54 protein-coding genes (1 of these 54 only partly in view) are annotated in these 56,186 nt (G+C 71.9%); 24 read left to right on the forward strand and 30 right to left on the reverse strand.

All coding sequences use genetic code 11. The annotated features are described in order from the left end of the window. Positions 1 to 489: the 5' portion of a hypothetical protein gene (locus tag ACH4OW_RS15850; protein ID WP_360136472.1), read on the reverse strand. It extends 408 nt beyond the left edge of the window; only the first 489 of its 897 coding nucleotides appear in the window; it begins with the start codon at positions 487 to 489; its stop codon lies off the left edge, out of view. Between the two features lie 125 nt (positions 490 to 614). Between ACH4OW_RS15850 and ACH4OW_RS15855 the strand changes: the two genes are divergently transcribed. Further along, the gene (locus ACH4OW_RS15855) at positions 615 to 1,010 is read left to right on the forward strand and encodes a hypothetical protein (protein WP_398028114.1); all 396 of its coding nucleotides are present in this window, start codon (positions 615 to 617) and stop codon (positions 1,008 to 1,010) included. A 40-nt stretch (positions 1,011 to 1,050) separates the two neighbouring features. Next, positions 1,051 to 2,235 (forward strand): glutathionylspermidine synthase family protein, encoded by a 1,185-nt coding sequence (locus ACH4OW_RS15860; RefSeq protein WP_398028115.1) that lies wholly within the window; start codon positions 1,051 to 1,053, stop codon positions 2,233 to 2,235. A gap of 90 nt (positions 2,236 to 2,325) precedes the next feature. Here ACH4OW_RS15860 and rocD read toward each other — a convergent pair whose 3' ends face one another. Then, positions 2,326 to 3,543 carry an ornithine--oxo-acid transaminase gene (gene rocD / locus ACH4OW_RS15865; RefSeq protein ID WP_398028117.1) on the reverse strand — a complete coding sequence of 406 codons (1,218 nt, stop codon included), beginning with the start codon at positions 3,541 to 3,543 and terminating at the stop codon, positions 2,326 to 2,328. A gap of 249 nt (positions 3,544 to 3,792) precedes the next feature. Here rocD and glyA point away from each other — a divergent pair, with 249 nt between their 5' ends. From glyA to ACH4OW_RS15880, 3 genes are all read left to right on the forward strand, one after another. Further along, positions 3,793 to 5,070, forward strand: a complete 1,278-nt coding sequence (glyA, locus tag ACH4OW_RS15870) for a serine hydroxymethyltransferase (RefSeq protein WP_360136403.1) — start codon at positions 3,793 to 3,795, stop codon at positions 5,068 to 5,070. 108 nt (positions 5,071 to 5,178) lie between these two features. After that, on the forward strand, positions 5,179 to 6,192 hold the full coding sequence (gene trpS, locus ACH4OW_RS15875) for a tryptophan--tRNA ligase (RefSeq protein WP_398028120.1): 1,014 nt from the start codon (positions 5,179 to 5,181) through the stop codon (positions 6,190 to 6,192). 147 nt (positions 6,193 to 6,339) lie between these two features. Then, positions 6,340 to 6,921 (forward strand): 2'-5' RNA ligase family protein, encoded by a 582-nt coding sequence (locus ACH4OW_RS15880; protein ID WP_398028122.1) that lies wholly within the window; start codon positions 6,340 to 6,342, stop codon positions 6,919 to 6,921. Between the two features lie 25 nt (positions 6,922 to 6,946). On the opposite strand, the gene ACH4OW_RS15885 is transcribed toward ACH4OW_RS15880, so the two are convergent. Further along, entirely contained in the window at positions 6,947 to 7,702 is a 756-nt protein-coding gene (locus ACH4OW_RS15885; RefSeq protein WP_398028124.1) for a decaprenylphospho-beta-D-erythro-pentofuranosid-2-ulose 2-reductase, read from the reverse strand. A gap of 96 nt (positions 7,703 to 7,798) precedes the next feature. Next, on the reverse strand, positions 7,799 to 9,169 hold the full coding sequence (locus ACH4OW_RS15890; protein WP_398028126.1) for an FAD-binding protein: 1,371 nt from the start codon (positions 9,167 to 9,169) through the stop codon (positions 7,799 to 7,801). 155 nt (positions 9,170 to 9,324) lie between these two features. Between ACH4OW_RS15890 and ACH4OW_RS15895 the strand changes: the two genes are divergently transcribed. The 4 genes from ACH4OW_RS15895 to ACH4OW_RS15910 are packed head-to-tail and all read left to right on the forward strand — an operon-like array spanning position 9,325 to position 12,028. Next, entirely contained in the window at positions 9,325 to 9,576 is a 252-nt protein-coding gene (locus tag ACH4OW_RS15895) for a hypothetical protein (RefSeq protein WP_398028128.1), read from the forward strand. After that, positions 9,573 to 10,550 carry a decaprenyl-phosphate phosphoribosyltransferase gene (locus ACH4OW_RS15900; RefSeq protein ID WP_398028130.1) on the forward strand — a complete coding sequence of 326 codons (978 nt, stop codon included), beginning with the start codon at positions 9,573 to 9,575 and terminating at the stop codon, positions 10,548 to 10,550. The genes ACH4OW_RS15895 and ACH4OW_RS15900 overlap by 4 nt, the downstream gene beginning before the upstream one ends. A gap of 20 nt (positions 10,551 to 10,570) precedes the next feature. Continuing rightward, positions 10,571 to 11,098: a GtrA family protein gene (locus ACH4OW_RS15905; protein WP_398028228.1), complete on the forward strand. Its 528-nt coding sequence runs from the start codon at positions 10,571 to 10,573 to the stop codon at positions 11,096 to 11,098. Positions 11,099 to 11,107: 9 nt separating this feature from the next. Beyond that, complete coding sequence (locus ACH4OW_RS15910) at positions 11,108 to 12,028, forward strand: YihY/virulence factor BrkB family protein (RefSeq protein WP_398028132.1); 921 nt, start codon at positions 11,108 to 11,110, stop codon at positions 12,026 to 12,028. 34 nt (positions 12,029 to 12,062) lie between these two features. Here ACH4OW_RS15910 and ACH4OW_RS15915 read toward each other — a convergent pair whose 3' ends face one another. Further along, positions 12,063 to 13,538 (reverse strand): D-alanyl-D-alanine carboxypeptidase family protein, encoded by a 1,476-nt coding sequence (locus tag ACH4OW_RS15915; RefSeq protein ID WP_398028134.1) that lies wholly within the window; start codon positions 13,536 to 13,538, stop codon positions 12,063 to 12,065. On the opposite strand from ACH4OW_RS15915, the gene ACH4OW_RS15920 reads away from it, so the two are divergent. The 5 genes from ACH4OW_RS15920 (at position 13,537) to ACH4OW_RS15940 (ending at position 17,741) form a co-directional block, all read left to right on the forward strand. Continuing rightward, a complete protein-coding gene (locus ACH4OW_RS15920; RefSeq protein WP_360136385.1) occupies positions 13,537 to 13,794 on the forward strand; it encodes an SCO4848 family membrane protein in 258 nt (85 codons plus the stop codon). The two genes, ACH4OW_RS15915 and ACH4OW_RS15920, sit on opposite strands and share 2 nt — an antisense overlap. Positions 13,795 to 14,051: 257 nt before the next feature. Continuing rightward, positions 14,052 to 14,363, forward strand: a complete 312-nt coding sequence (locus tag ACH4OW_RS15925) for a hypothetical protein (protein WP_360136383.1) — start codon at positions 14,052 to 14,054, stop codon at positions 14,361 to 14,363. A gap of 109 nt (positions 14,364 to 14,472) precedes the next feature. Beyond that, complete coding sequence (locus tag ACH4OW_RS15930; RefSeq protein WP_398028135.1) at positions 14,473 to 15,903, forward strand: hypothetical protein; 1,431 nt, start codon at positions 14,473 to 14,475, stop codon at positions 15,901 to 15,903. A 103-nt stretch (positions 15,904 to 16,006) separates the two neighbouring features. Then, positions 16,007 to 17,182: a S8 family peptidase gene (locus tag ACH4OW_RS15935; protein WP_398028137.1), complete on the forward strand. Its 1,176-nt coding sequence runs from the start codon at positions 16,007 to 16,009 to the stop codon at positions 17,180 to 17,182. Positions 17,183 to 17,237: 55 nt separating this feature from the next. Beyond that, positions 17,238 to 17,741 carry an FBP domain-containing protein gene (locus ACH4OW_RS15940; RefSeq protein ID WP_398028139.1) on the forward strand — a complete coding sequence of 168 codons (504 nt, stop codon included), beginning with the start codon at positions 17,238 to 17,240 and terminating at the stop codon, positions 17,739 to 17,741. Positions 17,742 to 17,774: 33 nt separating this feature from the next. Here ACH4OW_RS15940 and ACH4OW_RS15945 read toward each other — a convergent pair whose 3' ends face one another. After that, complete coding sequence (locus tag ACH4OW_RS15945; protein ID WP_398028141.1) at positions 17,775 to 18,611, reverse strand: TetR family transcriptional regulator; 837 nt, start codon at positions 18,609 to 18,611, stop codon at positions 17,775 to 17,777. A 35-nt stretch (positions 18,612 to 18,646) separates the two neighbouring features. After that, entirely contained in the window at positions 18,647 to 19,474 is an 828-nt protein-coding gene (locus ACH4OW_RS15950) for an alpha/beta fold hydrolase (RefSeq protein WP_398028143.1), read from the reverse strand. 131 nt (positions 19,475 to 19,605) lie between these two features. Here ACH4OW_RS15950 and ACH4OW_RS15955 point away from each other — a divergent pair, with 131 nt between their 5' ends. Beyond that, positions 19,606 to 20,004: a MerR family transcriptional regulator gene (locus tag ACH4OW_RS15955; protein WP_398028145.1), complete on the forward strand. Its 399-nt coding sequence runs from the start codon at positions 19,606 to 19,608 to the stop codon at positions 20,002 to 20,004. A 157-nt stretch (positions 20,005 to 20,161) separates the two neighbouring features. Further along, entirely contained in the window at positions 20,162 to 21,007 is an 846-nt protein-coding gene (locus ACH4OW_RS15960; RefSeq protein WP_398028147.1) for a hypothetical protein, read from the forward strand. Positions 21,008 to 21,023: 16 nt separating this feature from the next. Here the strand turns inward: ACH4OW_RS15960 and ACH4OW_RS15965 are convergent, their stop codons facing one another. The 5 genes from ACH4OW_RS15965 to ACH4OW_RS15985 form a co-directional block, all read right to left on the reverse strand. After that, positions 21,024 to 21,797 (reverse strand): succinate dehydrogenase iron-sulfur subunit, encoded by a 774-nt coding sequence (locus ACH4OW_RS15965; RefSeq protein ID WP_360136367.1) that lies wholly within the window; start codon positions 21,795 to 21,797, stop codon positions 21,024 to 21,026. Next, positions 21,797 to 23,551, reverse strand: a complete 1,755-nt coding sequence (gene sdhA / locus ACH4OW_RS15970) for a succinate dehydrogenase flavoprotein subunit (protein WP_030676862.1) — start codon at positions 23,549 to 23,551, stop codon at positions 21,797 to 21,799. Before sdhA ends, ACH4OW_RS15965 begins: the two co-directional genes overlap by 1 nt. 25 nt (positions 23,552 to 23,576) lie before the next feature. After that, positions 23,577 to 24,047 carry a succinate dehydrogenase hydrophobic membrane anchor subunit gene (locus ACH4OW_RS15975; RefSeq protein ID WP_360136365.1) on the reverse strand — a complete coding sequence of 157 codons (471 nt, stop codon included), beginning with the start codon at positions 24,045 to 24,047 and terminating at the stop codon, positions 23,577 to 23,579. A gap of 9 nt (positions 24,048 to 24,056) precedes the next feature. Continuing rightward, complete coding sequence (sdhC, locus tag ACH4OW_RS15980; protein ID WP_003985924.1) at positions 24,057 to 24,437, reverse strand: succinate dehydrogenase, cytochrome b556 subunit; 381 nt, start codon at positions 24,435 to 24,437, stop codon at positions 24,057 to 24,059. A 265-nt stretch (positions 24,438 to 24,702) separates the two neighbouring features. After that, positions 24,703 to 25,422, reverse strand: a complete 720-nt coding sequence (locus ACH4OW_RS15985) for a 2-oxo-4-hydroxy-4-carboxy-5-ureidoimidazoline decarboxylase (protein WP_398028150.1) — start codon at positions 25,420 to 25,422, stop codon at positions 24,703 to 24,705. Between the two features lie 113 nt (positions 25,423 to 25,535). Between ACH4OW_RS15985 and ACH4OW_RS15990 the strand changes: the two genes are divergently transcribed. The 3 genes from ACH4OW_RS15990 (at position 25,536) to ACH4OW_RS16000 (ending at position 29,124) form a co-directional block, all read left to right on the forward strand. Continuing rightward, positions 25,536 to 27,164: a glycoside hydrolase family 20 protein gene (locus tag ACH4OW_RS15990; protein WP_398028152.1), complete on the forward strand. Its 1,629-nt coding sequence runs from the start codon at positions 25,536 to 25,538 to the stop codon at positions 27,162 to 27,164. A gap of 293 nt (positions 27,165 to 27,457) precedes the next feature. After that, positions 27,458 to 28,147, forward strand: coding sequence for an RNA polymerase sigma factor (locus tag ACH4OW_RS15995; RefSeq protein WP_360136361.1), 690 nt, complete (start codon positions 27,458 to 27,460; stop codon positions 28,145 to 28,147). Beyond that, positions 28,147 to 29,124 carry a hypothetical protein gene (locus ACH4OW_RS16000; protein WP_398028154.1) on the forward strand — a complete coding sequence of 326 codons (978 nt, stop codon included), beginning with the start codon at positions 28,147 to 28,149 and terminating at the stop codon, positions 29,122 to 29,124. The genes ACH4OW_RS15995 and ACH4OW_RS16000 overlap by 1 nt, the downstream gene beginning before the upstream one ends. Before the next feature lie 161 nt (positions 29,125 to 29,285). Here ACH4OW_RS16000 and ACH4OW_RS16005 read toward each other — a convergent pair whose 3' ends face one another. Further along, positions 29,286 to 30,122, reverse strand: a complete 837-nt coding sequence (locus ACH4OW_RS16005; protein ID WP_398028156.1) for a L,D-transpeptidase family protein — start codon at positions 30,120 to 30,122, stop codon at positions 29,286 to 29,288. A gap of 543 nt (positions 30,123 to 30,665) precedes the next feature. Here ACH4OW_RS16005 and ACH4OW_RS16010 point away from each other — a divergent pair. Beyond that, on the forward strand, positions 30,666 to 30,878 hold the full coding sequence (locus ACH4OW_RS16010) for a hypothetical protein (RefSeq protein ID WP_360136665.1): 213 nt from the start codon (positions 30,666 to 30,668) through the stop codon (positions 30,876 to 30,878). 225 nt (positions 30,879 to 31,103) lie between these two features. Then, entirely contained in the window at positions 31,104 to 33,941 is a 2,838-nt protein-coding gene (locus ACH4OW_RS16015) for an ATP-binding protein (RefSeq protein ID WP_398028158.1), read from the forward strand. Between the two features lie 55 nt (positions 33,942 to 33,996). Here the strand turns inward: ACH4OW_RS16015 and ACH4OW_RS16020 are convergent, their stop codons facing one another. The 5 genes from ACH4OW_RS16020 to ACH4OW_RS16040 form a co-directional block, all read right to left on the reverse strand. Then, positions 33,997 to 34,407, reverse strand: a complete 411-nt coding sequence (locus ACH4OW_RS16020; protein ID WP_398028160.1) for a hypothetical protein — start codon at positions 34,405 to 34,407, stop codon at positions 33,997 to 33,999. 20 nt (positions 34,408 to 34,427) lie between these two features. Then, entirely contained in the window at positions 34,428 to 34,814 is a 387-nt protein-coding gene (locus ACH4OW_RS16025) for a hypothetical protein (protein ID WP_360136668.1), read from the reverse strand. Between the two features lie 34 nt (positions 34,815 to 34,848). Next, on the reverse strand, positions 34,849 to 35,529 hold the full coding sequence (locus ACH4OW_RS16030) for a hypothetical protein (RefSeq protein ID WP_360136669.1): 681 nt from the start codon (positions 35,527 to 35,529) through the stop codon (positions 34,849 to 34,851). Between the two features lie 23 nt (positions 35,530 to 35,552). Then, on the reverse strand, positions 35,553 to 35,930 hold the full coding sequence (locus ACH4OW_RS16035) for a hypothetical protein (RefSeq protein ID WP_360136670.1): 378 nt from the start codon (positions 35,928 to 35,930) through the stop codon (positions 35,553 to 35,555). 205 nt (positions 35,931 to 36,135) lie between these two features. Beyond that, entirely contained in the window at positions 36,136 to 36,843 is a 708-nt protein-coding gene (locus ACH4OW_RS16040; protein ID WP_360136671.1) for an FCD domain-containing protein, read from the reverse strand. A 135-nt stretch (positions 36,844 to 36,978) separates the two neighbouring features. Here ACH4OW_RS16040 and ACH4OW_RS16045 point away from each other — a divergent pair, with 135 nt between their 5' ends. Both ACH4OW_RS16045 and ACH4OW_RS16050 read left to right on the forward strand, forming a co-directional pair. Next, the gene (locus tag ACH4OW_RS16045; protein ID WP_360136672.1) at positions 36,979 to 37,503 is read left to right on the forward strand and encodes a gluconokinase; all 525 of its coding nucleotides are present in this window, start codon (positions 36,979 to 36,981) and stop codon (positions 37,501 to 37,503) included. A gap of 53 nt (positions 37,504 to 37,556) precedes the next feature. Beyond that, a complete protein-coding gene (locus ACH4OW_RS16050) occupies positions 37,557 to 38,954 on the forward strand; it encodes a gluconate:H+ symporter (RefSeq protein ID WP_360136673.1) in 1,398 nt (465 codons plus the stop codon). Here the strand turns inward: ACH4OW_RS16050 and ACH4OW_RS16055 are convergent. Further along, positions 38,875 to 39,717, reverse strand: a complete 843-nt coding sequence (locus ACH4OW_RS16055) for an AraC family transcriptional regulator (protein WP_398028164.1) — start codon at positions 39,715 to 39,717, stop codon at positions 38,875 to 38,877. The two genes, ACH4OW_RS16050 and ACH4OW_RS16055, sit on opposite strands and share 80 nt — an antisense overlap. 54 nt (positions 39,718 to 39,771) lie before the next feature. Between ACH4OW_RS16055 and ACH4OW_RS16060 the strand changes: the two genes are divergently transcribed. Next, on the forward strand, positions 39,772 to 41,019 hold the full coding sequence (locus ACH4OW_RS16060; RefSeq protein WP_398028166.1) for an MFS transporter: 1,248 nt from the start codon (positions 39,772 to 39,774) through the stop codon (positions 41,017 to 41,019). A gap of 62 nt (positions 41,020 to 41,081) precedes the next feature. Here the strand turns inward: ACH4OW_RS16060 and ACH4OW_RS16065 are convergent, their stop codons facing one another. The 11 genes from ACH4OW_RS16065 to ACH4OW_RS16115 all read right to left on the reverse strand — a co-directional run bounded on the left by ACH4OW_RS16065 (position 41,082) and on the right by ACH4OW_RS16115 (position 56,164). Beyond that, complete coding sequence (locus tag ACH4OW_RS16065; protein ID WP_398028168.1) at positions 41,082 to 42,362, reverse strand: MFS transporter; 1,281 nt, start codon at positions 42,360 to 42,362, stop codon at positions 41,082 to 41,084. Further along, complete coding sequence (locus ACH4OW_RS16070) at positions 42,359 to 44,041, reverse strand: AMP-binding protein (protein WP_398028170.1); 1,683 nt, start codon at positions 44,039 to 44,041, stop codon at positions 42,359 to 42,361. Before ACH4OW_RS16070 ends, ACH4OW_RS16065 begins: the two co-directional genes overlap by 4 nt. Next, complete coding sequence (locus tag ACH4OW_RS16075) at positions 44,038 to 47,238, reverse strand: FAD/NAD(P)-binding protein (RefSeq protein ID WP_398028172.1); 3,201 nt, start codon at positions 47,236 to 47,238, stop codon at positions 44,038 to 44,040. The genes ACH4OW_RS16070 and ACH4OW_RS16075 overlap by 4 nt, the downstream gene beginning before the upstream one ends. After that, positions 47,235 to 47,696: a cobalamin B12-binding domain-containing protein gene (locus ACH4OW_RS16080; protein WP_398028174.1), complete on the reverse strand. Its 462-nt coding sequence runs from the start codon at positions 47,694 to 47,696 to the stop codon at positions 47,235 to 47,237. The genes ACH4OW_RS16075 and ACH4OW_RS16080 overlap by 4 nt, the downstream gene beginning before the upstream one ends. A 45-nt stretch (positions 47,697 to 47,741) precedes the next feature. Continuing rightward, positions 47,742 to 48,851, reverse strand: coding sequence for a fatty acid desaturase (locus ACH4OW_RS16085; RefSeq protein ID WP_398028176.1), 1,110 nt, complete (start codon positions 48,849 to 48,851; stop codon positions 47,742 to 47,744). Positions 48,852 to 48,984: 133 nt separating this feature from the next. After that, complete coding sequence (locus tag ACH4OW_RS16090; RefSeq protein WP_398028178.1) at positions 48,985 to 50,208, reverse strand: ATP-grasp domain-containing protein; 1,224 nt, start codon at positions 50,206 to 50,208, stop codon at positions 48,985 to 48,987. A gap of 2 nt (positions 50,209 to 50,210) precedes the next feature. After that, on the reverse strand, positions 50,211 to 51,440 hold the full coding sequence (locus tag ACH4OW_RS16095; protein ID WP_398028180.1) for an MFS transporter: 1,230 nt from the start codon (positions 51,438 to 51,440) through the stop codon (positions 50,211 to 50,213). After that, positions 51,440 to 52,666, reverse strand: coding sequence for an ATP-grasp domain-containing protein (locus ACH4OW_RS16100; protein WP_398028182.1), 1,227 nt, complete (start codon positions 52,664 to 52,666; stop codon positions 51,440 to 51,442). The genes ACH4OW_RS16095 and ACH4OW_RS16100 overlap by 1 nt, the downstream gene beginning before the upstream one ends. After that, complete coding sequence (locus tag ACH4OW_RS16105) at positions 52,656 to 53,921, reverse strand: ATP-grasp domain-containing protein (protein ID WP_398028184.1); 1,266 nt, start codon at positions 53,919 to 53,921, stop codon at positions 52,656 to 52,658. Before ACH4OW_RS16105 ends, ACH4OW_RS16100 begins: the two co-directional genes overlap by 11 nt. Beyond that, positions 53,914 to 55,824, reverse strand: a complete 1,911-nt coding sequence (locus tag ACH4OW_RS16110) for a hypothetical protein (protein ID WP_398028186.1) — start codon at positions 55,822 to 55,824, stop codon at positions 53,914 to 53,916. The genes ACH4OW_RS16105 and ACH4OW_RS16110 overlap by 8 nt, the downstream gene beginning before the upstream one ends. Next, positions 55,814 to 56,164 carry a 4Fe-4S dicluster domain-containing protein gene (locus ACH4OW_RS16115; protein ID WP_398028188.1) on the reverse strand — a complete coding sequence of 117 codons (351 nt, stop codon included), beginning with the start codon at positions 56,162 to 56,164 and terminating at the stop codon, positions 55,814 to 55,816. Before ACH4OW_RS16115 ends, ACH4OW_RS16110 begins: the two co-directional genes overlap by 11 nt. Between the last annotated feature and the right edge of the window lie 22 nt (positions 56,165 to 56,186).

A 56,186-nucleotide genomic window follows, 5' to 3' on the forward strand; every position in this document is an offset into this window, starting at 1 on the left:
CCCCAGCACCGCCGCCCGCGCCCGGTCGGGCAGCCGCCCGGCCAGCGCCCCCGACGCCAGGATCGCCAGCGCGACGGCCAGCACACCGAAGCGCAGCGCGGTCGAACCCGTACCGCTGCCCTCCGCACCGGAGGCGAGCCCCAGCATGGCCAGCCCGCCGCACACCACCGCCACGGCGGCCCACTCGGCCCGGCTGAGCCGCACGTGGAGCAGCGGTACGGCGACGACCGCGGTCACGGCGAGGCTGGCGGCCAGGGCCGCGCCCACCGCGTAGATCGGCAGGGAACGCAGCGCCACCAGCTCCAGGAGGAAGCCGCAGCCGTCGAGCGCCAGGCCGAGCAGGTAGCGCCACTGGCCGAGGACGCGCAGCAGCAGTCTGGGGTCCACCCCCGGACCGGAGCCGGTTCCGGGGGCGGTGGCGCGGGCCGCCACCGCCTGGAGTACCGAGGCCGTACCGAAGCAGACCGCCGAACCGAGCGCACAGATCATCCCAAGCAGCACACATCGACTGTAGGCGCGGCCCCCTCCACGGGCCCGTTGCGGCCTGCCGCTGGGTGGCCTTTAGGCTGGCCTGGCTGAAAACTGTTGCCACGGATGTACGGGGGAAGACAGGGATGGCAGAGCAGACGAAAGCCCGGCGGCGGCTGCGGTCGAGCACGGTGATCCTCGGCGGTATGGGGGCGCTCGCGGCGGCGCTGACCTCCTGCGGCTCGGAGCCGGACAAGCGCTGCGTGGACAAGAACAGCTACGACGCCGTCAAGGGCTACCGCGTCGTCGACTCCAAGTCCTGCACCGGCAGGAGCGGTTCCGGCGGCACCGGCAGCACGGGCGGCACCGGCGGCGGCTCGTCGTCCGGCAAGGGCACCGCGGGCAAGGGCCAGAAGCCGGTCGACGGCCGGTGGTACTACGGCTCCGACGTCAACGGCCGGTACGCCGACTCCGGAACCTTCAGTCACAGCGCGGCCGTCAACCGCGGCGGCTTCGGCTGCTCCGGCTCCAGCGGCGGGTGACGGCGGTGCGGCAGGCAGAACACTCCGGCGGGACCCGCGCGTGAAGCGGCACACCACGCAGCCGCGCGCCGGCTGGCAGCAGACCGTCGAGGCGCAGGGCTTGATCTACCCGCTGACCCGCTACCCGGACGACTCGCTGCGCCCCTACTGGGACGAGAGCGCGTACTACTCCTTCTCGCTGCCCGAGGTCGAGGCGCTGGAAGAGGTCGTCGAGGAACTGCACGCGATGTGCCTGGCCGCCGCCGCGCACATCGTCGAGCACCGGCGCTTCGCCGACCTCGGCATCGAGGACGGGCGGCTGGCGGAGCTGGTCGCCGAGTCGTGGCGGCGGCGCGCCGAACTGCCCACCCTCTACGGGCGGTTCGACCTGCGGTACGACGGCACCGGGCCCGCCAAGATGCTGGAGTACAACGCGGACACGCCGACCTCGCTGGTCGAGGCGGCGGGCCCGCAGTGGTTCTGGATGGAGGAACGGTTCCCCGGCGCCGACCAGTGGAACTCCCTGCACGAGCGGCTGATCGAGGCGTGGCGCAAGCAGGCCGGACTGCTGCCGCCGGGCGCCCCCGTGCACTTCGCGCACTCGGCGGGCGACGAACTGGGCGAGGACCTGATGACCGTCGCCTACCTGGAGGAGACGGCGCGGCAGGCCGGGCTGGAGACGGTGGCGATCCCGGTCGAGGACATCGGCTGGGACGGCCTCTCCGGCCGCTTCGTGGACCAGCGGCTGCGCTTCATACGGGCCTGCTTCAAGCTCTACCCGTGGGAGTGGCTGGCCACGGACGCCTTCGGCCCGCACGTCCTGGACACCCTCGACAACGGCGGCGGCACCGGCAGCACCCTGTGGATCGAGCCCGCGTGGAAGATGCTCCTCTCCAACAAGGCGCTCCTCGCGATCCTCTGGGAGCTGTACCCGGGCCACCCGAACCTGCTGCCCGCCTACCTCGACGGCCCGCGCGACCTGGCGGACGGGCCGGGCTACGTGGCCAAGCCGCTGCTCGGCCGCGAGGGCGCCGGCGTCACCGTCCACGAGCCCGGCGCGGCCCCCGTCGTACGCGACGAACCGTGCTGCTACCAGGAGTTGGCTCCGCTGCCCGACTTCGACGGCAACCGGGTGGTGCTCGGCGCGTGGGTCGTCGGTGAGGAGTCGGCGGGGCTCGGCATCCGGGAGTCCGCGGGGCTGGTCACGGACGAGTACGCCCGTTTCCTGCCGCACGTGATCCTTTAGGACGGCAGGCCCCGCGTCCTGTAGGCCCCGCGTCCTGTAGGCCCGCGTCCTGTAGTGCGGTAGGCCCCGCGAGGGGCCTACCCACCGGTCTCACCCGCCCAGCACGGCCCGCAGCTGGTCCAGGCCCCAGTCCAGGTCCTCCTTGCTGATGACCAGCGGGGGCGCCAGCCGGATCGTGCTGCCGTGGGTGTCCTTGGCCAGCACGCCGCGCGCCATCAGCCGCTCCGAGATCTCCCGGCCCGTACCCAGGGACGGGTTGACGTCGATCCCGGCCCACAGCCCGCGCCCGCGCACCGCGTCCACCGCGCCGCCGCCCACCAGCATCCCCAGCTCGTGGTGCAGGTGCTCGCCCAGCTCGGCGGCGCGCTGCTGGTACTCGCCGGTCCGCAGCATCGCGAGGACCTCCAGCGCCACCGCGCAGGCGAGGGGGTTGCCGCCGAACGTCGAGCCGTGCTCGCCCGGCCGGTACACGCCCAGCACCTCGCGCGAGGAGACCACCGCCGAGACCGGCACGATGCCGCCGCCCAGCGCCTTGCCGAGCACGTACATGTCGGGGACGACGTCCTCGTGCCGGCAGGCGAAGTCGGCGCCCGTGCGCCCCAGCCCCGACTGGATCTCGTCCGCGATGAACAGGACGTTCCGCTCGCGGGTCAACTCCCTGATGCCCGCCAGGTATCCGGGCGGCGGCACCAGCACACCCGCCTCGCCCTGTATCGGCTCGACCAGTACCGCCACCGTGTCGTCGTCCACGGCGGCCGCCAGCGCGTCCAGGTCGCCGTACGGGACGATCTCGAAGCCGGGCGTGTACGGGCCGAAGCCGGCCCGCGCCTCCGGGTCGGTGGAGAAGGAGACGATCGTCGTCGTCCGGCCGTGGAAGTTGTTCTCCGCGACGACGATCTTCGCCAGGCCGTTCGGGATGCCCTTGACCTGGTAGCCCCACTTGCGCGCCGTCTTGACCGCCGTCTCGACGGCCTCGGCGCCGGTGTTCATCGGCAGCACCATCTCCATGCCGCAGAACTCGGCGAGCTGCGCACAGAAGTCGGCGAACCGGTCGTGGTGGAAGGCGCGCGAGGTGAGCGTCACCCGCCCCAGCTGCGCCGTGGCCGCGCCGATCAGCCGGCGGTTGCCGTGGCCGAAGTTGAGCGCCGAGTACCCGGCCAGCATGTCCAGGTAGCGCTTGCCCTCCACATCCGTCATCCAGGCCCCTTCGGCGGTGGCCACGACGAGGGGAAGCGGGTGGTAGTTGTGGGCACTGTGGGCTTCGGCGACGGCGATGCTGCGTTCCGTGGACGTCGTGGGGCTCACCATGGACTCCGTTCGGTATGCGGGCGATCTCGGGCGAAGAAATGCCGTTGAGCGGACGGTATGCGAAGAACCTTGCGCCGCACACCCCCCGATAGACTGGCCTCGCGCACCGCGACTGGCGCACGGGGAAGCGACCCCGAGGGAGCGGCGCGCGGCCGTCCAGCCACGGCCCACCACGAGGTGCCGCCCGCCTGGGCACCCCGGGAGTACGACCGGTAAGCCGAACCGCACCCGATCGCCCCGGAGGACCTCATGAGTCACCCCCTGCCCCACCCCGCCCTCTCCGCCGCCGACCCCGAACTGGCCGCCCTGGTCGGTGCCGAAGAGGTCCTCCAGGCCGAGACGCTGCGCCTGATCCCCTCCGAGAACTACGTCTCCACCGCAGTACTGGAAGCCACCGGCACCGTCCTGCAGAACAAGTACAGCGAGGGGTACGCCGGCCGTCGCTACTACGAAGGCCAGCAGAACATCGATCTTGTCGAGCGCCTGGCGATCGAGCGCGCCAAGGCCGTCTTCGGCGTCGAGCACGCCAACGTGCAGCCGTACTCCGGCTCGCCCGCCAACCTCGCCGTCTACCTCGCCTTCGCCGAGCCCGGCGACACGGTGATGGGCATGTCCCTGCCGATGGGCGGCCACCTCACCCACGGCTGGGGCGTCTCGGCCACCGGCAAGTGGTTCCGCGGCGTCCAGTACGGCGTACGGGCCGACACCGCCCGTATCGACTTCGACGAGGTGCGCGACCTGGCCCGCAAGGAACGCCCGAAGCTGATCTTCTGCGGCGGTACGGCCGTGCCGCGCACCATCGACTTCGCCGCCTTCGCCGAGATCGCCCGCGAGGTGGACGCCGTCCTGGTCGCCGACATCGCGCACATCGCCGGGCTGGTCGCGGGCGGCGCGCACCCCTCACCGGTGCCGCACGCCGACGTCATCTCCACCACCACCCACAAGACGCTGCGCGGCCCGCGCGGCGCCATGCTGATGTCCCGCGAGCAGTACGCGAAGCCCCTCGACAAGGCCGTCTTCCCCGGCCTCCAGGGCGGCCCGCACAACCACACCACCGCGGCCGTCGCGGTCGCCCTGCACGAGGCGGCGCAGCCGTCCTTCCGCGACTACGCGCACGCCGTCGTCGCCAACGCCAAGGCCCTCGCCGAACAGCTGCTGGCCCGCGGCTTCGACCTGGTCTCCGGCGGTACGGACAACCACCTGATCCTGATGGACCTCACGCCCAAGGACGTCCCGGGCAAGGTCGCGGCGAAGGCCCTGGACCGGGCCGGCATCGTCGTCAACCACAACACCGTCCCGTTCGACACCCGCAAGCCCTTCGACCCGTCCGGCATCCGCATCGGCACCCCGTCGCTGACCTCGCGCGGCCTGGGCACCGAGCACATGCCGCAGGTCGCGGACTGGATCACGCGGGGCGTGACGGCCGCGGGCGCGGGCGACGAGGCGGCGATCGCCACGATCCGCACCGAGGTGGCCGAGCTGATGGCCGCCTACCCGGCGCCGGGGCTGGTCGCCGACCCGGCCTGACGGGCTCCGGGGCGGGGCGGGCCGCGGAACTCACGGCCCGCCCCGCCCCGGCCCCCCGGGTTCCCGGCCCCGCGCCGTTCCCGTCCGCGGACCTGAGAGAATGCCCCCATGGCTTCCGAACGTCCGCGTGTACTCTCCGGGATTCAGCCCACCGCCGGCTCCTTCCACCTCGGCAACTACCTCGGCGCCGTCCGCCAGTGGGTGGCGCTCCAGGAGTCCCACGACGCCTTCTACATGGTGGTGGACCTGCACGCGATCACCATCCCGCAGGACCCGGTGGCGCTCCGCGCGAACACCCGCCTGGCCGCCGCCCAGCTGCTGGCCGCCGGGCTCGACCCGGAGCGGTGCACGCTCTTCGTCCAGAGCCACGTCCCCGAGCACGCCCAGCTCGCCTGGGTCATGAACTGCCTGACCGGCTTCGGCGAGGCCAGCCGGATGACGCAGTTCAAGGACAAGTCCGCCAAGCAGGGTGCCGACCGCACCAGCGTCGGCCTGTTCACGTACCCGATCCTGCAGATCGCCGACATCCTGCTCTACCAGGCCAACGAGGTCCCGGTGGGCGAGGACCAGCGCCAGCACATCGAGCTGACCCGTGACCTCGCCGAGCGCTTCAACGGGCGCTACGGCGACACCTTCACCGTCCCCAAGCCGTACATTCTCAAGGAGACCGGCAAGGTCTACGACCTCCAGGACCCCGCGGTCAAGATGAGCAAGTCGGCCTCGTCGGTCAAGGGGATCATCAACCTCCTGGACGAGCCCAAGACCTCCGCCAAGAAGATCAAGAGCGCGGTCACGGACACCGACACGGTGATCCGCTACGACGCCGAGGCGAAGCCGGGCGTCTCCAACCTGCTCACGATCCACTCCACGCTCACCGGCGAGTCCATCGCCGACCTGGAGAAGAAGTACGAGGGCAAGATGTACGGCGCCCTCAAGACGGACCTCGCGGAGATCATGGTCGAGTTCGTCACACCCTTCCGGGACCGTACGCAGGAATATCTGGACGACCCCGAGACGCTGGACTCGATCCTGGTCAAGGGCGCCGAGAAGGCCCGCGCGGTGGCCGCCGAGACGCTGGCCTCGGCGTACGACCGGATCGGCTTCCTGCCCGCCAAGCACTGACCGGCCGGGGCGGGCCCTCCAAGGTCCTTACCCCGCCGTACAGGGTCCTCGGTCCTGTTGTGGACAGGACCGAGGACGGTCGCCGCGGGCACGGCCCACCCGGCACACTGGCAGCCGGGACACCAACAGCTTCAGGAGGAGGACGCAGTGGGGACCGTAACGCTCGGCGTTTCGATCGCGGTCCCGGAGCCGTACGGCAGCTTCCTCCAGGAGCGGCGCGCGGGCTTCGGGGACCCTCACGCACACGGCATCCCCACGCACATCACCCTCCTGCCGCCCACGGAGGCCCGCACCGAGGACATCCCCGCCGTCGAGGAGCACCTCGCCGAGGTCGCCGCCGGCTTCGCCCCCTTCCGGCTCCGCCTGGAGGGCACGGACAGCTTCCGGCCGTTGTCCCCGGTGGTTTTCGTCAAGCTGGCCGAGGGCGAAGAGGCGTGCACCGCCCTCCAGGAGCGGGTGCGCGCGGCGTCCGGCCCGTGCGCCCGCGAACTGCAGTTCCCGTACCACCCGCATGTGACCGTCGCCCACGGCATCTCCGAGGAGGCCATGGACGAGGCGTTCGTGGCGCTCAAGGACTTCGAGGCCGCCTGGACGATCGACGGGTTCGCGCTCTACGAGCAGGGGGCGGACGGCGTCTGGCGGCTGGAGCGGGAGTTCCCCTTCGGGGCGCCCGCCTCCGGGGTCCCGCGCCAGGCCGATCTGTCCCGGCCGCCGTCGCCGACCCGGTAGCAGCCGGGCTCGGCGCCACAGGGCGTCACAGCGGGAGCCGCCGGAAGAGTGCCCGTGGCATATGCCGGAGTACGGACATCACCGGCCGCAGCGCCCCCGGCACCCACACCACCTCACTCCGCCGCCGCAGCCCCCGCTCGACAGCCTCCGCGACCGCCTCCGGCGTCGTCGCCAGCGGCGCGGCCTCCAGGCCCGCCGTCATCCTCGTCCGGACGAATCCCGGCCGTACGGCCATCACATGGACGCCCGTCCCGTACAGCGCGTCCCCCAGGCCCTGCGCGAACGCGTCCAGACCGGCCTTGCTGGAGCCGTAGACGAAGTTCGAGCGGCGGGCGCGCTCACCGGCGACCGAGGAGAGCACGACCAGCGAACCGTGCCCCTGGAGGCGCAGCGACCCCGCACAGACCAGGCCAGCGGAGACCGCGCCGGTGTAGTTGGTCTGCGCGACGCGGACCGCCTCGGCGGGCTCGGCCTCCGCGCGCTCCTGGTCGCCCAGAACCCCGAAGGCCAGTAGCACCACGTCCACGTCCCCCTCGGCGAAGACCTTGCCGAGGGCCTCCTCGTGGCCGCCGGTGTCCAGCGCGTCGAAGGGCACCGTACGGACCTCCGCGCCCAGCGAGCGCAGCCCGGCTGCCGCGTCCTCCAGCGCGGGCGACGGGCGGCCCGCCAGCCAGACCGTGCGGGCGCGGCGGGCGGCCAGGCGGCGGGCGGTGGCCAAGGCGATCTCGGAGGTGCCGCCGAGGACCAGGAGGGACTGGGGGGAGCCGAAGGCGTCCTTCATGGGTGTCCTTGCAGGAGAGGAACTTGCAGGGGGTACGGGAGGGGGAATGGGAGGGGGTATGGGCCGGTCACAGGCCGGGCGTCGGGAAAGGGCCGGTCACAGGGCCAGGCGCCGGGAAAGGTCCGAGGTGAACACTCCGCGCGGGTCGAGGCGGGCGCGCAGCGCGCGGAACGCGTCCGCGCGCGGATACATCGCGTCGACCAGCTCCGGCCGCAGCCGGGCGTCCTTCGCCAGGTAGACCCGGCCGCCCGCCGCCGCCACCGCCTCGTCCAGCTCGTCCAGGAAGGCGCCGAGGCCCGGCAGTCCGGCCGGGATGTCCAGGGCCAGCGTCCAGCCCGCGGCCGGGAACGACAGCCACCCGGAACCGCCCGCGCCGAACCGCTTCAGCACCGCCAGGAACGAAGGGCAGCCGCGCGCCGCAACACGCTCCACGACGTGCCGCAGCGTCGCCTCCTCGCCGTGGCCGACCACGAACTGGTACTGCACGAAACCGCCGCGCCCGTAGACGCGGTTCCAGTGCGGCACCCCGTCCAGCGGATGGAAGAACGTGGAGATCTTCTGGAGCTCGCCGGTCCTGCGGCGGGGCGCCTTGCGGTACCAGCGCGCGTTGAACAGGCCGACGGACCGGCGCCCGACCAGCCCCTCGGGCAGACCGCGGGGAGCCGGCGGCAGCCGCCGGGGACGGAAGGCCAGCGGGGCGCGGCGGGCGCGCGCGTGCAGCGCCTCCGGCGGGGCGTGGTCGCCGCGGGTCAGCACCGCGCGGCCGGTCGCCGCGCCGCGCGCGAGGAGGTCCACCCAGGCCACGGAGTAGCGGTAGCGGTGGTCGCCGGCGGACAGCCGCGCCAGCAAGTCGTCCAGGTCGGCCGCGCGTTCGGTGTCCACCGTCATCAACGACGTCCGTACGGGCACGAGCCGGACCGTCGCGGCCAGGATCACCCCGGTCAGCCCCATGCCCCCGGTGGTCGCGTCGAAGAGGTCGGTGCCGGGCCGCACGGTGCGCACCCCGCCGTCCGCCGTGAGGAGTTCGAAGGACCGCACGTGCCGGGCGAAGGAGCCGCTCACGTGGTGGTTCTTGCCGTGGATGTCCGCGCTGATCGCGCCGCCGACCGTCACGTACCGCGTGCCAGGCGTGACCGGCACGAACCAGCCCAGCGGCAGCAGCACCTCCATCAGCCGGTGCAGGCTGACGCCCGCGTCGCACACCACGACGCCCGCCTCGGCGTCGATGGCGCGGACGCGGTCCAGTCCCGTCATGTCCCACACCGCGCCGCCCGCGTTCTGCGCGGCGTCTCCGTAGGCGCGCCCGAGCCCCCGGGCGATGCCGCCGCGCGGCCCGCACTCCCGTACGGCGGCGGCGGCCTCCTCGTACGAGCCGGGGCGGACCAGTCGCGCGGTGGTGGGGGCGGTGCGGCCCCAGCCGGTGACGGAGGCGGTGCGGAAGCCGGCCGGGCCGGCGGGCGACGACATGTCAGTGACCGTAGTGCGGTCTTTGGGCGGAATGCGGATCTTGCGCCGCTGCCCGCCGAAAAGAGTGATTAATGGGGTGGATGGGCTAATCGCGGCGACAGGGCGGGCGGTGCGCCCGAGAGTCGGTGAGGAGCCCCGCGGACACACCCGGGGGCTTGAGGGATAGGCGCCGGGCGGGTCGCGACGAAGCGGGCGACCCGCCCGGCGAGCTCGCCGGGCGGGCTCGCACGGACCGGATCGAGGTGACCCCGCTGTCCCCTGAGGAGATGGACCGCCGCCTGCTCACCGCGGTGCGCCGCCGCGGTACCGACGCGCGCGTGGCCGCCGCCACCCGCGCCCTCGCGCACGGCGGCGAGCACACAGCGCTCTGGGCTCGCCGCCGGCTCCCGCACAGGCGGCGGCCGTGACTGAACGCACCGCCGTCCTGGAGGAGACGCCGACCGGCCCCGGAGTGGCCCCCGCGGCGCCGCTCGGCCTGCGCGCTCGCGCGCTCGGGCTGCCCCTCGGCCTGCTGCGCACCGCCCGCCCGCGCCAGTGGGTCAAGAACGTGCTCGTGGCCGCCGCCCCAGCCGCCGCAGGCGACCTCTTCCTGCGCCCCACGCTCCTCCGACTCCCGGTGCTGTTCGTCCTGTTCACCGCCGCCGCGGCCGCCGTCTATCTCGTCAACGACGCGCGCGACGCCGAGGCCGACCGGGCACACCCCGACAAGCGCCGCCGCCCGGTCGCCGCGGGCGAGGTCCCCGTACCGGTCGCCTACGCCGTCGGCGCCCTGCTCGCCGTCCTCGTACCGGCCACCGCCGCGGTCCTGTGCAACCCCGCCACCGCCGCCCTGCTCTGCGCGTACCTCCTCATGCAGCTCGCCTACTGCCTCAGCCTGAAGAACGTCCTGGTCGTCGACCTCGCCGTGGTCACCACCGGCTTCCTGATGCGGGCGCTGGCCGGCGGCCCCGCGCTCGGCATCCCGCTGTCCCGCTGGTTCCTGATCACCGCGGGCTTCGGCGCGCTGTTCATGGTCGCCGCCAAGCGCTACTCCGAAGCGCTGCGGGTGGCGGGGGAGCGGCGCGAGGACCGGGGCGAGACGCGGCCGCTGCTGCGCGAGTACAGCGACGGCTACCTGCGCTTCGTGTGGCAGCTGGCGGCCGGCGGCGCCGTCCTCGCGTACTGCCTGTGGGCGCTGGAGAGCGGCGGCACGGCCGCGGGCGTGCTCCCGTGGCGCCAGCTGTCCATGATCCCGTTCATCCTCGCCGTCCTGCGCTACGCGGTCTTCGCCGACCGGGGTGCTGCGGGCGCGCCGGAGGACGTCGTGCTGCGGGACCGCCCGCTGGCCGTCATCGGGCTGGCCTGGACCGCGCTGTACGCGATGGCCGTCGCGGACGTATGAACGAAGCGAGCGCCGCCCCGATGGCCCCCGCCCCCCGCCGCCGGCTTCCGGAACGGTTGCGCGCCCTGGCTCCGGAAGCGCTCGGCTTCGCGGTGGCGGGCAGCCTCGCGTACGCCGCCGACCTGGCGCTCTTCGTCTGGCTGCGCGGGCGGTGCGGCCTCGACCCGCTCACCGCCAAGTCCCTCTCCTTCCTGGCCGGCTGCACGGTCGCGTACGCCGGGAACGCGATCGGCACCTACCGCGCCCGTACCCGCCCGGCGCCGCACCCGCCCGCGGGGCACGGCGCCCGCCCCCTCACCCGCGTACGCGTCCGCCGCTACACCGCCTTCCTCGCCGTGAACCTCGCCGGCGCCCTCGTCCAGCTGGCCTGCCTCGGCGTCTCGCACCACCTCCTCGGGCTCACCTCCGCGCGCGCCGACACCGTCTCGGGCGCGGGCGTCGGCATGGCGCTGGCAACATGCCTGCGTTTCTGGGGTACGCGGACGCTAGTCTTCCGCCACGCGGGCGACATACCTGTTCAGATGGTGTCGAAGGCTGACGAAGGGTAGGCGGGGCCCATGGAATGGTTGAGCAAGCTGCCGGTCATCGGCCCGGCCGTGTCCTGGCTGATGACCACGCACCTCTGGCGGGCGTACGAGCGCATGCAGGCCGTGCACTGGACCCGGCTGGCCGCCGCGATCACCTTCACCAGCTTCGTGGCGATCTTCCCGCTGATGACGGTGGCCGCCGCGATCGGCGCCGCGCTGCTCAGCGATCAGCAGCTGCACGATCTCCAGAAGAAGATCGCCGAACAGATCCCCGGCATCTCCGGCCAGCTCGACTTCGGCGGACTCGTCGAGAACGCCGCCACCGTCGGCGCCATCGCCGCCGTGGCCCTGCTGTTCACCGGCGCCGGCTGGGTCGAGTCGCTGCGCGACTGCCTGCGCGCCGTCTGGGAGAAGGACGACGAGGACACCAACTTCTTCGTCGCCAAACTCAAGGACGTCGGCCTGCTGCTCGGCCTCGGCGGCATCGCCCTGCTCTCGCTGGCCTGCTCCGGCTTCGCCACCGCGGCCGTGGGCAAGGCGGCCGGCGCGCTCGGCCTGGCGGAAGGCGGCGTGGGCAGCGTCCTGCTGACCGCCGCCGGCTTCTGCATCGCCGTACTCGCCGACTTCCTGCTGCTCGCCTACGTCCTGACCAAGCTGCCCGGCGTCCACCCGCCCCGCCGCGCCGTCGTCATCGCCGGCTTCATCGGCGCCGTCGGCTTCGAACTCCTCAAGCTCCTCCTCAGCGGCTACCTCAAGGGCGTCGCCGCGAAGAGCATGTACGGCGCCTTCGGCACCCCCATCGCACTGCTCCTGTGGATCAACTTCACCGCGAAGCTGGTGGTGTTCTGCGCCGCCTGGACGGCGACCGAACGCTGCGGTCCCGAGTCGGCCGGCAAGTCACTGGACTGCGACGAAGGGGCGGAAGGCACCGACAGGAGGGCGGCCGCTTGAGACACCGGCAAGAGAGCGGCCGCGTAAGAGCTCCCTACCCCCGGCGGCGGCGCATCAGCTCGGGGAGCGGCCAGCGCCGGTGCACCGCGAACGCCAGCCCGCCCAGTACGACCAGCACGCCGCCCGCGATCGCCGCCGCGGTCCAGGCGCCCCCCGACCCGCCGGACGAGTCCTCAAGACCGGCCTTCGCCTTGTCGCCGTCCGCCTTGGCGCCGCCGGTCCGCGCGTCGCCCTCCTCGCTCCTGGGCCCGACCAGCCGGCCGACCGGCTCGACCTTGTCCGCCGCCGCGAAGCCCCAGTCGAACAGCTTGGCCGTCTCCTTGTACGCCTCGTTGTGTTCCTTCTTCTCCGGGTTCATGACCGTGACGAGCAGCTTGCGCTCGCCGCGCTGGGCGACCCCGGTGAACGTCGAACCGGCATTGGTGGTGGAACCGTTTTTCACACCGGCTATGCCCGGATACGGCTTGACGTCGTAATCCCCGCTGAGCAGCCGGTTGGTGTTCTGAATACCGAACGACCCGCGCTTTCCGTCCTTCACGTCACCCGGGAACTGCGCGCTCACCGTGGAGCAGTACTCCCGGAAGTCCGCATTCTGCAAACCCGCGCGGGCGAACAGGCTCAAGTCGTACGCGCTCGAAACCTGGCCCGGCGCGTCATAGCCGTCCGGCGTCACCACATGCGTGTCCGTCGCGTTCAGCGCCTCGGCCTGCTTCTGCATCTCCTGCACGGTCTTTGCCGTACCACCGTTCATCGCGGACAGGGTGTGCACAGCGTCGTTCCCCGAACGCAGAAAGACCCCCAGCCAAAGGTCGTGAACCGTGTAACTCAAATTCTCCTTTATCCCCACCAGACTGCTGCCGTCGCCCATGCCCGCCAGGTCGGTCGGCTTGACCGTGTACTTCTGGTCCTTGGGGAACTTCGGCAGCACCGTGTCGGCGAACAGCATCTTCAGCGTGCTGGCCGGCGGCAGCTGCCAGTGCGCGTTGTGCGACGCCAGCACCTTGCCGCTCTCGGCGTCCGAGACGATCCAGGAGCGCGCCGTCAGGCCCTCCGGCAGCTTGGGCGCCCCCGGCTTGAGCTGCACCTGCGTACCGGCCTGGGCCAGCCGCCCACCACCGACCTTCGACATCTCCGCGGGCGGCACCGGAGCCTTCGGCGCGTGCTGCCCGCCCTTGCCGTCCGTCGGCTTTTCGTCGGCGTGCGCGGGCGCGGCCAGGAGCAGCGGCGGCAGCAACGCGGCGGTGCCGGCCAGGGCCGCGGCCGTACGGGTGAGGGCGGGCCGCGCGGCGAAGGGACGGACCGCGGCACGCGGTCCGGCGGCGGTGTCACCGGAAACGGCCCCGGGTACGGGCCCGGATGCGGCCCCGGGCGTCGCGGCGGTCGGATGAACGGCAGGAGTGGTCGGCACGTCGGTGAACGTACCCTCCGCCGCGCCGGACCCGCCCGGCACCCCTCGGAAGAGTGCCCCGGCCGACCGCCGTATGGAGCCGCTGTCCATACTGGATTCCATGAAGCTCTCGCGCCCCGTCGCCTGGTTCCTGCTCGCCTTCGGGGTATGGAGCTGGTTCATCTGGATCACTTTCGCCAAAAACCTGTGGAAGGACGGGAGCGGCCTCGCCTTCGACGACGCGGGTGACCCGACCGCCTACTTCTGGGTGCATCTCGCGCTCGCGGTGACGTCCTTTCTCTTGGGGACGGCAATCGGTGTGATCGGGTTCCGCGGCGTACGAGCCCTCCGCAACCCCACCCCCACCCCAACCCCCTGATCCCCGCCCCTCCCCCCCCTCCCACCCCACAACCCGTGCGCTATCTCACAGGCGCCGGCCAACCCGGTGAATGAGCTGTCCGTGGAGGGCGGCGGCCGCCCGGCCGCAAGTCGGACACTTACGGACTTACGATCTTGCGTTTGTGTCCCTCAACTCCCTAGCATTGACTGTCTTTACGTTGCTCTTACCGTGGCGGTCTCATCGGCGGGGCGCGACGGGGACGAGCGCGACAAACGGGGCGAACGGGGAGAGTGGCCGTGGGTGAGCAGTACAAAGTAGACCTGCACGAACTGGACAACGTCGTACGTCAGCTCAAGAGGCTCCAGGGCGACATGGACGAGCCCAGCCAGAAGGTCAAATACAGCACGACCATCCCCAAGTCGGCCTTCGGCAGCAACTTCCTCGAAGCCTCCAGCCTTTCCTCCGCGCACGACGACATGCAGGAGTACATGGCGCAGACCGTCAAGGCGCTCCAGAACCTGATCCGCGACTTCGGTGACAAGACGGAGCGCAGCCGAGGGGCGTACGAGGACCAGGAGCACAACACCAAGGTCTCGATGAACGGCTGACGCGCACCGGGGGGCGCTGCCGTGCCCTCGATGGCGGAGGACGGCGCCGGTGTCCGTGCCGGAGTGTGCCGTGGTGGCGAGTGAGGGATGACGACGAAGGGGGGCCGGCGTGGTTGACGCCCGGCAGGAGTACGAGAGCGCCAAGACGATGGAGCGGCAGCGGAAGGCCGAGGAGCGGGACGAGCGGCTCAAGTCGTTCAAGAACCACCGGCCCCTGCCTGCCTCCGCCTCCGATTTCCACCACCACGGGATCAACGCGCTCCGCGCGATGATCGAGCACGCCGACCCGGACGCGATCGAAACGTCCGGCAACCACTGGCGGGCGTCCGCCGACCGGCTGGCCGGCGAGGACGGCCGAGGCGGCATCCGCAAGGCGTTCATGGAAGCGGTCGACCACGCCACCGCTCACTGGGAAGGCAAGGCCGCCGATGCGTTCCGGCGCGAGGCGATGCAGGTCCTGGAGAAGATCGACCGGACCTACGGGCACTCCCGCAATGTCGAACAGACCTTGATCGGCACCCGCGCGAGCGGCGAGCAGGCCGGCGTCGCCTACAACCTCCGGCAGGCCAAGAAGGCCATGTCGAAGATCCACGACCCCGGGTTCATGGACAAGCTGGGGGACGAGAAGGGCGACGACACCCAGTTCCACAAGGACATGGCCAACCCGAAGATGGACGCCAGGATGGCGCTCGAACTCAACCGGGACAATCTCTCCCTGAGCAAGGAACGCCAGGTCGAGGCGGTCATCGTCATGGAGGAACTGGCGGCCAACTACCGGGCTCGCAGCGACTTCTCTCCCGGCCCCACCCCGCCGCCGGGAAGCGGTGACTGGCCCACGCCCCCGTCCCAGACGACCCCGCCGCCACCGGTGAACATGCCGACACCGGGCGGTACACGCCCGCGCCCGTCCGCCGTGGCGCCGAGCGCGTCGCGGGTCCCCGGCGGCTCGGCCGTTCCTCCCGGACTCCGCGGTCCGAACGTCAAGCCGTCGACGCCGCCCCCGGTCCGGACCGGGCTGGACGGTCTGCAGAAGGGCGTACCGAGTCCTGCGGGCCCGGGCGTGCTCGGCCGGCCCGGTGGCGGCGGCAGCACGGTCGGCGGCGGCAAGACGAGCGACCAGCCGGCTCCCGGCATCCCGGGACTTCCCGGTGGCGTGCTGCCGGGCCGCGGGCCCGGTGGCACCGGCGGGATCAAGGGTGGCGGGCGCTCCGGCATGCCCGGTATGCCCGGTGGCGGTTCGGGCGGAACCGGTGCGGCGGGCCGCGGCGGCGCGCAGGCCCGTACACCCGGCGGAGTGACCGGCAAGCCGGGCGGCCCGGCAGGCAGCGCCAAGCAGGGTGGTTCCGGGCTGCACCGCAGCCGGGGCGGCACCCAGGGCGTCCGCCCCGACCAGCGGGGTGCGGGCATGGCCGGCGCTCCGGGCTCGCGAGGAAAGGGCGAGGACAAGGAGCGCACCGGCAGCAAGCGTCCCGACTACCTCGTCGAGGACGAGGAGACCTGGACGCCGCAACGTAATGTGGCGCCACGCGTGATCGAGTAGAGCCCGGCCCACGGCCCGTGGCAAGGATGGCCGCGCCGCCTCCCCGGCGGGGCGGCCATCCGCACGGTGCCGGACCGCACGGAACGCACACGAGGAGCGAAGCATGAGGGTCACACGAACACTGCGCGCCGGTACGGGCGTGGCGCTGACCGGAGCGCTGCTCCTGGCTGCGGGCGGGACGGCGCAGGCGGACCAGGTCCGCAGCAAGCAGTGGCCGCTGGAGGCGTTCGGCGTCAAGGACATCTGGAAGCAGGCCACCGGCAAAGGGGTCACGGTCGCGCTCATCGAGACCGGCATCCGGACCAGTCACCAGGATCTCACCGGACAGTTCGTGACCGGAAAGGACTTCTCCCAGGGCGTCGACGGCTCCGAGGCGCTCAAGCCCGGCCAGGACATCCGCGACCACGGAACGGCCATGGCGGGCATCATCGCCGGGCACGGTCACGGCGCGGACGGGGCCCAAGGAATCAAGGGCCTGGCCCCGGGCGCGAAGATCATGCCGCTGACCGCCTACAAGAACGAGTCAATGGCGACCCGGTACGCCGCCGATCACGGCGCCGACGTCATCAACATGTCCTACGGCGTCACCCGCGACGGGGACACCTGCGAATCGATCCGCTACGCGCTGGAGAAGGGCGCCATCGTCGTCGCGGGTGTCGGCAACGACGGCACCTCGAAGAAGAACTACCCGGCGGCCTGCCCCGGCGTGATCGGCGTCGGCGCGGTGAACCAGTACGGGGAAACCTGGTCCCGCAGCAATTACAACGACACGGTCGATCTGCTCGCCCCCGGAGAAGGCATTCCCTTCGCGCAGGGCAAAAGCGACTCCGCGTACACCGTCAGCGACGGTACTTCGCCCGCCACCGCATACGTGTCCGCCGCCGCGGCCCTGCTCCGCGAAAAGTTCCCCGACCTCACTCCCGGACAGATCGCCAACCGTCTGGTGAAGACGGCGGGACTGGCCAAGCCGGAAAAGGCGAAGAACTTGAAGCTGCCCGACGCGCACTACGGATATGGCTTCATCCAGCCCGCCGCGGCCCTGTCCCGAGACATTCCCGCGGGGCCCGCCCAGGGCCCGCTGGCGATGCCGCAGGGTAAGGCGGCACAGCCGGCCGCCGACCCCGGTGCCGGCAACGGGCAGCCGTCCGCCTCGTCCGCGAACACGAGCAAGTGGCTGGTCATCGGCGGCGGAGCACTGGCCGTAGTGGTGGCCGGCGTCGTCGTCGCCGTGGTGGTGTCCCGCCGCCGCGGCCGTTCGAGCTCCCAGGCATGGAGCTGACCCCGCCCCATTAATTCGAGCGACGAACCTCCGCCTCGCCTGTTAACTTCCGCCCATGGATCCGTTGGATGAAAAAGATATCCGCACCTCCTTCGTGAATTGTTCGAAGGGTGAGGCGAGCCGGATCAACCTCCCCGCAAACCTTTCCGGCTTGTCCTGGGCAGATCTGGACTTCCTCGGCTGGCGGGATCCGGGGGCGCCGGATCGGAGTTATCTGGTGGCGCCCCGGGAGGGCGGGATCGTCGGGGTGACGTTGCGGGTGCCGCAGGGGGTGCGGCGGAGTTTTACCAAGACGACCGTGTGTTCGCTGTGTGTGACCGGGCATCCGGGGTCGGGTGTGAGTCTGCTCGCCGCGCGGAAGGCCGGGGCGCTGGGGCGGCAGGGGAATACCGTCGGTACGTACATCTGCGCCGATCTGGCGTGCTCGCTGTACGTGCGGGGGAAGAAGAAGTCCGAACTCGCCGGGCGGCATGAGGAGACCCTGCCGCTGGAGGACCGTATCGCTCGTATGGTGATGAATCTGGACGCGTTTCTGGACAACGTTTTCGAGGCGGTGTGAGCGGGTCGGAGGAGTCGGCCCGGCCCGCCTGGGTCAGGGCCGTTTCCCAGGTGCCGTCGGCGCGGGGAAGACGAATTCGCTCAGTACGTCGGTGACTTCGCGTACCAGGGGGCGTAGTACCCGGAAGCGGGAGGCGGCGACTGCGCGGGCTACCAAAGGGGAGGTGCGGTCTACCAGGCGGCGGCTGCGTTCGCAGTTTTCCGAGCGGTCGTGCACCCAGTACAGGATCAGGCCCATGTGCTGGAGCCAGAGCAACCGGGGGAGTTGTTCGGCCAGTTCCGGGTCGGCCTTGGTGTCCGCGCCGGCCAGGACTTGCCGGTGGAGGGCGATGGCGGTTTCGCGCGGGCCTTCGGAGGCGTCCGAGAACGGGCTGAGGGGGCTGTCGGGGTCGGCGGCGTTCTTGAAGAACTGGGCGGCGAACCGGTGGTACGGCTCGGCGATGTCGAGCCAGGCCGTCAGTACGCCGCGCAGCCGGCCCGCCAGGTCCCGTTCGCGTTCCAGCACGTCGGCCACGGCTGCCGTGTGCTCCGCGGTGATGCGGTCGTAGAAGCCCTGGATCAGGTGCTCCTTGGAGGCGAAGTAGTAGTACGCATTGCCGACCGAGACGCCGGCCTCCTGGGCGATGGCCCGCATGGTGGTCTTGTCGTAACCGCGTTCCTGAAAGAGGCGGAGGGCGGTTTCGAGGATGAGGGTGCGGGTCCGGGAGCCGTGCGGGCTCCGTTCGGGCGCGGGGCCCGCGGTGCGGGCGGCCGCCGCGCCCCGGCCCGTGCCGTCGTGCTGCGCGCCGTCGCCCTGCGCGTCGTCGTCCCGTGCGCCGCCGCCCGCCGGGCCGTGTGCCCCGCCCGCTTCCGCCCTCATCGCTTCGTCCACGCCACCGACCCTAATACCGGCCCCGGCGCGGCCCCCTACAGCTCCCGCTCGGCCAGGAACTTCAGGATCAGGCCCTGCCACTCCTCCGGCCGCTCCGCCATCGGCACGTGCCCGGTGGCGATCTCCACGTACTCGGCCCCGGGGATGTGGTCGGCCAGGTAGCGCGAGTTCGACGGGTGGATCAGCTGGTCCAGCGTGGTGGCGATGACCAGCGTCGGTACGGCTATCGCGGGCAGGTCGCCGGTGGTGTCGACGGCTTTGACCAGCGCGGACTGCTCCGCCGAGCCGGCCGGCGGCACGTCGGGGCTGTCGTCGAGCACGACGGCGAGTTCGGCCGGCGACATGGCGTTCAGGGCCTCGGGGGAGAGGCCGCTGAGCGCGCGGGCCTGCGCGAAGCCCGCGTAGTCGCCGCGCTCCAGCAGGCGCAGCCACAGGTCGAGCCAGATGTTCGCGTAGTGGTCGGGCTTGGCGAGGCCGGCGGTCAGGACGAGGCCGCGTACCCGCTCGGGGTGCCGTGTCGCGGCCCGTACGGCCACCGCGGTACCGAGGGAGAAGCCGATCAGGGTGAAGGTCTCGACGCCCGCCGTGACGGCTTCGGCCACGAGGGCGTCGGCGAGGGCGTCCAGTTCCAGGGGGCCGTCGGCGCGCGGGGTGTCGCCGGAGCCGGGGTAGTCGGGCGCGACGACCGTGTGGCCGGTGGCCGCCAGCGCGGGGATGAGGCCGGCGTAGTTGCCGGCGATGCTGCCGGTCGCGCCGTGCGCGAGCAGGATGCCGCGGGCGGCGGGGGTGGTGCCGGGCTCGGCGGGGGTGACGGTGGTGGACAGGGCGGGAAGGCGCGGTGCGACCGCGGGAATCTTCGTCATGTGCAACAGGTTGACCCCTGACATCGGTGTGAAGGTCAAGTCGCCGGGCCGCGGGTCCGGTCGCCCAGGGGAGGCAGTCGATGGCATGGTCGGCGGGGGAGCGTCGGGTCGGTACGGAGGCGGGGGGCTCCTTGCGTATCGGTGAACTCGCCGAGCGTTCCGGAGCCAGCGCCCGCTCGCTGCGCTACTACGAGCAGCAGGGCCTGCTGTGCGCGGACCGCGACGCCAACGGCTACCGCCGCTACGGCCCGGACGCGCTGGACACCGTCGCCCGGATCCGCGAACTGCTCGCCACCGGCCTGAGCACCGACGCCATCCGCCACTTGCTGCCCTGCGCGCAGGGCGGCCCGGGGCTGGTCTTCTGCGAACTGTCGTGCAGCGTGGTGGAGCGGCAGATGGCCCGGCTGGACGCGGAGATCGCCGAACTGGCGCGCAGGAGGGAGGCGTTGGCGCACTACGCGCATGTCATGCGCCAACGCCGGGACCAGGACCGGGCGTTGGCGCGGATGTCGCTGCGCTCGGCCTCCTGACCTGCACGGATGTTCTCTCATTCCTTTCTCATTAAACAAAGTTGGGTTGAACGGCGCGTACGGCTTGCGCAAGCGGCACCCGAGCCGGATCCTCGGTGCACCGCTGTTCGGGGGAACAGTGATGCGGTCACAGCATCGGGGGATTGTTGTGTTACGTGTGCACTTCACGGCAGAGGACCTGAACCGGACACGGATCGCCGAGGGGGCCGACCCCCTGTGGGAAACCGTGCTCAGCCTGCACCGGCTGCGGGACAGCCGCACCGAACCGGCCCTGGCCGCCTGGCGGCAGCACGCCGCACGCCACGGCCCCGGCCCCTTGCGGAGGCTGCTGCCGCTCGTCCCGCCGCGCGGCTATTTCCCGGACTTCCTGACACCGGTGGCCGGTGCGGCCGGCGTGGAACCGGGACTGGAAGCGGTGATGACGACGCCCCGGCGCCGCCTGCGCAGCGAGATCGGCCTGCTGGCCGGGCAGTCGCAGCGCTCCGGGCACGGGCAGCACGCCGCCCCGGACTCCTGGATGCGCTCCCTCGCCGACGGTGAGCCGGCCGCCCTGCGCGCCCTCGCCCGGAGCCTGCGCACGTATCACCACACGGCCCTCGGCCCGGGCTGGCCGCTGATCGGGCGGCGCGTCGAGGTTGACCGTACGCTGCGGCAGCACGCGCTCCGCCAGGAGGGAGCCGAGGCCATGCTGCGCACCTTCGGGCCCGCGATGCGCTGGCGGCGTCCCGTCCTGGAGGTGGCCTACCCGCGCGACGGCGACCTGCGCCTGGAGGGGCGGGGCCTGCTGCTCGTGCCGTCGTACTTCTGCACCGACCCGGTGACCCTGGCCGACACCGAGCTGCCGCCGGTCCTCGTCTACCCGGCGGCGCCGCTCGCCGGGGCGGGCCCGGCCGAGCGCGACCGGCCCGGACACGCCGAAGGGCTCCGCCTCCGTACGTACGGGAGCGGAGCCCTTCGCGGCTTCCAGACCAGGTTCGGGTCGCTGACCGGAACCAGGTTTTAGGGGTTACCCCTCGGGGTCAGAAGCGACGCGTGATCAGCGCGCGCTTGACCTCCTGGATCGCCTTGGTGACCTCGATACCGCGCGGGCAGGCGTCCGTGCAGTTGAAGGTCGTACGGCAGCGCCAGACGCCGTCCTTGTCGTTGAGGATTTCGAGCCGCTGCTCGCCGCCCTCGTCACGGCTGTCGAAGATGAAGCGGTGCGCGTTGACGATCGCCGCCGGCCCGAAGTACTGGCCGTCGTTCCAGAACACCGGGCACGAGGAGGTGCACGCGGCGCACAGGATGCACTTGGTGGTGTCGTCGAAGCGCTCGCGGTCCTCGGCGGTCTGCAGGCGCTCGCGCGTCGGCTGGTTGCCGGTGGTGATCAGGAACGGCATCACGTCCCGGTACGCCTGGAAGAACGGCTCCATGTCCACCACGAGGTCCTTGAGGACCGTCAGGCCCTTGATGGCCTCGACCGTGATGGGCTTCTCCGGGTTGATGTCCTTCAGCAGCGTCTTGCACGCCAGGCGGTTCTTGCCGTTGATCCGCATGGCGTCCGAGCCGCAGATGCCGTGCGCGCAGGAACGGCGGAAGGTCAGCGTGCCGTCCTGCTCCCACTTGACCTTGTGGAGGGCGTCCAGGACGCGCTCCTTCGGGTCCATCTCCAGCTGGAAGTCCTGCCAGCTGGCGTCCTCGGAGACCTCCGGGTTGAACCGGCGGATCCGCAGCGTGATGGTGATGGTGTGCGAGGCGCCGTCCTCGGCCGCGTCCAGGGCCTTGGAGTGCTTTTCGAGGGTGGAGGTGCTCATCAGTACTTACGCTCCATCGGCTGGTAGCGGGTCTGGACGACCGGCTTGTAGTCGAGGCGGATCGACTCGGAGCCGTCTGCCGCCACCTCGCGGTACGCCATGGTGTGCCGCATGAAGTTGACGTCGTCGCGGTTGGGGTAGTCCTCGCGGTAGTGACCGCCGCGGGACTCCTTGCGGGCCAGCGCGGACACGGCCATCACCTCGGCCAGGTCGAGCAGGTTGCCCAGCTCGACGGCCTCCAGCAGGTCGGTGTTGAACCGCTTGCCCTTGTCCTGGATGGACACGTTCAGGTAGCGCTCGCGCAGCTCGCCGATCTTCTCGACCGCGGTCTTGATCGTCTGCTCGGTGCGGAACACCATGACGTTGGCGTCCATGGTCTCCTGGAGCTCCTTGCGGATCTCGGTGACCCGCTCGTTGCCCGAGGCCGAACGCAGCCGCTCGACCTGCTCCTGGACCATCTTCGCCGGGTCCTCCGGCAGCTCGACGAAGTCGGCGGTCGCCGCGTACTCCGCCGCCGCGATGCCGGCCCGGCGCCCGAAGACGTTGATGTCCAGCAGTGAGTTGGTGCCCAGGCGGTTGGCGCCGTGCACGGACACACAGGCGACCTCGCCGGCGGCGTACAGGCCCGGCACGACGGTGGTGTTGTCGGCCAGCACCTCGCCCTCGACGTTGGTCGGGATGCCGCCCATGGCGTAGTGCGCGGTCGGCTGGATCGGGATCGGGTCCGTGTAGGGCTCGATCCCGAGGTAGGTGCGCGCGAACTCGGTGATGTCGGGCAGCTTGGCGTCCAGCTGCTCCGGCGGCAGGTGGGTCAGGTCCAGGTAGACGTGGTCGCCCTCGGGGCCGCAGCCGCGGCCTTCGCGGATCTCCGTGTAGATGGAGCGCGAGACGACGTCACGCGAGGCGAGGTCCTTCATGACGGGCGCGTACTTCTCCATGAAGCGCTCGCCGTCCTTGTTGCGGAGGATGCCGCCCTCACCGCGGGCGCCCTCCGTCAGCAGGATGCCCATCCGCCAGATGCCGGTCGGGTGGAACTGGAAGAACTCCATGTCCTCCAGCGGCAGCCCGCGCCGGTACGCGGCGGCCTGGCCGTCACCGGTCAGGGTGTGCGCGTTGGAGGTCACCTTGAAGAACTTGCCGGTGCCGCCGGACGCGAAGATCACGGCCTTCGCCTGGAAGACGTGGATCTCGCCGGTGGCCAGCTCGTAGGCGACGACGCCGGCCGACTTCTTCACGCCGTCGACGTCCTGGAGCAGCAGGTCCAGGACGTAGAACTCGTTGAAGAACTCGACGCCCTCCTTGACGCAGTTCTGGTACAGCGTCTGGAGGATCATGTGGCCGGTGCGGTCCGAGGCGTAGCAGGACCGGCGGACCGGGGCCTCACCGTGGTTGCGGGAGTGGCCGCCGAAGCGGCGCTGGTCGATCGTGCCGTTCGGGGTGCGGTTGAACGGCAGGCCCATCCGCTCCAGGTCCAGGACGGAGTCGATGGCCTCCTTCGCCAGGATCTCGGCGGCGTCCTGGTCGACCAGGTAGTCGCCGCCCTTGATCGTGTCGAAGGTGTGCCACTCCCAGTTGTCCTCCTCGACATTGGCCAGGGCGGCGGCCATGCCGCCCTGCGCCGCGCCGGTGTGGGAGCGGGTCGGGTACAGCTTCGTCAGGACCGCGGTGCGGCTGCGCTTGGTGGACTCGATGGCCGCGCGCATGCCCGCGCCACCGGCGCCGACGATGACCGTGTCGTACTTGTGGATCTTCATGAGTCGGTTACCTCAGCCCCGGGGCCTAGCGGATGTTCGGGTCGAAGGTGAAGATCACCAGCGTGCCCAGAAGGACGGTGAACACCGTGGCGGTGTACAGCAGCATCTTCAGCCAGAAGCGGGTGTTGTCCCGCTGCGCGTAGTCGTTGATGACCGTGCGCAGGCCGTTGGCGCCGTGCAGCATCGCCAGCCACAGCATCACCAGGTCCCAGACCTGCCAGAACGGCGAGGCCCAGCGGCCCGCCACGAAGGCGAAGCCGATCTTGGAGACGCCGCCGTCCAGCACGAGCTGGAGCAGCAGGTGGCCGAGGACCAGGACGACCAGCACGATGCCGGACAGGCGCATGAAGAGCCAGCCGTACATCTCGAAGTTCGTACGGGTCGACTTGGGCGTCTTCTTCGTACGCTTGCGGGGCGGCTCGATCACGGGAGCCGGGTTGTCCACGTCGTACAGGGAGACGGAGTCGTTCACAGCAGGAGTCGTTTCAGCAGACATCGCGCGTCATCAGCTCCCGAACAGCGTGCGCAGCGTGTGCTGCAGCACGGGGTAGAAAGCGCCGGCCATCAGGACGGCCCACACACCGACAACGGTCCACAGCAGCTGCTTCTGGTACTTCGGTCCCTTGGACCAGAAGTCCACGGCGATCACACGGAGGCCGTTGAGCGCGTGGAAGAGGATGGCGGCCACGAGGCCGTACTCCATCACGTTGACGAGGGGCGTCTTGTACGTGGCAACGACGTCGTCATAGGCCTCGGGGGAGACGCGGACGAGTGCGGTGTCGAGGACGTGCACGAACAGGAAGAAGAAAATGAGGACGCCGGTGACTCGGTGAGCCACCCAGGACCACATGCCTTCCCGGCCGCGGTACAGCGTTCCAGCCGGCACGGAAAAACCCTCCGGGAGCGGGGATTGGGGCCTGCCGGCTTCTCTGTCGGTCTGGCCCGGCCGGGTACGGTCCACCGGCCCTGGCCATCGTAGCGACGGACTGTCGGTTCCTCCCGCCGGGGTCCTCAGGTGTGATCAAACAGGCACGTACGGGCTATCACACGAGGACGAACCGGCCCTATACGACCGCGAGGGCCACCGGGTAGGCGGGGCCGTGCGGGCCCGGGGCCGCCGGGGCCGCGCGCCGGGGCGCGTCGGCGGCGCGTCAGGCGGCGCGGCGGGCCAGCCGGCCGCGGGCGAGCCGGCGCAGCTCGTCCGCCGCGATGGCCCGCTCCTCCTCGGGCTCGTTGCCGAGCCGGTCGTGGATTCCGGACAGCACCACGTTCAGCAGTTCGGTGTCGCGGTAGCCGTCCAGGCAGATGACGAAGGCGTGCCGGAACTGGCGCTCGTACTCGGCGTGCGCGGCGCGCAGCGCGGTGTGCGCCGCAAGCGTGCCCGGGCCGCGCGCGCCGACGAGCGGGCGCGGCGAGACGGTCTCCCGGGCCAGCGCCTCGTCCAGGTCGCCGGGGGTCAGGTCGTAGCTGGCCTCGTCGGCGGCGGCCAGCAGGGCGTCCGGGTCCGGGTACGGGCGGTGCGCGGCCAGGCGGCGGGCCCAGCGGCGGCTGCCGCAGCAGTCGAGCAGGACGGCCTCGGCGGCCTCCGGGGAGGCGGCGTTCAGGCGGTCCAGGCCGGTCGGCCGGCCGGTGGCGCCGGTGCCGGGAGGGGGTGGCGGCAGGGGGCGGGACTTCTGGGAGGGTGTGGCGGGCCGGGGAGTGCGCAGCGGCGTCGGCGCGGCGGCCGGGGTCTCGCTGGACAGCTTGGGCTCCTCGGGGCGGCGGGCGCTGGGTCGGGGCGGCCGGAGCGCACGGTTCCGGCAGGCGGGGGCCCGTCGGCTCCGGGAGGGACGAGCGGATGAGACGCCACCGTAACGACGTCTGTCGATCACTGTCCGGCGGATGCACGAATTTCACCCGGATGAGGACGCTTTCGAGCGCGTAGTGGACGGCGGCGTCCGTCACCTGGCAATACCTTCGCCCCGGAAAGGGAGGTTTTGCGTATATGAGGACCGGAAAACTGACCACAGCCGTCACGGCGGGCGTGACCGCCGCCCTCACGGCACTGGCCGTCGCGGGCTGCTCCCACGACGGCACCCCGCCGAGAGGCGGCCCCGCCAGCCCCGTCTCCGCCGTCCCCACCCCCACCTGGGACCCGGTGCAGGGCCCGCCGCGCACCGTCCCCGCCGTACAGAAATTCGAAGCGGCCGACGGGCGCGGCTGGCGGCCGGCCAAGCAGGCCCGCGTCGTGGTGCCCGACGGGGAGCAGAGCCCGGTCGCGGACGAGGCACGCCGGTTCGCCCGTGAGCTGGGCGGCCTGCGCACGGTCTGGGGCAGGCAGACCGTGCAGCCCGGCGACGTCGAGCTGCGGCTGTCGGGCGGCAAGGACGCCGCCCGGCGGGCCGACAACGCCCCCGTGTACGACACCGCCGACGAGACCTACACCCTCACCGCGCGCGGCACCCGCCTCACCCTCACCGCCCCCACCGACGCCGGCGTCTTCAACGGCACCCGCACCGTCCTGCAGTCCGTACGGACCTCCGGCGGCGTCCCCGAAGGCACCGTCGAGGACCGGCCCGACCGCGCCCAGCGCGGCCTCATGCTGGACATCGCGCGCAAGCACTTCGACGCGCGGTGGATCGAGGACCGCATCCGCGACCTGGCCGGCCTCAAGCTCAACCAGCTCCAGCTGCACTTCTCCGACGACCAGGGCTTCCGCATCGAGAGCGAAAAGCACCCCGAGATCGTCTCCGACGACCACCTGACCAAGGACCAGGTGCGCCACCTCGTCGACGTCGCCCGCGGCCTGCACGTCACCGTCATCCCGGAAATCGACTCGCCCGGCCACCTCGGCGCCGTGCTCGGCGCCCACCCGGACCTCCAGCTGCGCTCCGCCGACGGCCGGACCCAGCGCGGCGCGATGGACATCTCGAAGCCGGGGGCCGCCGAGATCGTCGACGACCTGCTGCGCGAGTACGCCCCGCTCTTCCCCGGGAACCACTGGCACCTCGGGGGCGACGAGTACCGCGCCCTCGCCGACCGCGACCCCGAATCGAGCTACCCGGACCTGGCCGAGGCGGCCCGGGCCAAGTACGGCGCCGGCGCCTCGATCGAGGACCTGGCCACCGGCTGGCTCAACGACCGCGACAAGACGGTGCGCGCCGCCGGCGCCCGGCAGGTCGAGGCATGGAACGACGGCTACTTCCGCGACACGGACGCCGCCCCGGACGCCGGCCGCACCGTCGCCTACTGGACGGGCAAGGAGATCGGCGCGCGCGAACCGGACGAGTACCTCCGGGAGAACCGCAAGGTCGTCAACCTCAACGACGAGTACCTCTACTACGTCCTCGGCGAGCCCAACGACATGCAGTACCCGACCGGCGAGCGCATCTACAACCAGTGGACGCCCGGGGTGCTGCGCGGCACCAAGGCCGTACCGGAATCGCTGTCAGGAGCCGGCCGGGTGCTCGGGGCGCGCCTGGCGGTCTGGTGCGACCAGGCCGGCGAGCAGACGCAGCAGCAGGTCGCCGACGGCATCCGGATGCCGCTGCGCGCGCTGGCGCAGAAGGTCTGGGATCGCCGCGATCCGGCCCTGTCCTGGCAGGACTTCGCAAAGCTGGCCGACCAGGTCTGAGCGGCCAGGGCCGGACGCGGCGAAGGGAGGGGACGACCGGGGCCGCCACCCCCCACAGGAGAGGCCCCGGCCGTCGTTCCAGAGAGGCCCGGTAAAGGACCCCTGTTCCTTACAGCGCCGCGCGCCGCGAAAGCGTCACAGGCGGGGCGGGCGGCAGCCCGGGTGCCCGGCGCGCGGTCGGCCGGGTTACCGTCAGCGGGGACACACGGGTTACCAGTGGTACCGGTGATGTCCGGGACAACGAATCAGCAAGGACCGGGCGGCGGACGTTCCGCGTGCGACAGGATGGACCCGTGCGAGGGGACGACACTCAGCCGGACGACGGCCGGCTGACGGTCGCCGTACAGGCGGCGCAGGGTGGTGACGAGGCGGCGTTCCGTACCGTCTACCGCGCCGTACATCCCCGGCTTATCGGATATGTACGGACCTTGGTGGGGGAAGCGGACGCCGAGGACGTCACCTCCGAGGCGTGGCTGCAGATCACCCGCGACCTGTCCCGCTTCAGCGGCGACGCCGACCGGTTCCGGGGCTGGGCCGCGCGCATAGCCCGCAACCGCGCCCTCGACCACATACGGATGCGCGGACGCCGCCCCGCGGTCGGCGGCGACGAAACCGAACTCGCCGACAAACCGGGCGGGTCGGACACCGCCGACGAGGCCATGGAAGCCCTCGGCACCGGCCGCACCTTCCGGCTCATCTCACGACTGCCGCAGGACCAGGCCGAGGCCGTGGTGCTGCGGGTGGTGGTGGGCCTGGACGCGAAGAGCGCGGCAGGCGTACTGGGCAAGCGGCCGGGAGCGGTACGGACCGCCGCCCACCGCGGACTGCGACGGCTGGCCGACCTGCTCGGCGCCGGCGGCGCGGACGGCGGCGGAACGGCGGGCGGGGTGCCCCAGCAGGGCACCGGACGCGGCGAGGGAGCGGCGGAATCGTACGTACCGGGTGTGACGGAAACGGCCGCACGAACGCAGAAGGACATGTGATGGCCGACGACCGGTACCACTGGCTCGACGAGGACGCCGCGGAGCGACTGCTGCGCGGCGAACCGGCCGGTTCCCCGGACGGCGTCGGCGCCGCGGAACTCGCCGCCCTGCTGAACGCCGCAGCCGCGGCGGGCCGGGACGCGACCGGGGACACACCGCTCCCCGGCGAGGAAGCCGCCGTAGCCGCCTTCCGGCAGGCACGCGACGGCGCCGGGACCCAGCCGCGCGCCGTCGCGCACACCCGCCTCGGGCGCCCCCTCCGACGCGGCTTCATGGTCGCGCTCGCGGGCTGCGCGCTCGGCGGCGTCGCCGTGGCCGCGGGCGCCGGCGTCCTGCCCACCCCCTTCCGCAGCGGCGGCACCGGCCCCAACCCGGCCACCAGCGTCTCCGCCGCCGAAACCCCGGGCCCGCTCGCCTCCGACGGCACCGGCACCACCGACGAAGGCGCCTCCCGGATGCCGGACGCCACCCCCGGCACGGACCGGCCCGACCCGCTGGCCACCGACGCGGGCGGCGACGGCAAAACCGGCAGCACCCCGACGCCAGGCCCCGGCCGGCCCACCCCCGGCAGCGACGCGACCGGCGGCGGCGACACCGACGCCACCGGCGGAAAGACCGGCGACGACCCGAAGGAAAAACCGGACGCCAAGGAGCGGCACCGGATCGGCGTCACGTTCTGCCGCACCTACGAGTCCGGCAAGCGCTCCGTCCTGGGCCAGGACACGCTGCGCCGCCTGGAGCGCGCCGCGGGCGGCTCCGACAAGATCCACGCGTTCTGCCGCCAGTACCTGTCACAGGGCGGCGGCAACTACGACGACGGCCGCGACGACGGCGGCCGGGGCCACCACGGCCAGGGCGGCGGCCCCGGCAAGGGCCACAGCGGCAAGGGCAACGGCGACGGCCGCGTCCACGCCCCGCCCATAAGCGCCCCTGGCGCGTTCCGCGCCCCCGCGGCCCCTCTCGTCGCTCGGGTGTGACATTTTCCGGGCCGCCGGCGCAGTACGTAGTGAAGCCGACTGGTCATCGGCTTGCGCGCGAGCCGGGGTTCCCCCCGTACCAACGGCTCGTCGCACCCGGCGCGGGTGGGGCACGTTCCCCCGGCCCTGCCCGCGCCACCCTCCACCGCTCCCGCGGTGGCTCACTTGTAAATGACGACCTTGTCGCCCTTCTCGACCTGACGGAACAGTGCGGCGATCCGCGCCTGGTCCCGCACGTTCACACAGCCGTGGGACGCGCCCCGGTAGCCGTGGGCCGCGAAGTCGGCCGAGAAGTGGACGGCCTGGCCACCGCTGAAGAACATCGCGTACGGCATGGCCGTGTGGTAGATCGTCGAAACATGCCGCCGGCTCTTGAACATGATCCGGAACTCGCCCTCCCGGGTCGGCGTGTACTGCGCCCCGAAACGCACGTCCATCGCCGACCGGACCTGCCCGTCCACCATCCACGCGAGCGTGTTGCTGCGCTTGCTGATGCACAGCACACGTCCCGTCAGACAGCGGGGATCGGGCTCGGCCACCGGCCTGCTCGTGGGCGGAAACAGCTCGGCGTACGTCGGCGGACGGGTCAGCGCACGCAGCGCCGACCAGGACGCGCGGTCGAGACTCCCGGTGCACGGAAGCCCCTGCTGCCGCTGGAGCGCCGCGACAGCGGCGGCCGTGAGCGAACCGTAGTAGCCGGTGGGATTGCGCTGGAACAGGCGCAACTGGGTCAGCCGCGCCTGTAGTTCACGTACACGCGGGCCGCGCGAGCCCTTCCGCAGCACGTGCCTCGGGGGACGGTGCGCGGCTTTGGAGGTGTGGGGGCGGGCGGGGGGCGCGTTGGTGCGTACGGGCGAGGGGAACGCGTCCGCGCGCCCCGGAATGTGGTCCTGCTGCGTCACCGAAGGCACCGGTGGCGACGGGCCGCCGCCGGGCGCGGTAATCGTTACGGTCTTGCACCCAGCCGTCACGGCAAGCGCCATCAGCCCTGCGGTCACGGTATGTCCTTTGCGCACCTTCTCTTGTTTCCCAGGGCCACGTAAGCGGAACCCCGCTATGCGGTTTTGCGCTTGCCTGGTCGCGCTGCGCGCGATTGCGCCCACTGTCCGCTGGGTGGGGGGCCGGGGCCCCGCAGGGGTCTCTCCTCACCGCAGTCGCGGAAGCCTTGTCTTGAACGCTGAACCTGGTGTTGCGACGTGTCGGCTGCGGGGAGCCCCCTGCGTGTCCCCGGCCCCGGGGTCGGATGGCGGCCACCCCGCCGTCGTGGCCGAGGCCCCCTGGTTGCTGCGCTACTGGTGTCTTTCCCTCCCCCACCCCCACTCGCGCGGGGGTGCGGAACCGGCCGGAGGGGGCGTGCAGGGGGGTGTCCCCGCAGCCGACAGCTCGCTACACCAGGTTCAGCTTTCAAGACATGGCGTCCGCGAGTGCGGTGAGGAGTCACCCCCCTGCGCGGCCCCGACCCACAACGAAACCAGCGCAACCCCGCGCGAAGCGCGAACGCCGCGCGCAGCGCATCCATGCCCACAGGAGACACTGGGTACATGTCTGCACCCCGCCGCACCTGCCCCATCTGCAGCCGCGAGATCGCCGTCGTCGGCGGCCGGTTTGCCCGGCACGACCCGCCAGGGCGCCGCACCGTGCTGGAACTGATCTCATGCCCGGGGTCGCGGCGGATCGCCCCCATGATGGCTCCGGCGGAGCGGCTCTTCGACCCGGAGGAGCCCCCGTTCCCGGGGCAGCAGCCGTTGTTCTGATGTTTTGAGACGTGTGGTGATCACCACGAGATCATCCTCGCCCGACCACGAGAAGACAGTGGTGTCGGGGGCACCCCCGTGCCCCCAAGTCACCTGCCGCGCAAGGCGATCCCGGCCGACGCAGCCGGCCTCCCTGAACGGTCCGCATAATGAGACGCTCCGCAAGGCGCAACCCCCGCTCCCACGCATACGTCTGGCATTCCGATCGACGGAAGTAGGGGCCAGATGAGCGACGGTCGCACGGGTGATGGAGCCGGGCGGGGCAATCCGCGGGGGCCGGTCCTGGCCGGGCGTGACGGTGAGCTGGCGGTGCTCGGTGCGGTGGCCGAGGAGGCCCTCGCGGGGCGGGCGCGCGTCGTGCAGCTGGCGGGCAACGCCGGCATGGGCAAGTCGGCCCTGTTGGACCACTGGCTGGACGGTGTGCCGCGGTTTCGGGCAGCGCGGGTGCGCTGCCACCGGCTCCAGCGCGACTTCGCTTTCGGTGCGGCCCACCGGCTGCTGCACCCGCTGGTCACCGCGGCCGATACGGCCGATACGGCCGATACGGCCGATACGGCGCTGCGCACCTCCGGTGCCCATACGGAGACCCTGACCGACCTCGACCGCCTCGTTTTCCGGCTGGCGCGGCGGCAGCCGCTTCTGCTGGCGGTGGACGATCTCCAGTGGATCGATCCGCCGTCGCTGCGCTGGCTGGCGCACCTGGTCAACCGGGCGGACGCCCAGCCGATCCTGGTGGCCGTCACCACCCGTACCGGTGAGCGCCCGGCACCGGGCGATGCGTACGACGCTCTCGTGCATCCTGCCGTCTGCCGGACCCTGGCGTTGGAACCGCTCGGGCCGGCGGATGTGGCGCGGCTGGTGGCGCTGGAGTTCGGGGAGCCTCGGCCGGACCCGGCCTTCAGCGCTGCCTGCCACGCGGCCACGGAGGGGCACCCGCTTTTTCTGCGGGCCCTGTTGTGCGATGCGCGGCGCGGTGGCGTGCGGCCCACCGAGGAGGGTCGGGAACGGATCAGGAGCTTCGGTTTGCCCACGCTTCTGCGTGAGGTACGGCACCGGCTGGGGCAGGGGTCCCCGGCCGTGGCCGGGCTGGCGCGGGGGCTGGCGGTTTTGGGGGACGGCATGCCGTGGTCGCTGCTCGCGGCGTACTGCGGTACCGGTGAGGCGGTGGTCCGTTCGGCGGCTGCGGAGTTGCATGCGCTCGGGTTGCTGGGCGCGGGGGACGAGCCGCGCTTCGTGCACCGGGTGGTCCGGGAGGCCGTTTTGGCGGAGTGGCCGCCGCAGGAGGTCGGCGCGGCCCATGCGCGGGCGGCCCAGGTGTTGTATTTGAGCGGGCGTCCTGACGAGGAGGTGGCCGCGCACGTGATGGCGGCCGGGCCGGTGCCGGGCAGCTGGCCGCTGGTGGTGCTGCGCCGGGCCGCGGCGGAGGCGTTGCGCCGGGGTGCGGCGGAGACCGCCGTGACGTATCTGCGGCACGCCGTCTTCCAGCCCGCCGCGCCGGGGGAGCGTGCTCGGGTGCTCTTGGAGCTGGCCGTGGCCGCCAGTCACTACGACACGGGGCTCGCCGTGTCGTACGGTACGGCCGCGCTGGAGGGGCTCACCGACGACGCCGCCCGCTCCGAGGCCGTGGGGGTGCTGGCCTACTCCTGTCTGATGTCGCGCGGTGGTCGCGACGGCGGCCCCGACCTGGCGCGCCTGGCGGCGGAGCTGGGGGCGTGCACCGGTGACGGTGACCGTGAGCCCTCGCTGCGTATGCAGGCGCTGACCGAGTGGCTGGAGTTCGAGTGCCCCTCGGTCCGCGTTGCGGAGCGGAGCGAGCGTCGTGTCGTTCCGGCCGATCTGGCGGGTCATACGCCGGGGGAGCGGCAGCTGCTCGCCGTCCGGGCTTTCGGGGCTTTGCGTGCGGGGGAGCCGGCCGAGCGGGTCACCGAGCTGCTGGAGCGGGCCAGCGTGAATCTCCCCGCGTTTTCGCCCGGCCTTTTTCCGCTGCACTACTTCGTTGCCCAGGCCCTGTTGTACGTGGACGATCTCGACGCGGCCGGCGAGCTGTGCGGCCGCCTTCTGCGCGGGTCGCGGGACACGGGGGCGGAGCTGCTGGCTTCCTGGCTGCTGGTCTATCGGGCCGCCGTCGCGCTGCGCCGGGGTGATGTGGCGCAGGCTGCCGCGGTGGCGCGGACCGTGTCCGAGCGGGCCTGTGCCGCGGGTGAGGTCCCCTACCGGATGACGCTGGACACGATCCGGATCGATGCTTTTCTGGAGCAGGGTGAGCTGGCGGAAGCCGAGCGGATTGCCGCCGCCCACTCCGCGACGGACCCGTCCGGCGCCTCCTGGGAGTGGCCGCGGTTTCTGATGAGCCTGGCGGCGTTGCGTACGGCCCGAGGCGACCGGCGTGGCGGGCTGGCGCTGTTGCGGGAGTGCGGGCATCACTTCGAGGCGGCGGGGACCGTCAGCCCGGCGATCGGGCCTTGGCGTTCTCGTGCTGCGAGTGTCAGTCTCCTGCTGGGGTACGGGCACGATGCGTACGCGCTTGCCGAAGAGGAACTGGAACGGGCGCGGCGCTGCCGGATACCGCGGGCCGTCGGTGTGGCGCTGCATGCCGCCGGGCAGGTCGCCGGAGGGGCGGGTGGCCTGGAGCTCGTGGCCGAGGCGGTGGACGTACTGGAGCGCACACCCGCCGAACTGGAACTCGCGCGTGCGTTGTACACGCTGGGGGGCGGGCTGTTGCGGCGCGACGACAAGCCGGGGGCTCGTACGGCGTTGCGCGGCGGGTTGGACATCGCGGTCAGGTGCGGGGCTTCCGCGCTTGCGCGCAGCCTCCAGCAGCGCCTTCACGAAGCGGGGGGCCGGGCGGGCAGCCGGGGGGCGAGCGGTTGTCCCCTTACGGCCGGGGAGGAACGTGTTGCCGCGCTGGCTGCCGAGGGGTGGAGCAACAAGCAGATCGCCGAGCACCTTTTCGTCTCCCTGCGGACCGTCGAGACGCATCTCACCGGGGTCTATCGCAAGCTGCGCATCGAGGGCCGGCGTGAACTGGGGCCTGCGTTGCGGGCGTTGTCGCAGCGGCGCTGACCCGGCGCTGCTGTGTCGCAGTGCCGGGTCAGGGCGGCGGGTCAGGGGTGCCGGGTCAGCAGTTCACGCGCAGGACGTCGGCGTAGTTCAGCCAGGTCCCTTTGAGTTGGTAGCAGTGGTTTTTGTCGGCGTCGTCGACGGTGACCGTCTTCGGTGGGCCGCCGGTGTATCCGGCGAAGGTGACCTTGACGGTGGCGCCGGTCGCCCCCTCCGGGAAGTTCGCCTTCCAGGTGGTTCCCACGGCCTTGGCGTTGTGGCAGTAGTTCTTCTTCTCGATGCCCTCGGGGCCCTGCCATTCGTAGCAGGTGTCGACGAAGTACAGCGCGTCGCTTGTGAACTGGATGAAGTTCTCCGTGCTCGCGGTGGCCGGTGGAGCCGTCAGGAGTCCGCCGCCCAGTACGGTGGCGAGGGCGGCCGCTCCGAATCCGCCCGCCCGCTTCACCCGTCGCATTCCGGTCTGTGTCACGGTGTTCCTTCCGGCCTGGGTCAGCACGGCTTTTCGACGATCTTCGCGGTGAACGTGGTGCCGTAGAGGGTGTAGCAGTAATCGCGCTTGAGGTCGGTGATCTGCGGCGAGAGGTTTCCGCCGCCGACCTGTGCCAGCGCGTTCACGTTCAGTTTCACGCCGGCCGCGTCGTCCGGTATCTCCACCCGCCAGGTGTCGTTGATTTTCTTTCCGGAGTCACAGCTGTCGGCGGTCTGCGAGCCCTGCCATTTGTAGCAGGAGTTGACCACGAACCCGCCCTCGTTCGAGAAGTTGATGTAGTGGCCGGAGCCGGCGGCGAAGGCAGGTGGTGCCGTCACCACCGCGCCGGCCAGCCCGATACCGATTGCGGCGGCGGCACCGGTTGCCGCCCGCCTGATGTCCGTCATGACTGCGTCCTTCCGTGGGTCCCGTGGTGCACTTTCAGCCGCACGCCTTGATGTCGGGCTTGGCGCGCTGGGAGTTCTCTTTGAGGAGTGCCTCGGTGCGCACCCCGGAGATCTTCGCGCCGCCGAACTTCCCGCCCTGCACGGTGATGTCGGAAACGGTGCGTTCCATGTCGTGACCCAGCTTGAGTGTGCCCCGGTACCCCGGCTTCACGGTCATTTCGACGCTTTCGGTCTTCGTTTCGGTATTGGTCTCGTTGTACTGTCCGTTGATCCCGATACCGACGCCCTTGGCCAGCGGGATGTCGACGGAACCGCCCACGTTCCAGCCCCAGGCGAACGCGTGCATACCGCCGATGGTCTGCTTGAGGTCGGTGGCGCCCGCGCCCGTCGAGCAGTTTTCGAGCACCTTGGCCTGGGTTCCGTCGCTTCCCGCGTCGAACCACTTCGTCACCTTCTCCGGGGTGCCGACCGTGGCCGCCTTGCAGGAGACCGACTGGCTCTTGCACTGTTCAAGGGCTTCCTTGACCCGGGCGGGGTCGGTGTCCTTGATTCCGTTCTCGTACTCGACCGTCGGTGTCGCCTGGTTCACCCAGTTGTCCGTCGCGCCGTCCACGGCGGGGTATTCGGGCGGAACGGCAAGAGCTGCCGGGGCGGTGCAGGCGAGTGCGGTGGTGAGTACGCCGGCCACCACGCCGATGCGCGTGTGCTTCTTCATGGCCCTGCTCTCTTTCTCGTGTCTCAGCAACCGGTTTCGATCAGCTTTTGCGAGCCGAGCAGGCCCTGGATCTCGAAGCAGTGGTTCTTTCCGGTGTCCTTCACCGCGGCGCTGTCCACGGCCTTGTCCCAGGGCGACAGCTTGAGGTCGACCACGGCCGAGGTGGCGTCCGCCGGGAAGTACGCGGTCCGGGACTGGCCCACGGGCCAGCTCTGGTGGCAGTAGTCCTTTCCGCTGACGCCGATCCACTCGTAGCAGGTGGTGGCGACGATTCCCGCCTTGTTGGTGATTTTGACGTAGTTCTCGCTCCCCGCGTGCGCGGCCGGGGCGAGTGCCAGGGCGGCGGCGCAGAGGGTCGCACCGGCCGCCAGGCTGAATACCGTCCTTCGGGCAGTTCTCAAGGTTCCGGCCTTTCTTCGAACTGTGCTGCGGCGCGGGAGAAGAGCATCGTTTTCGTGATGCCGCGCCGTGTGGACACAGTTATGCCCGGACAGGCCGCCGTGGGGAAGGAACAAGGCCGAGAACTGCGGTGCGGAAAGGGAATTCAGCGGTCGACCACGAATTCCCGTACGGGGGACCACGACGCGAAGCCGTGGCCGGCCGCGACTACGGTGCGAGGACGTCCAGTTCGGCCATGGCGCCGGCGGTGATCTCGCGGGTGAGCGCCTCGGCGCGGTCCGCGTCGCCGGTGCGTACCGCCTCGGCGACCTGTACGTGCAGGGTCACCGCGGCCGGGTCGGGGTCGGTGAACATCACGTGGTGGTGGGTGCGGCCGGTGAGGACGGCGGCCACCACGTCGCCGAGCCGGGCGAACATCTCGTTGCCGGAGGCGGTCAGCACGACGCGGTGGAAGGCCACGTCGTGCACCAGGTACGCGTCGAGCTGCTGGCCGCGCGAGGTGGCGACCATGCCCATGGCGTGCTCGGTCAGCTCGGCGCACTGCTCCGGCGTGGCGTGGCGGGCGGCCAGGCCCGCCGCGGCCGGCTCGACGGCGGAGCGCAGCACGGTCAGGGAGCGCAGCTGCCGGGGGCGGTCGGGGCCGTCCAGCCGCCAGCCGATGACGCGGGGGTCGTAGACGTTCCACTCCTCGGTGGGGCGCACGGTCACGCCGACCCGGCGCCGCGAGGCCACCAGGTGCATGGATTCCAGTACCCGTATCGCCTCGCGGATGACCGTGCGGGACACCTCGAAGCGCTCTTCGAGCTCGTCGGTGCGCAAGATCGTGCCGGGCGGGTACTCGCCCGCGGTGATGGCGGGTCCCAGGGACTCCAGTACCCGCGCGTGCAGCCCCTGCCCCGCCCCCTGGTTCTCCATGGGGCTAAGCCTACGTTCCCGCGGCGGCCCGACTTTAAGTATGACTTTTACGTCACAGAGGCTTGAATACGTCGTATCTCATGGGTTTCAGTGGGACGACAGACCGATGTCAAAGAGGACAGCGAGGTACACGGGATGAGCACCCACGTCATCGTCGTGATGGGCGTGGCCGGCACCGGCAAGACGACGATCGGACCGCTGGTGGCCGCCGGCCTCGACGTCCCCTACGCCGAGGGCGACGACTTCCATCCCCCGGCCAACATCGCCAAGATGTCGGCCGGCACCCCGCTGGAGGACGCCGACCGGTGGCCCTGGCTCGACGCCATCGGCGTCTGGGCCCACGGCCGGGCCGGCCGTGGCGGCGTCGTCAGCAGCTCCGCGCTCAAGCGGGCCTACCGCGACCGCCTGCGGGCCGCCGCGCCCGGCATCGTCTTCCTGCACCTGACCGGCGACCGGTCGCTGATCGAGTCCCGGATGGCCGAGCGCAAGGGCCACTTCATGCCCACCGCGCTGCTGGACTCCCAGTTCGCCACCCTGGAGCCGCTCGGCGCCGACGAGGCGGGCGTCGCCGTCGACGTGTCCGGCACCCCGCAGGAGATCGCCGAGCGGGCCGTCACCGCACTGCGCCACTACGACACCGGCCTGACCACCCCCGCGTAAACCGCTCCGGGGCCACCACCACAACCAGCACCAGTACCCCTTAGGGAACAGCCGTGACACATCTCAGCGTCGAGATGCTGGCAGCGGACGCGACCGAGCCGATCACCTCGGCCGGTCACGCGCAGCTCGGCATCGCCGTCCTCGCGGGCATCGCCGTCATCGTCCTGCTCATCACCAAGTTCAAGCTGCACGCCTTCCTGTCGCTGATCATCGGTTCGCTGGTGCTGGGCGCGGTGGCGGGCGCACCGCTGGACAAGGCCATCGCCAGCTTCTCGTCCGGCCTCGGCAGTACGGTCGCGGGCACCGGCATCCTGATCGCGCTCGGCGCGATCCTCGGCAAGCTGCTCGCCGACTCCGGCGGCGCCGACCAGATCGTCGACACGATCCTGGCGAAGGCGAGCGGCCGCGTGATGCCGTGGGCGATGGTGCTGATCGCGGGCATCGTGGGCCTGCCGATCTTCTTCGAGGTCGGCATCGTGCTGCTGATCCCCGTGGTGCTGCTCGTCGTCAAGCGCGGCAACTTCTCCCTGATGCGCATCGGCATCCCGGCGCTGGCGGGCCTGTCCGTCATGCACGGCCTGATCCCGCCGCACCCGGGGCCGCTGGCCGCCATCGACGCGCTGCACGCCAACCTGGGCGTCACCCTGGCGCTCGGCGTGGTCGTCGCGATTCCGACGGCGATCGTCGCCGGTCCGCTGTTCTCCCGCTACGCCGCACGCTGGGTGGACATCCGCCCGCCGGAGAAGATGGTGCCCGAGCGGGCCTCCGGCGAGCTGGACAAGCGTCCCGGCTTCGGGATCACCGTCGCCACCGTGCTGCTGCCCGTCGTGATGATGCTGGCCAAGGCCCTGGTGGACGTCGTCGTCGACGACAAGGGGACGACCGTCCAGCGGGTCTTCGACGTGGTGGGCTCGCCGCTGATCGCGCTGCTCACCGCCGTCATCGTCGGCATGTTCACGCTGGGCCGGTCGGCCGGCTTCACCAAGGGCCGGATCGCCTCCACCGTCGAGAAGTCCCTCGCGCCGATCGCGGGCGTGCTGCTGATCGTGGGCGCGGGCGGCGGCTTCAAGCAGACCCTGGTGGACGCGGGCGTCGGCCAGATGATCCTGGAGCTGTCCAAGGACTGGAACATCTCCACGCTGCTGCTGGCCTGGCTGATCGCGGTCGCGATCCGGCTCGCGACCGGCTCCGCGACGGTGGCCACCATCTCCGCCGCCGGCCTGGTGGCGCCGCTCGCCGCCGACATGTCCACCACCCACACCGCCCTGCTCGTCCTCGCCGTCGGCGCCGGTTCGCTGTTCTTCAGCCACGTCAACGACGCGGGCTTCTGGATGGTGAAGGAGTACTTCGGCATGAACGTCGGCCAGACGATCAAGACCTGGTCGCTGATGGAGACGCTGATCTCCGTCGTCGGGATCGTGTGCGTCCTGCTGCTGTCCCTGGTGTTGTAGCCGGGCCCACGAGAGCCCGGTGGGCGCCCGGCGTGTGTCCGAACGACCGGCGGAAGGCATCGATGAAGGCGCTGGCCGAGGCCCAGCCGCAGCGGTGCGCGATCGCGGTCACGGACAGCGCCGGGTCGTCCCGCGTCAGCAGCACCAGGGCGTGGTGCAGGCGCAGCTGCGTACGCCACTGGGGGAAGGTCATGCCCAGGTCGGCGCGGAAGAGGCGGGCCAGGGTCCGTTCGCTGGCCCCGGCCCTGGCGCCCAGCGCGGCGAGCGGGCGCGGGTCGGCCGGGTCCTCCCGGAGCATCGCGCAGACCGCCGCCAGGCGGGGGTCGCGGGGCCTGGGCAGGTGCAGGGCCTGGAGCGGGGCGTGGCGCAGCTGGTCGAGGAGTACGGCCAGCAGGCGCCGCGCCTCCGGCGTACGGCGGCTGCCGGGACCGCTGTACGCGATGATCAGCTCGCGCAGCAGCGGGCCGGCCGCCAGGACGGCGGGCCGGTCGAGGCCCAGCGGGTCGGCGTCCACCGGTACGCCCACGGTGTGCAGGTCGGTGTCCCCGTGCGCCCGGTGCTCGTGCACCGTTCCGGCCGGGATCCAGATCGCGCGGGTGGCGGGGGCGACCCAGCTCCCGGCGCCCGTGGTCACGGTCAGCACCCCGCGCCCCGCGTAGACGATCTGGTGGACGTCGTGCGCGTGCGCCGTCACTTCCGAACCCTGCGGCAGAAAACGGGTGACGGTCGTGATGTGCGGCGGATGATGGCGGAAAACCGGCATGACGTGGCAGCTTATTGGAAGCCCGCCACCCGGTGCGGTCACGACGATCGACGCATGACGACGAAGCAAGCGGCCGCTGCCCGGCGGCCCGTCACGATGATGGCCGTCGGCCACGCGGCGGTGGACTTCTACCAGGGCGCCGTACCGGCCCTGGTGCCCTTCCTGGTGGCCGAACGCCACTACGGCTATGCCGCCGCCTCCGGCATCGTGCTGGCCGCCACCCTCCTCTCCTCCCTCGTGCAGCCCCTGTTCGGCTCGCTCACCGACCGCTGGACGATGCCCTGGCTGATCCCGGTGAGCACCCTGTGCGCCGGACTCGGCATCGCCCTGTCCGGACTCGGCGACTCCTACGTCCTCACGTGCCTCGCGGTCGCCCTCTCGGGCGCCGGCGTGGCCGCCTACCACCCGGAGGCCGCGCGGCTGGCCCGGGTCGCGAGCGGCGGCAGCCATGTCGCCATGGGCTGGTTCTCCCTCGGCGGCAACGTCGGCTTCGCCCTCGCCCCGGCCGCCGTCGGCCCGCTGCTCTCCGCGGGCTCGCTGAGCGCGTCGCCGTGGCTGGTGGTGCCCGCGGTGGCCGGTGTCCTGCTGACCGCTCACGTGATCCGCGCGCTGGCGCCGCGGGCGGCCGTGGCCAAGGCGGCGGCACGCAAGGCGGGCCGCGACGACTGGCCGGAGTTCCTGCGGCTGACGGCCGTCATCGTCTGCCGTTCCATCGTCTTCGTGGGCCTGAGCGCCTTCATCGCCGTCTACGCGCAGCAGCGGGTCGGCGGCGGCGCGGCCGCGGGCTCGGTGGCCCTGTTCGTGCTGTTCGCGGGCGGTGCGGTGGGCACCGTGCTCGGCGGCCGGCTGGCGTCCCGGTGGGGCCGGGTCCGTACGATACGGGCCGCCTACGCGGCCACCGTCCCGGCCGTCGCCGGGCTGGTCCTGGTCCCCGGCCCCGCGCTGTACGTCTTCGCCGCCCTTTCGGCCACGGCCCTGTACGTGCCGTTCTCCCTGCACATCACGCTCGGCCAGGACCTGCTGCCGAACCGGATGGGTACCGCGAGCGGCGTCACCCTGGGCCTGGCCGTCAGCGTCGGCGGCGTCGCCTCCCCGGCCATCGGCGCCCTCGCCGACACCACGGGCCTGCGAATCGCCCTGCTGCCGCTGATCGCGCTGTGCGCCGTGGCCTGGCTCGTCGCGCGGACGCTGACCGAGCCGGGCGAGCGGGTCCCGGCGCCCTCGGTGCGGGATGCCGGGCCCCGTACGGACCGAGGCGTACGGGACAGCGATCGCCCCACGGTGCGTCGGCCGGGCCGCTGACGAAGGGCGGTGCCCGGCGGGCGGCTCGGTCCGCGCCGGTGTCGGGCACCGGCTCGTACGGGTCAGCCCGACGGGTCGGCCGCCCGTACACCGGCCAGGTGGTGCGGCGGTCCCGCCGTGTGCGGCTCCGCCTGCTTCTTCCGGAAGCGCAGGGTCGCCACGGCGCTGACCGCCGTCAGGGCGGCCACCAGCACGGAGAAGGCGACGGCTGCCCTGAACAGGGAGCTCACCGCCGCCAGCACGCCCACACCGATGACCGGGACGGTCAGGCCGAGGTACGCGGCGACGAACAAGCCGGACACCGCCTGGCCGGCCAGGGCGGCCGGGGCACTGCCCGACACCAGGGCCATGCACGACCGGAACGCGGCCCCGGCGCCGGCCCCGCCCGTCACCGCCCCGAGGAGGAACAGCCACAGGGACTGGGTCGGCAGCGCCGCCACGATCAGTGCGAGGCCGAGCGGCACCACCACCATGCCGCCGAGCGCACCCGCGTACAAGGAGAGCCCGCGGATCGCCAGTTGTGCCAGACCAGCCGCGCTGAACGCCGCACACACCAGGACGCCCACCAGCAGCGGACTGTGCTGGTGCATGACGTCTTTCAAAAAGGTTCCGGTGAGGGCCGCCAGAAGGCCCAGCAGGGCGAACGCGGCGAAGACCGCGGGCCCCATCGCCAGGAACACCGGGCGGGACGAAGGGGGTACCGCGAGCCGTTGGATGCGCAGTTTCCCGCCGCCGCGGCTGACCGTCTCCGGCAGGCGGAGCAGCAGGAAGCCGGGCACCAGGCACAGTGCCAGCGCCAGGTAGGGCACGACGAGCGGCCACGCCACGAAGTGGGCGAGCACACCGCTGAGAAGCGGCCCGCCACCGAGGCCGAACATGTTCGTCGTGGACGCCACGAGCGCCGCACGGGCCGGGTCGGGAGACAGTTCCCGCAGGTAAGCGGTGGCCGCGCCGGTGGCCAGGCCGACCGAGACGCCGCTGAGGAACCGTCCCGCGATCAGTCCGGGAAGGGTGGGGAAGCAGATGAACACGAGACAGCTCAAGGCGGCGACGGCGAGGGCCGGTGCCAGCACCCGCCGCCTGCCGACCTTGTCGGAAAGCCCGCCCAGCAACAGCAGCGTGACCAGGATCCCGACCGCGTACATGGCGAAGACCAGGGCGATCAGCAGCGGCGACAGACCGAGGTCGTCGGCGTAACGCGGGTACAGCGGAGTGGGCAGGGCGCCGCCCAGCATGACGGCGAAGAGTAAGTAGGCGACGGTCCAGAACGGTGCCGCCGGGCGGGGCGGCTCCCCTGGCGTCACGCCCGGAGCGGACGAGGGGTGCGGAGAGTGGTGGGTCACAGTGCTTCTTTCTCTTGGAGCTGCGCCGCTACCTGCCGGCGGCGGATCTTCCCGGAGACGGTGCGTGGCAGGTCCGTCGTGAACGAGACGGAATACGGCCGCGCATGCGCGGGCAGCAGGTCCTGGCAGTGCGCCAGCAGCGTACGGGCCAGCTCGGGGCCCGCCGGGTGGTCCGCCCGGGGCACCACCACCGCGTGCGGGGCCGCTCCGCCGGCCGGGTGGGGCACGGGGACGACGGCCGAGGCCGCGACCGCCGCGTGGGCGTTCACGGCCGCTTCCACCTCGTGCGGGGAGACCCGGTGGCCGGCGGACTTGAACACGTCGTCGAGACGGCCGAGGACCCGGAGGTATCCGGACTCGTCGCGTTCTCCCAGGTCGCCGGTGGGATACAGCCCGTCCTGGCCCGGGGGCCGCGCTTCCTTGCCGGCCTCCAGGTACCCCTGCATCATGCCCGCGGGAGCCTGGGCCAGGTCGACGCAGATCTCGCCCCGGCGTGCGCCGGTGGTCCCGTCCTCGGAGCGCAGCGTGATCCGGTAGCCCGGCAGGGGCTTGCCCAGCAGGCCGGGGCGGTGCGGGAGGCCAGGGGACGTACCGATCAGCGCGGTCGCCTCGGTCTGCCCGTACCCGTCCCGCAGTGGCACGTTCCAGGCCGCGCGGACCCGCCGCGCCAGCTCGGCGTCCAGCGGCTCCCCGGCACTGGTCGCCTCGCGGAGCGCGGGACGTACGCCGTCGGGCCGCTGCGACAGCGCGCGCCACACGCTCGGCGGCGCGCACATCGAGGTGACCCGGTGGGCGAGCAGCCAGTCGGCCAGGGGGAGTTCACCGACCGGCCCGTCGGGCGGCACCACCACGGTGGCCTCCGCGTTCCAGGGGACGAAGAAGCTGCTCCAGGAGTGTTTGGCCCAGCCCGGTACCGAGACGTTGAGATGCCGGTCGCCCGGTACGAGGCCGTTGAAGTACATGCTCGACAGGTGCCCGACCGGGTAACTGGTGTGCGTGTGGCCGACCAGTTTGGGTGCCGAGGTGGTACCGGAGGTGAAGTAACAGAACGCGAGCGCGTCTGCGGCGGTCGCCTCCCCGGGGAGGAACGGGCCCTCGTCCGCCCGGTCCTCGTACCGGACCCAGCCCTCGCGCACGGCGGCCCCTCCCACGCCGATCCGCCGGCCCGGCAGCGCCACGCCGTCGAAGAGCGGAGCGTCGCCGTCGCGGCAGACCACGTGGGAGATGGCCCCACGCCGGACGCGGTCGGCCGCCTCCCGGCGCGTCAGCCCGCAGTGGGTCGGCACGACCACGGCACCGGTCTTGAGGCAGGCCAGGATCACCTCCCACAGCTCCCGCCGGGCATCCAGCGCGACCAGCACGCGGTCGCCGCGCCGTACCCCCAGTGCGGTGAACCAGCCGGCGGTACGGTCCGACTCCGCCGACATCCGGGCGAAGGTGACCTGGTCGGCGGTGCCGTCGGGCCGGATGAGGACCAGTGCGGGGTCGTGGTTGCCGTGCGCGATGACGTCGAACCATTCGAGAGCCCAGTTGAACTCGGCGGGACGGGGCCACCGGAACCGGTCCACGGCGGCGTCCTGGTCGTTGCGCAGCGACAGCAGCAGGTCGCGCGCCCGGCGGAACTCCGTGTGGGCGGGGGTGCGCCGGCGGGCCCAGTAGTCCGGGTGTGCGCTTCTCACAGGACGGCCTCCTGGCTTCCGAGGGCGGGGGCCGGCGCGGACAGCCCGGACAGCAGGCCGGCCGCGACGGCGTCGGCGTTCGTCGTGAACACGCCCCAGGGCCCCGGCCGTCCGCTGCCGACCTGGGTGAACCACCGGGTGTACTCCGTGGGGATGCCGAGCACGTGGAGGTCGGTGACGGGCAGCCCGTGCACGTCGACCGGGTGGAACGCGCCGCTGGTCACGTGGACGCCGCCGGTCTCCAGCACCCCGCCGGCGTCCCGGTTCGTGTACGTGGTGAACAGGCCGCGACGGCGCAGGTCCCGGGTGAGGGGATGCGGGTCGGTGCGGAGGTCGGGCGCGGGGATGCGGGCGTCCACCAGAATGTCGAACGGCAGCGGGTCCCCACCCACGCGGGGCGACCGGGCAACGAACCGTCCGGTCTCCTCGTCACCGGTGAACCGGGCGTCCGGGCCGACGAGTTCAAGCACCCCCGCCTCCATGAGCGCCAGCACCTGCTCCAGCCGGGAGGCCGGCGGCCCGGCGGACAGGTGGGAGCTGAGCGGTACGAACCCGGCCAGGAACTCCCGCTGGGAGGCGGCCGTGAGCCCGGTGTGGTCGACCGCCGCGCAGATCGTGCTCCGCACGTCGCGCAGGGTGTCCAGCGCCGCTTTCAGCGGCCCGTACCGGTTGCCGGCCGCGGCCTCCCGCAGGTCGGCGCGGATCAGCTCGGTCACCGCCTCCCGGTAGGCGGCACGGTCCTCGAACGTCCGGCCCGCGAAGGGCCGCGCGAGCGCCGTCAGGTCGGTGGCCACGACCGGGCCGGCCGCCGGGTACGCGGCGGCCTCCCGGAGCACCGCTTCGTGGGGGTCGGTCGCCGCGAGCGCCGCGCGGGTGGCCGACTCGACGAAACGCTTGGCCGTCTCCTCGTCGGCAGCGGCCCGTATCCGGCGCGCGCAGCGGACCAGGTCGACCTCTGCCATGAGCGGCGGAAGCACCTGCCGGGTGAAGTCGAGCTTGCCCTGCGCGCGCAGCTCCCGGATCCGCCCGGCGGTGAAGATCCGGGCCCGGTACCGGTCGGTGGCCTGTTTCTGGTTGCGTCCGCGCGCGGGCAGCGGCACGCCGCTGCGGGACCCGGCCAGGAGACGTGGCTCGCGTCCGCTGGGCACGTAACGCAGGCCGCTTCCCGCGGTTTCGAACCTCCCTCCGCGGCCCAGCGTCAGCAGCGCCATGACGTCGAAGAAGGCCAGCCCCAGACCGAGGACGCCCACCGCCGCGCCGGCCGGTACGTCCTCCAGCGGCATGTCGGCCGCCGAGTCACCCCGCACGTACCGCAGCGCCGGCCGCGTGGCGGCGAAGTCGGAAAGCGCCTGCTGGTCCGGGGACAGGCCGGGCCTGGCGTGTCCCGTGGCGAGGACGGCACGGTCGCAGTGCAGCGTCGTACCGCCCGCCAGTGACAGTTCCCAGCCCGCCCCGTCGGCCGGCCGGCGCATGGCCGTCACCGTGTCCACCCGCCGGTGCAGGGTCACCCGCGGCCCCAGCCCGCTCTCCACCGCGTCCAGTACGAAGCGGAGGTACTTCCCGTACGTCGCCCGGGGCGCGTACGCGTGCGGTCCCGCGGCGTCCGGCTCCTGGGTACGCCACCACGCGTCGAGCGCGGGACCGGCTCCCGCGCGTGGCGGTCCGCCGTCGGCCGGTCCCGAGAACATCGTGACCTCGCCCGCCGGAGTGTTCATCAGGAGCAGTTCGGACTGGTCGGGGCGCCAGATCCGGCCGGGGCCCGGCTCGTGCGCGTCGATGAGCGATATCTCGACCGGCCGTTCCGGTGCGTCACCGAGGCGGGCCGCGAGACGCTCCAGTACGGACAGTCCGCGGGGCCCGGCGCCGACCACGGCGATCCGGTAGGGCTCCCGGCCGCCGGGGGCCGCGGCCAGGGCGGCGCGGTCCGCGGTCAGGGCGGCGCGGTCATGACGCTCGGCTGTCGCGTTCAGCATCCGCAGCAGCTCCCCGGAGCGCAGTCCGGGGCGGTGCCCGGACCGGGAGGGGGCGACCGGCATCCGGCCGGGCCGTGCCCACACGAGACGCCCGTCGTCGCCGATGGCGCCCTGGCTCAGGCCGCGGTTGTCGGCATGCAGGCAGAACGGCACGTCCAGCAGCCCGGACCGGAAGCAGGCGAGGAGTCCGGTGCCCACGTCCGGGTGTTCCAGCACCGGCGCGACGAGGGCGCGGGCCTCCTCCAGCACCTGCGTACAGTCCACCTGGTGGTACCAGGGCAGCCTGCCCCGGGACCGGGCCGCGAGCGCGCGCCGGGCACTGCTCTCCAGCGCGGCCACGTTCTCGCTCACGTGCGGGATGCGGTGGGCCTCTGCCACGGTCTTGACGATCATCCGTTCCGCGCCGCCGCGCACGGCCACGTCGACCCCCGACCGCTGGAGCAGCGCGGCACCCTCACTGGTGCGCGGGTACACGCCCATGTACTGGTACAGGACCAGGTGCCGGTCGACGGACGGCGGCAGCAGTTCGTCGGCCAGGATGCGCAGCGCGGCAAGGGCCTCGACGTCCTGGACGGCGTCGGTCTGCTGCGCGTAGCTGAGGGAGACGCTCTCCGCGCCGTGCCCGACGAAGAACAGCGCTTCCAGCGCGCTCATGGCGATCAGCAGCGACGGCGGGCAGAGCTGGCCCAGCAGGCAGCCGCCGAAGGTCTCCAGATGTGCCCGCAGGCCGTCCTGCCTGCTGCGCTCCACGAGCAGTTCGGTGGCGTCACGCCACGCGGCGACCGACTCGGCGAGCGGAGTACGGCCGTACGGCAGGCAGTACGAGACCGGGCCGCCCTCGGTCGCGGTCAGCCCGGCGTCCGCCATGGTCGCGAAGATGTCGTACGGCTTCGCGGAACCGTGCCGGACCTGGACCGGTCGGTCGCCGGCGGCGTCGGCGGTCTCCGCCGTGACCCGGGGGCCGTGGACGACCAGCGGAAAACCGTTGAGCTTCCGGCCGGTGGCGAGCGCCTGCCGGGCGCCCTCGTGGTCGCCCACCCGGGTGTAGCTGTCCAGCGTGAGGGTGGCGATGGTGCGGGCGTCGCTGTCCGCCACCGCACGCAGGCCCGCCGACATCACCTCGGGTGTGCTCATCCCCATGCGGGGCTGCACCAGCAGGACGCCGTCCCGCCGGGCCTCGCTGACGTAACGGCCCATGTCCCTGCGGTGGCCGGGGGCGGTCACGGCCGGCCCGTCCGGGCGAGGCGGGCCGCCGGGGCGGGCAGCGCCGCCAGGTGGGAGACCAGCGCGGACGGGTCGGTCGCGTCGGTGAACACCGCGTCGAATCCGGCCTCGACCAGCCGGGCGGCCCGCTGGTGATCGCCGGCTCCGTCGATGCCCAGCTTTCCGCCGATGACCGCCGGCACGTCACGGGTGTCGGGGTCCGTACGCAGCGCGCGGATCATCCGCTCGCCGTCGAGGAATCCGTGGCCGTTCACGGAACTGATGACCACCGCGTCCGAGGGGAACCGGCGGACCGACTCCACCAGCAGGTCGTCGGGAACACAGGCACCCAAATTGATCACCTCGTGCCCGTTCTCCTCCAGCAACAGCTGGAGAAAAACGAGGTTCCAGGTATGAGAATCGGAGGAGACACTGGAAAGAATGATCCGGCGGCCTGGTCGAGTTAAGGTGTTGCTCACTTTTCTCCCCGTTGTGTGTGTGATCGAGCGTGTCTTCGGAGTGGCTCAGTCCTCGAACGCGGCGAACAGTTCCCGCTTGCTCACATCGCGGATACGGCCCACATCGAACTCATCCGGATCGGCAGTCGACAGAGAGTCGAATACCTTGTCGATCGCGGCGCCCAGTCCCCATGCACTGGTGTACGGAGGCCAGCCGGGACACCCCTTCTCCAGGTCTTCCTGGCGGGTGAACAGGTAATTGGCCCAGTCCTTCTTGGCGGGGTACCTGTGGTGGAAGTCATGGGCGGGAGTGTCACCCGTGATGACGCAGAAACGTACGGGTGCGTGGACGAAGAGCATGCGCAGCACCCACCGGGACCACGCGCGCACCCGGCGTGCCGGCGGCAGCCCGGCCGGCGGCACGGCCTCGCCGATGAAAACGGCATTGGTGAGCGAGCCGAAGTACTCCCGGCCGCGCTTCTCCGTGATTCCCGGAGCCGGGAAGGTGTGCTTGCAGCACAGTCGCAGGACATTGCTCAGCTGGAAGAGCGGAAAGAGCGGTACGCACCAGACCACCAGAAAGGCGGGCCAGGTGCCGGTCGCGATCGTCACGGTGAGCGCGGTGCCGTGAAAGACCACCGCCGCGATCTTCTCGCCCTTCATGGACCCGTGCCAGAACGACCGCATCCGGCCCCAGGCGAACGCCGCGTGGAAAAGCGGCGAGCACGCCTTCCCGGCCACTCTCCGGTACATCTGCCGCCGGGTCATGCCCGGATGCAGGTCCAAGCTGATGAGAAAAGCCTGGACGGTGGGGTCGCGCAGCGTCATGTGATGCGCGGCGTGATGGTCGCTGACGTGTTCGCGGCTGTAGCGCCGGAAATTCTGGACGATCAGCAGGCTGGATATGGCGCCTCCGATCGCCGTGTCGACGGCGCGCCTGCGGAACATGTTCCGGTGCGAGCACTGGTGGAAGATCATCATGCGCAGGTTGCGCATGCCGTGCAGCGTCAGCGCCCAGCCCGGCAGCAGGAGAAGCAGCCAGGCTCCCGAACCGGTCCAGCCCACGACACCCACCGCGACCCCGAGCACGGGCGTGAGCACCGCGTGGGCCAGGTGGTGCTGAGGGGTCCACCAGCCGAACGGCCGCTGCCCGGACAAGGGTTTCCCGGTGAACATGGTGAGCGGGTACTGCGGAAGCCGGCCGAGTACGCGCATCGATTCCCGTGGGTCCGGACCGTGCGGACCGGTCTCCGGTACCTGTGCAGCCTCTGTCGACGGCATGAGATTTCACCCCCGGTGGTGGTTCGGTTCAGACGTCTTGCGGCCGGAGGGTGACGGTGACGCGCTCCGCGGCGTCCCGTGCCCGTGACTGCGCCTCCCCGGCCGTGCCCCCGGTGGCGATGACCAGGCCCAGCCGGTCCCAGGAGGACCGCACGTCCTCGATCACGTCACCGGCGTGGCGGCTGATCTCGACGCGGGCCACCCCCGGTGCCGACCGGGCCTCTTCGACTCCGCCGACGGCCTCGACGACGCCGGGGCCAGGGCCGGTCACGAAGCGCACCGCCGCCGCCCGCCCCGGGAGCGACGGCAGGTCGCCGGGCTCGCCCAGGAGCATCCCGATCCACCGGTCGTGGACGTTGATCCCGTAAGCCAGGTCCACGAGTTCCAGGATCCGGTCGCCCGGCGGACGGGCGGCACACTCGATCAGCTGCGGGCCGGTCCCGGTACGTACCCACTCGGCGTGCAGGATGCCGCTGCCGAAGCCGACCGCGGCGATCAGGCGTTCCGTCTCCTGCCGCCACACCGGGTCGTCCTGCACCCCGATCGTGTGGCCGATTTCGACGGGCTGGGGGCCGGGCAGGGTGTGCTTGCGCGTGACGTTGCAGAACAGCACCTTCCCGTCGCGTACCAGCGCTTCCGTGCTGAACTCGGGCCCGTGCATGCGCTCCTCGGCGAGGTAGCGCCATTCCATCGGGCGGTTCGCGAGCTGCCGTCCCTCGTCTGCCTGGCTGCAGTAACGCCATGCCTCCTGCACGTCAGCGCCCGCGTCGAGCAGCAGCACTCCCAGGCTCGCCTGGCGTCCGGCCGGCTTGACGACGCAGGGGCCGCCCTGTGCGAACCGTGCGATGTCCGCCGCCGAACGGATCTCCTGGAAGGCGGGCCCCGCCATGCCCGCGGCCGATGTCGTCTCCCGCAGCAGGAGTTTGTCCCGCAGGACCGTGGCCGCGCCCACCCCGGGGCCGGGCAGCCCGAGCAGCTCCGCGGCCTGTGCGGCGGCGAGGACCGCGTACTCCAGCCCGGCGGCCACCGCGTCGAACGGGCCGAGCCCGGCGACCACGGACAGGAACTGGTCGTCCTGTTGGTAGCGGGCGAACTCGACTGGGCCCAGGCAGGCGTGTTTCGCCGCACGCGGCGCCAGCCCCTTGGCCTCCCAGAGGTCCTTCTCCTCGATGAGGGTGACGCTGCCCGCCGGGCGGCAGGAGTCGAGGGCGGCCAGCGCGGCGTCGTTGTATCCGATCAGCAGTAGACGCACGGTCAGCGCGCTCCTTTGTGTGTGAGGACGGCGGTGAGCACGCCGGCGGCGGCCAGCGTGTACCAGAAGACGGGGAGGCCACCGTGAGCGGCGGCGAGCGTGAAGAAGGTGCCGCCGACGAAGGAGCCGGCGGATTCACCGGCGGCGGTCGCCACCTGCCGGAAGTTGAGCACCTCCACCGCGGGCCGGCCGTCGCCCAGTTCGGCGAAGACCGTGCTCACCGTCGGGGTGAAGAGCGTCTCGGCCAGGGTGAAGACGGTGACCGCGGCGAAAGCGGCGACCAGGGCGTCACCCTGCACGCCGAGCACGGCGAACGAGCAGGAGAACGCGAGCAGACCGAGCAGGAGGTAGCGCATCGGGGGCCGTCCGCGCTCCATGCCGCGCTTCATGACGAAGGCCACGGGGATCTGTAGGACGATCACCAGCACCGCGTTGAGCGAGAAGAACGCCGCGCGCAGTGACGGTTCGGTGGTCAGCAGCGCGACCTGGAGGACGAACGCCGAGAACAGCTGGGCGTACAGCAGGGAACCGACCGCGGTCACCCAGGACGCCCGGCGGATGCCCGGGTCGGTGACCATCACCTTGAGCAGCCCGAGCCGCAGCGGTGCCCGGCCCGAGCCGTCCGACAGCCGCAGCCCCCGGCCGACGGTCGCCAGTACCAGCACCGCCGTGAGCGCGTACACAGCCGCCACCGACGTCAGCAGCAGACGGTAGTGCCGCCCGCTGAAGAGGAAGTTGGCCGCGACGGGCCCCACGGCGGCCGAGACGTTCACCGCGACCTGGATCGCGGAGAAGACCGCCGTACGGTCCCCGGGCGAGGACAGCGCGACCACGACATAGGCGCGGGCCGACAGGCCGTTGACGCTGATGCCGAACCCCGCGAGAGCCAGACAGCACAGCATCCCCGGCACCCCGGGAGCCCACGGCAGGGCGCCGAAGCCGGCCCCGGCCAGGAGCAGCCCGCCCGCCATGGCCGTGCGCACCGGCGCCCGGTGCAGGTACCCGCTGACGAACAGGGCGCCGCCGCGCATCGCCAAGGTCGAGACGAGGAGGGCCGTGCCCACCCACCACGCGCCCGCTTCCGGGTGCAGGTGCGGCAGCAGGACCGGCAGCACGGGCAGCAGGGTGAAGTACCCGAGGTGGGAGAACAGGTAGTCGAGCGTGATCGACGCGCCGACCGAACGCACCGTCGCGGTGGACGCGGCCGGCGCGGGCGCGGTTTCCGTGCCCATCAGCCGTTACCGAGGGCCACGTGCAGCGCCTTTTGGGCTTCGGCGAGCACGGCGTCCACCTCGTCGGGGCCGTCGGCCCCGGCGACGAGGACGCCGTGGCGGTCGGCGGAGCTCCGGACGGGGCCCAGGACGTCGCCGGGCGCGACATCGAGCCGGGCGGCTATCAGGCCCTCGGTGGCGGCGGCCCGCTCCCACCCCTCGACAGCGGTCACCCGGCCGGGGCCGAACACCAGGAACTGGGACCCCGCCGCGCGAGAGGGCGCGGGCACTGGTGGTGGCCGCTCACCCAGCAGGTCGTCCAGGAGGGCCCCGTACAGCTCGAAACCGGGCCGGGTGTGCTCGACGAGCGCGTGGACGAAGTCGCCTCCCGGCCGGGCGTGCAGTTCTCCGAGGACCACCTCGTGTTCGGGGGTGACCCAGAACTCGACATGGACGATGCCGTGGGTCACGCCGACGGCGGAGACGGCCCGTGCGACGTCGGCACGGGCGGTGGCCTCGGTCGCCGCGTCCAGCCCGGCGGGCATCCGGTGGCCCGTCTCGACGAAGCCGGGGCCGGTCTGCTTGCGCGTCACGCCGAGGATGTACGTACTCCCGCCGATCACCACGCCCTCGGCCGAGAACTCCTCGCCCCGCACGAACTCCTCCACGAGGAACGGCACATCGGCGCCCAGCGCCCCGACCGCGGCGGGCAGGTCGCGCGGCGTCTCGACGAGGGAGACACCGGCACTGCCCATGCCGTCCCTCGGCTTGACGATCCACGGGCCCCGGCCGGCCCGGCCGGCGAGGAACGCCCGCGCCTCGGCCTCGCCGGCCGCCACCGTGCACTCGGGCTGCCGGAACCCCGCGTCCCTCAGCACGGCCCGCGCCATGTCCTTGTTGCGGATGGTGCGGACCGCGCGGGGGTCGTTGCCCGCCACGCCCAGTTCGCGGGCCAGGAGCGCGGTGGGGAGCACCCCGCCTTCCTTCACCGTCAGCACCGCCGCCAGGCCGGGCCGCGACGCGGCGAACGCGGCCAACGCGTCCGGGGCGGCGAGGTCCACCGCCACCGTCTCGTGGGCGGGCATGCGCCACACGTCCGTTTTGAGCACGTCCGGGGAGTCCGCTCCGACCAGCCGTACGTTGCGGGAGGCCGCCTGCGCGGCGAGCCGGCGCAGCTGGTCCTGGCCGTGGGCGGAGGCCGACGTACAGCCGACCACGAGTACGGCGCGGGTCTCGTCAGGCGCCATGAATGATCCTTGTGCTGATGGCCTTGGTCGCCGCCTCCAGCGTGTCACGGACCGCGCCGTGCGAGTCGCCCGTCGCCATGACGGAGAGGATGTGGCCGGAGACGAAGTCGGCGGGCGGCACGTCCACGGTCTGGCCGGGTGCGCGGTCGATCGTGATGTGCTCGACGCCGGCGACGCGCAGCGCGTCCTCCAGGCCGTCGATGCTCCGCAGCGTGCCGGCCTGCTGTGCCAGCACCTTGGCGAGACCCGCGTACAGGACCGGCCGGCCGCCCTGCACCGGCGGCCGGCCGGTGGCCACGCGGACGGTGTTCTCGCAGAACGGCACCCCGGTGGCGAGGCCGACCAGGTGCGAGGTGATGAAGTCGCCGCCGCCCCTGGCGGCACACTCGACCAGCTTCGCGCTGCCGTCGGGGCCGACCATGCACTCCAGGTGGAAGGCGCAGTCGTCCAGCCCGAAGGCGCCGACCACGGCGTGGGTCAGCTCGTGTACGGACGTGAGCCGGTCGGCGGCCAGGGCGCTCGGGAAGACGTGGCCGGTCTCCAGGTGGTAGTCCGGGGTCGTGACTTTGTCGGTGACGCCGGCGATGAAGACCTCACCGCGGTGCACCCAGCCCTCGACGCTGTGTTCCGTGCCGTCCAGGAACTGTTCGATCATGATCTCGCCGGCGTGCCCGGTGAAGACCCGGTCCCGTTCCGGCCGCACGTAGGCCGACAACTGCTCGAAGGCGGGCCGCAGCTGCTGCTCGTCGCGCACCGTGTAGATGCCCTTGCTGCCGTTGCCGGAGACCGGCTTGAGCACCAGCGGGTACCCGATGGCAGGCGCCGCAGCGGCGGCCTCCTCCCAGGTGGTGACCCGCGCGAAGCGGGGGATCAGGTCCGGCCGGTGCGCAAGGCTCCTGCGCATCAGGTATTTGTTCCGGGACACCTGCGCCGCCGCGACGGTGCAGGCGGGCAGGCCGCGCTCGGCCGCGATCCGGCTGACGCTCGCGACGGCCGGGTCGGACCAGGTGACGATGCCGGCGACGGTGTGCTCGGCGGCGATCGCCTCGACGGCCGCGTCGAGGGCCGCGTCGTCGAACGTGTCGAGCTGGTGCACGGCCCGGACCACGTGTGCGGGCAGGTCGGTGGGAGGCTGGTCGGCGATCAGCACGACACCGTAGCCCTGCCGGTGCGCGGCGAGGATCTCCGCGCGCTGCTCAAGGTGGGTGCGGCGCACGTTCACATAGATGAGCACGCCCTGATCCGGCTCAGACATGGTGTTCCTTTTCGTTCTCGGCGATGGTGATGCGGTGCCAGTGGTGGTCGAAGGCGGTGACCTCGGTGGCCACACCGGCTTCGGCGGCCTCGGCGACCAGTTCCGTGACCCGGGCGAGGAAGTGGGCGATCGTGGTGACGGCCGACAGGTCGTCCCGCCCGAACGGCTCGCCCTCGCACCGCAGGACGCGCAGATCGGTGAGGCTCACGAACGGAAAGCCGGCCACCAGGACTTTCTCGGGGCTCCGTGCGGAGAAGCGGATGTTGTTGGTGACGTGCCCGCGGTGATGCAGGTGGGAGTGGTACGCGAGGTCGGGCAGGGCGTGGGGGGCCAGGAAGTCCCGGGCCTGGACGGCGGGGTCTTTCGGCAGGTTCCCGGGCATCACGTGCCAGGTGTTGTACTGCATCCGGGCGGACATCGCCCACGCGGAGTCGGCCAGTTGGGCCCGGTCGCCGTCGTACAGTGAGCCGGCGTTCTCGCCGGGGACCACGCAGCAGTAGAAGGCCGGCAGTTCCCAGGAGACGATCTCGGCCCAGTCCTCCCGGCGCAGCGCGTCGATCAGTTTCGGCAGGGAGCGGATGCCGCGGCTCATGGCGAAGTCCGCCGAGAACAGTTCGGCACTCGCGCTCACCGTGGTGTGGATCAGGGCCTCGAATCCGGTGGGGTGCCCGGACCGGGGCTCGTGCAGCCACTCCCGGTCGGCGCGCAGTCCCGCGAGCAGGCCGTCGAAGTCGCCGCTGCCGGGCAGCAGTTCCGACAGGCGCTCGCAGACGCCCGACTCCTGCGGGGAGGGCCGTGAGGTCCGGGGGAGCGCGCGCTCGGTCTTCCGCCGGGTGCTGGCGTCGATCTCGTAGTACAGCCTGCGCCGCCCCACCAGACTGGCTCGCGCCTGTGCCAACCGGTGCGCCACGGCGAGGAGTTCCCGGACCGGCGGAGTGCCCTCCGGTACCGGGTCGAGGACCGTTTCCGCGCCCGCCTCCAGATAGGTCCGCCGCATCGCGCGGAAGTTCTCCGCCACGTTTTCGAGCGACAGCTGGTAGCCGTTGAAACTCTCGATGCGGTTCGGCCCGCCGGAGGAGTGCAGCAGCCACAGGCAGGTCACCACCACCGCTTCCTCGTCCGACCACAGGTCCAGCGGCAGCCGGTCGAGATGGTGGAAGAAACAGTCGGGGTGGGTGGGCAGCAGCGTCTTGCCGGTCAGATTCCCGTCGTCGCGCAGGTTCGAGTAGACGTTTCCGCCCTGGTAGAGCTGCACCGGCGGGACCAGGAACACCGCCGACCGCAACGTGCCGACGGCCTCCCTGCGGCCCTCGGCGCCCAGTTCGGACAGCAGCGACCGGCATTCGCGCACCTCGAACTCGGCGAGCCGGTCGGCCTCCGGCAACAGCCGCCGGTACTCGGCGAGGTCTGCCTCGCTCCACGAGATGCGCGCGGCGACACCGAGGGCCGCCGCCGACGCGGGTAGCGCGCGGCGCCCGGGAAGGGTGATGGCCAGCCTGCCCTGCGGAGTCAGGGAAAGGGCGCTGGTGAAGACCGCGTCGGGGTCAGGTCCGTCGTGCGCCACCGGCCCGCCGGCGCTGCCGCCGTCCCGTCCGGGCCTGGTGAGCACCCGGACCGCCGCGACCTCGTCACGGGCCGGCGCACGCCAGGCGTGCTCGGCCGCCAGATGGCCGTCGAGCGTGATCAGCGTGTTGATGAGCGTCCCGGTGTCGGCCGCACCACGCGCACGGTGCAGCGTGGTCCGCAGCAGCTGCTCGAAGCCCCCTCCGTCCAGGACGCGGTCCGGCGCGGCCGTCGTGCCCGCCCTGCGGTCACTGCGGCTGGGGCGTTTGCTGCGCCGGGCTTCCTCCATGGCCAGCCGACGGGCGCTCTGGCCGGTGCGTGCCGGACGTTCACTGGTCACGGAAGTTCACCTGGCCTTCGACGTAGGCCCAGAGGGATTCCGGGGTGGCTTCCCACTCCGCGTCGGGGTAGATGCAGTCCACGGGACACGCCTGTACGCACTTGGCGCAGCCGTTGCAGAGCTCGGGAACGATCACCACGTCCAGCCCCTGGTTGTAGATCGCGCTGAACTGGGGAGGGCAGGCCCTCATACAGGAGTCGCAGCCGATGCATTCGGCCGGTTCGATACGCCGGGGGTCCTTCTTCCACTCGGTGTTGCGGCGCCGCTCGTTCAGGCGCTGCTCAAAAGTCGCGGCGGGAGCCGCAGCGCCTTCGAGGTGCTGCATGGATCGCTGTGACATAGCGCTTCCTGGCATGTCGGAA

It is taken from the genome of Streptomyces sp. NPDC017056, assembly GCF_044332485.1.
Taxonomy (GTDB): Bacteria; Actinomycetota; Actinomycetes; order Streptomycetales; family Streptomycetaceae; genus Streptomyces.

Coding starts and splice junctions, on each gene's coding strand:
- ACH4OW_RS15855 (WP_398028114.1), top strand. CDS start 615: ATGGCAGAGCAGACGAAAGCCCGGCGGCGGCTGCGGTCGAGCACGGTG.
- rocD (WP_398028117.1), bottom strand. CDS start 3,543: ATGGTGAGCCCCACGACGTCCACGGAACGCAGCATCGCCGTCGCCGAA.
- glyA (WP_360136403.1), top strand. CDS start 3,793: ATGAGTCACCCCCTGCCCCACCCCGCCCTCTCCGCCGCCGACCCCGAA.
- trpS (WP_398028120.1), top strand. CDS start 5,179: ATGGCTTCCGAACGTCCGCGTGTACTCTCCGGGATTCAGCCCACCGCC.
- ACH4OW_RS15885 (WP_398028124.1), bottom strand. CDS start 7,702: ATGAAGGACGCCTTCGGCTCCCCCCAGTCCCTCCTGGTCCTCGGCGGC.
- ACH4OW_RS15890 (WP_398028126.1), bottom strand. CDS start 9,169: ATGTCGTCGCCCGCCGGCCCGGCCGGCTTCCGCACCGCCTCCGTCACC.
- ACH4OW_RS15905 (WP_398028228.1), top strand. CDS start 10,571: ATGGCCCCCGCCCCCCGCCGCCGGCTTCCGGAACGGTTGCGCGCCCTG.
- ACH4OW_RS15910 (WP_398028132.1), top strand. CDS start 11,108: ATGGAATGGTTGAGCAAGCTGCCGGTCATCGGCCCGGCCGTGTCCTGG.
- ACH4OW_RS15920 (WP_360136385.1), top strand. CDS start 13,537: ATGAAGCTCTCGCGCCCCGTCGCCTGGTTCCTGCTCGCCTTCGGGGTA.
- ACH4OW_RS15915 (WP_398028134.1), bottom strand. CDS start 13,538: ATGGAATCCAGTATGGACAGCGGCTCCATACGGCGGTCGGCCGGGGCA.
- ACH4OW_RS15935 (WP_398028137.1), top strand. CDS start 16,007: ATGAGGGTCACACGAACACTGCGCGCCGGTACGGGCGTGGCGCTGACC.
- ACH4OW_RS15940 (WP_398028139.1), top strand. CDS start 17,238: ATGGATCCGTTGGATGAAAAAGATATCCGCACCTCCTTCGTGAATTGT.
- ACH4OW_RS15950 (WP_398028143.1), bottom strand. CDS start 19,474: ATGACGAAGATTCCCGCGGTCGCACCGCGCCTTCCCGCCCTGTCCACC.
- ACH4OW_RS15965 (WP_360136367.1), bottom strand. CDS start 21,797: ATGAGCACCTCCACCCTCGAAAAGCACTCCAAGGCCCTGGACGCGGCC.
- sdhA (WP_030676862.1), bottom strand. CDS start 23,551: ATGAAGATCCACAAGTACGACACGGTCATCGTCGGCGCCGGTGGCGCG.
- ACH4OW_RS15975 (WP_360136365.1), bottom strand. CDS start 24,047: ATGTCTGCTGAAACGACTCCTGCTGTGAACGACTCCGTCTCCCTGTAC.
- ACH4OW_RS15990 (WP_398028152.1), top strand. CDS start 25,536: ATGAGGACCGGAAAACTGACCACAGCCGTCACGGCGGGCGTGACCGCC.
- ACH4OW_RS16000 (WP_398028154.1), top strand. CDS start 28,147: ATGGCCGACGACCGGTACCACTGGCTCGACGAGGACGCCGCGGAGCGA.
- ACH4OW_RS16010 (WP_360136665.1), top strand. CDS start 30,666: ATGTCTGCACCCCGCCGCACCTGCCCCATCTGCAGCCGCGAGATCGCC.
- ACH4OW_RS16015 (WP_398028158.1), top strand. CDS start 31,104: ATGAGCGACGGTCGCACGGGTGATGGAGCCGGGCGGGGCAATCCGCGG.
- ACH4OW_RS16025 (WP_360136668.1), bottom strand. CDS start 34,814: ATGACGGACATCAGGCGGGCGGCAACCGGTGCCGCCGCCGCAATCGGT.
- ACH4OW_RS16030 (WP_360136669.1), bottom strand. CDS start 35,529: ATGAAGAAGCACACGCGCATCGGCGTGGTGGCCGGCGTACTCACCACC.
- ACH4OW_RS16040 (WP_360136671.1), bottom strand. CDS start 36,843: ATGGAGAACCAGGGGGCGGGGCAGGGGCTGCACGCGCGGGTACTGGAG.
- ACH4OW_RS16045 (WP_360136672.1), top strand. CDS start 36,979: ATGAGCACCCACGTCATCGTCGTGATGGGCGTGGCCGGCACCGGCAAG.
- ACH4OW_RS16055 (WP_398028164.1), bottom strand. CDS start 39,717: ATGCCGGTTTTCCGCCATCATCCGCCGCACATCACGACCGTCACCCGT.
- ACH4OW_RS16060 (WP_398028166.1), top strand. CDS start 39,772: ATGACGACGAAGCAAGCGGCCGCTGCCCGGCGGCCCGTCACGATGATG.
- ACH4OW_RS16085 (WP_398028176.1), bottom strand. CDS start 48,851: ATGTTCACCGGGAAACCCTTGTCCGGGCAGCGGCCGTTCGGCTGGTGG.
- ACH4OW_RS16095 (WP_398028180.1), bottom strand. CDS start 51,440: ATGGGCACGGAAACCGCGCCCGCGCCGGCCGCGTCCACCGCGACGGTG.
- ACH4OW_RS16100 (WP_398028182.1), bottom strand. CDS start 52,666: ATGGCGCCTGACGAGACCCGCGCCGTACTCGTGGTCGGCTGTACGTCG.
- ACH4OW_RS16105 (WP_398028184.1), bottom strand. CDS start 53,921: ATGTCTGAGCCGGATCAGGGCGTGCTCATCTATGTGAACGTGCGCCGC.
- ACH4OW_RS16115 (WP_398028188.1), bottom strand. CDS start 56,164: ATGTCACAGCGATCCATGCAGCACCTCGAAGGCGCTGCGGCTCCCGCC.